Raw genomic sequence first — 56,644 nt, 5'->3', positions numbered from 1 at the left:
CTGCTCAAGCAATGAATAGCTGTTGTGTGGCGGATAAACCCGTAAAACAAAGCAAAATCTGCCACCCCATCATGACCTTGGCATTAAAAATGCGCCAGCAAGCCGTCAGATTCCTCCTCCTGCCTGAAAGCTCTCCCCCTTATTAACAGGGCGCTACCCTGATGAAGGGCTTTCATTTAGAATCGACACTTTCGTATTCACCGAATACCGACCCTACACACTATGAAATCAAACGAAATCCGCCAGAAATTCCTCGACTTCTTTGCCTCTAAAGGCCACCAGGTCGTTAACTCCAGCCCGCTTGTGCCAGGCAATGATCCAACGATCATGTTTACCGTGGCCGGCATGGTGCAATTTAAAGATGTGTTTCTGGGCTTTGACAAGCGCAATTACACCCGAGCTACCACCAGCCAGAAATGCTTACGCGCTGGCGGCAAGCACAATGATTTGGAAAATGTTGGCTACACCGCGCGCCACCACACTTTCTTTGAAATGCTCGGCAACTTTAGCTTTGGCGATTATTTCAAAAAGGATGCGATTCACTTCGCATGGGAATTCTTAACCGGCCCTGAGTGGCTGGCCATTCCTAAGGAAAAACTGTTAGTTACGGTTTATGCCTCGGATGACGAAGCATTTGAAATCTGGAATAAAGACATGGGCGTGCCTGCGGATAAAATCATCCGCATTGGCGACAACAAAGGCGCAGCCTATGCTTCGGATAATTTCTGGGCAATGGGCGACACCGGCCCTTGTGGCCCTTGTACCGAGATTTTCTACGATCACGGCGACCATATCTGGGGCGGCCCTCCGGGCAGCCCGGAAGAAGACGGCGATCGCTTTGTAGAGATCTGGAATAACGTCTTTATGCAGTTCAACCGCGATGCAGAAGGTGTAATGCACCCGCTGCCTAAGCCATCGGTTGATACCGGCATGGGGCTAGAACGCCTGTCTGCCGTGCTGCAAAAAGTACATACCAATTACGAAACTGATTCCTTTGTTGCACTCTTGCAAGCTGCAGCCGCCGCAACAGGCGTGCCTTACAACCAGGAAACGCCTTCGCTTAAAGTGATCGCTGATCATATCCGCGCGTGTTCCTTCCTGATTACTGATGGCGTATTGCCAAGTAATGAAGGCCGTGGCTATGTATTGCGCCGCATCATCCGCCGCGCTGTACGTCATGGCTATAAACTGGGCCAGAAGAAATCATTCTTCTTTACTCTGGTTGCCGCGCTCGTAGCCGAAATGGGCCACGCCTATCCAGAGCTAGCACAAAAACAAACGCTGATCGAAGACACACTGAAGTACGAAGAAGAGCTGTTCGCCAAAACGCTGGAAAACGGCATGGCCCTGCTCGATACTGCTTTAGTAGGTGGTAAAACGGTATTGGATGGCGCAACTGCCTTCAAACTCTCAGACACCTACGGCTTCCCGATCGACTTAACCGCTGACGTATGCCGCGAGCGCAATGTCAGCGTAGACATGGAAGGCTTTGAAGTGGCGCTGAACACCCAGCGTGCGCAATCCAAAGCAGCCGGTCAGTTTAAAGCCGTAACCGGCCTCGTGTACGAAGGTGAAGCCAGCTGTTTCCACGGCTACACCGAAAGCAGCCAAGCCGCCAAAGTATTGGCGCTCTACCGTGGCAGCGAGCCGGTTGAAGTGCTGAACGCAGGTGAAACAGGCGTGGTTGTGCTGGATCACACACCGTTTTACGCCGAATCAGGCGGTCAGGCCGGTGACGTAGGTAGCATTATTGCTGCGGGCGATATTCTGTTTGACGTGACTGACACACAAAAAGTGAAGTCCGATGTATTTGGCCACCAAGGTGAGCTTAAAAACGGCAGCCTGAAAGTGGGCGATGCCGTCACCGCCAGCATTGACCTGGCCAAACGCCAAGCCAGCCAGCGCAACCACAGCGCCACGCACCTGTTGCACGCTGCACTGCGCACCGTACTTGGTACGCATGTAGAGCAAAAAGGCTCGCTGGTGACGTTCGAGCGCACACGCTTTGACTTTAGCCAGCCTAAACCGGTCACACCTGCTGAAATCGCTCAGATCGAAGCCTTGGTCAACGAAGAAATCATGCGCAACGACGCTGTTTCTGCTGCCCAGATGAGCTTTGACGACGCGATTGCCGCCGGTGCCATGGCGCTGTTTGGCGAAAAATACGGTGACGATGTACGCGTATTAAAAATGGGCGAATTCTCTACCGAGCTGTGCGGTGGCACGCACGTTGGCCGCACAGGCGATATTGGCCTCTTCAAAATCGTTGCTGAAAGCGGTATTGCAGCAGGGATACGCCGTATTGAAGCCATCACCGGCGATGCGGCATTAGCCTTGGTGCAAGCACAGGACAGCGAAATCAAAGCCCTTGCCGCGATGACACAATCCAAGCCGGGTGAACTGGTTGCCAAACTGGAAAAACTGCAAGCCGAGCTGAAGCTGGCCCAGAAAGAAGTGCAAGGCCTAAAAGGCCAAATGGCTTTTGCCCAGCTGGACAGCCTGATTGGTGGCGGTCTGCGCAGCATTAATGGCATCAAGTGCATGGCCGCCGTGGTGGAAGGCGCCGAAGGTACTGTATTGCGTGAAATGAGCGATAAACTCATGGACCGCCTGCAAAGCGGTATCGCTCTGCTGGCCAGTGTCTCAGATGGCAAAGTAAGCCTCGTGGCCCGCGTCAGCAAAGACCTGACTGGCAAAGTGAAAGCCGGTGAGCTGGTCAACTTTGTGGCCCAGCAAGTGGGTGGCAAAGGCGGCGGCAAGCCGGATATGGCGCAAGCCGGTGGCAGCGAGCCAGAAAACCTGCCCGTAGCATTGAATAGCGTTCCGGCTTGGCTGGAAGGCAAACTCTAAGCCTGCTGGCTTTACTAAAAAGGGCTGCTCTTATTGTGCGGCCCTTTTTTTATCCAGGATCAGAACAAATAATCGTTTTTCAATGCACTTTATGAATAAATCAGGCATCTGCTTCAAAATAAAGCCTGGTAAGAGCTAATCAACACCCACTTCATATGCATCAGTAATATTCACGACAAATGCAACTGACTTGCACAAAGAGGCAATAAATTGCTATTGTAAAAAAGGAAAATAAAAACAAGTAAAAAAGGATAAGGCTGTGAAAGGTTTATTTGAAATGGCAGCGTGGCAGCGGGTGCTGTGTGTGCTGCCTTTATTACTACTGCTCTGGGCGCTGACAGACTGGGCTTTGCAAGCATGATGGAAGTCCACCACCTTACCCTGTGCTATCGCGACCGGGCTGCTGTCCATTCCCTCTCTGGCCGCTTTGAAACGGGCAGCCACACTGCGATTGTCGGCCCCAATGGCGCGGGCAAATCGACACTGCTTTCTGCTCTGGCTGGCATCAAAACGCCGGATGAAGGCCATATCCATGCCCACGGCAAAGTGGCGTATCTGGCACAGCTTTCAACGCTGGATAAACAATTTCCCCTTATGGTCAGAGAGCTGGCCTTAGCGGGTGCATGGTCGAGGCGCGGCCCGTGGCGCGGCTTATCTAAGCAAGATCGTGAGCAAGCTGACAGCGCCTTAGAGCAAGTGGGTTTGAGTGACTTTGCCAGTGCCCCTGTCAGCAATCTATCGGGCGGGCAGCTGCAACGCGCCCGTTTTGCCCGGCTGATTGTGGAAGACGCCGATGTGCTGCTGCTGGACGAGCCCTTTGCAAATGTAGACAGCAACACCATAGACAAGCTTCTGGAAGTACAGCATCAGTGGCATCGCATGGGTAAAACACAGATCACCGTCTTGCACGATATTTCGCAAGTGCGGGCGCATTACCCGCAAACACTGCTACTGGCCCAATCGGCCATAGCATGGGGCAACACAGCCGATGTGCTGATTGAGCCGCTGCTGGCCGAGGCCAACCGCCGCGCCCAGCACTGGCGCAATGATGCGGCCTGGTGCGAGGTATGCGAATAATGGCTCAATTTGAAATCATCAGCGCAATCAGCGAATTTGCCTTTATGCGCCGCGCGCTGGTTGGCAGCATGGCGCTGGCCATGGGCTGCGCCCCTGTTGGCGTTTTATTACTACTGCGCCGCATGTCCTTATTTGGTGATGCGCTGTCGCACGCCGTTTTACCTGGTGCGGCGATTGGCTTTTTACTTGGCGGCCTGACCCTGCCTTGGCTGGCCGGAGGCGGCCTGATCGCTGGCCTGCTGGTGGCCCTTGCCGCCAGCGTAGCAGCGCGAAAATCACGCCTCAATGAAGACGCCAGCTTTGCAGGCTTTTATTTACTGGCACTGGCCATTGGCGTGCTGATTGTTTCCAAATGGGGCAGCAGCGTTGATCTGATTCACCTTTTATTTGGCTCGGTGCTCGCCATTGACGACCCATCGCTGCTTATCGTGAGCGGCGTGGCCAGCATCACCCTGCTTTGGCTGGCCATTGAATACCGCGGCATTGTGCTGGAATGCGCCGATTCTGGCTTTATCACCGCCACCAGCGGCAATGGCATGCGCTTTCATATCGGCTTTATGGTGATTGCCGTGCTTAACTTTGTGGCCGCATTTCAGGCCATGGGCACGCTGATGGCCGTTGGCCTGATGATGCTCCCCGCCGCTACCGCCCGGCTGTGGGTAGAAAGATTACCAATGCTGTTTGCAGTTTCATGGCTGGTTGCATTATTTGCCTGCGTCGCGGGCCTGATCGCATCTTACCAATGGGATTTACCCTCAGGCCCGGCCATTGTGCTGATCGCTGGCGGACTGTACTGCCTGTCACTCCTCTTCGCCCCCTTCGGCTTATTTATCCGCCGCAAAGCGAGGCACCATGCGGTTTAGGGAGAATAAGCAGAAATCAAATACTCCGCGAGGATCCCGCAGCAAAATCAACGTGCCGAAGGCTCTTAAAATAACAATCAACACAAAAAAAGAAGGACACTCCCCATGCATAAACACTTACTCGCCCTGCTGCTGGCTGCCAGCAGCTTCGCCCATGCCGCCCCGCTTAAAGTCGCGGCCAGCTTTAGCGTGCTCTCTAATTTGGTACAGGAAGTAGGTGGCCAGCGGGTGGAGGTCAGCAGCCTTGTGGGCATGGATGAGGATGCCCATGTGTGGCAGGCCAGGCCTGCAGACTTAAAAAAACTCTCTGCAACATCACTATTTTTTGTGAATGGCTTGGGCTTTGAGGGCTGGTTAAAGCGGGTTGAGCAAGCGTCGGCTTATAAAGGGCAAGTAATTACCGTCAGCAAAAACATCAAACCTCGCGAAATGGCGGATGATCACGGGCATGAAGGCCATCAGCATGGCCACACCGATCCGCATGCCTGGCATGATCCACGCGCGGTGGTATCGATGGTCGAAGAAATCAAGCTGGCTTTAAGCAAGGCAGACCCGGCAGGCGCTAAAGAATATGCACAAAATGCCGCGCGTTTTACCACGAAAATCACTCAGCTCGATCAAAAAGTCAGTGCCGCTTTTGCAGCGATTCCGGCCGAAAAACGCAAAGTGGTGACTTCTCACGATGCGCTTGGCTACTTAGGTGCGCGTTATCAGCTGCAATTACTGCCTTTGCAAAGCATTTCTACCGAAGCCGAGCCCAGCGCCCGCCAGATGGCCGCGCTGATTCGTGAAATTCGCAAAAATAATATCCGCGCCGTATTTGCTGAGAACATCAGTAACCCCAAACTGATAGAGCAAATCGCCCGCGAAACTCAGGCCAAAGTCGGCCCGGCGCTTTATACCGATGCCTTATCTAAAAACACCCCCAGCTGGCTGGCCATGTTTAGCCATAATACGCAGGCAATTTTGGATGCTTTGAAATAAGCCAACCCCATTCAACATACATAATTACAAAGCTGTTGCAGCTTGCCTTGGCAGAGAGCCAAACCTTAAACCACAGAGTAAAATGAGAACACAGAGGCCACAGAGAAAAACATTGAATCTATCATTTCCTCTGTGCGCTCTGTGGTTCGAGGTTTTGCTCACTCAGCTTAAAGCTGAAGCATCTAAATCATCAGCCCAAATAAGCCCCCCAGCCATGCACAAACTCATACTTCCTCTTAGTCTGCTCGCCTTAGCGGGCCTGCTCGCGTCTTTGGCTTTTAATGCCGAAGACAATCTGGTGAGCTGGTCACTTTTAGCCAAAGTTGAAATCAAACCGGGTTTATTCGGGGATAAAGAAACCATCTTTGATCCGGCCATCAAATCGCTGGAGCAAAAAGACATCAGGCTGGCCGGGTTTATGTTTCCACTGCAATCCGGGGAGAAAGTGCGGCGCTTTATTTTGTCTGCGAAGCAGCCCACTTGTGCCACCTGTATGCCCGGCGGCGCAGAAGAAATGGTGCTGGTGAACAGCCAGCAGCCGGTCAAGGTGAGTACAGACAGAATGCAGGTAAAGGGGAGATTTAAAATTGCCCAGGAGATGGGCTTACTGTACCGGCTGGACAGCAATTCTCAGCACTAATGCAGGGAAGTTTACAACGGGGATGGCGGCAAAATTCGTTTTCGCAGCAAGGCGTTTTCAATCCACTGCCCGCGCACTTCGGTTGAAAGCGTATGGTCTAAGGTAAAGCCATGCGCCAGAAAAAAAGGCTGCGCGCTGATGCTGATAAAACTGGATACCTCTGGCAGATTCTTTTCAAACGCTCTGTCTTCCAGATGCCTGAGCAGGCGCTTGCCTATGCCCTTGCCCTGCCAGTCGCCATGCACAAAAAAGTGGCTGATCAGCCCGTCTTTTTGCAAATCGGCATAGGCCACCAACTGGCCCTTCCACTCCACCACCCTTGGCATCAGCCCCTCAAGAATTTTCCCCCAGCACACAGGATCAAACGCCTTTGGCGCCCAGCCATCCAACTGCGCCTGGGTGTAATCATTCCGGCAGGACTGATGAATACTGGTGTAATAGACATGATGCAATTGTGGGGCGTCTTCGGGACGATAGCTGCGAATATGCAAATAAGACATGGCTTCCTCCAGGCTAAATTCAGTATATGCAAACCTCTCGCACCATGCCCACAGCCTGAGCATGAAAAGCAGCCTCTGCATTTAAATTACAAATAGATATATAAATCAAATTTAATAGTCTAAATGGAGCTATATAGAACTGCTAAGCTGACTGCATACCTTTCGAATAAAGGGCAAATATGCAAGCATATATTGTAGGTGCCGATCACCTGGGTCATATTCCAAAATTACTTGCCTTGTATGGTATTACGATAGGCGAGCACATTACCGGCAGAAATCCATCGCATCAGCGCAAGCCCGGCTGTTTAAAAGACATGGATATCATGATTTTATTTACCGACTTTTTAGGTCATAACGTCATGAAAAACTACCGCGCCGCAGCCGCCGCAAATCGTATGCATATTGTGGCCTGCCGCAGATCACAAACGGCACTGCAGCAATCCTTACAAAATTGCCCGACATTCAGCCAGATCACTCTGCCTGCCTGCGCATAAAAAACAACAGCCCTCAGTGATCACTGAGGGCTGTTGCTGGCAAGCTGGCGATTACTCCAAATCGGCGTGGCTTTGAATCACGCGTGAAACAAGGCCGTATTCAATCGCTTCTTCCGGATTCATCCAGTAATCGCGCTCAATATCGTTGAGCACTTTTTCCAAGCTCTGGCCGGTTTCTTTCGCGATCACCGCAGCAATTCGTTCCCTCATGCGGATGATTTCTTTAACTTGAATTTCCACATCAGATGCCGATCCGCCCATGCCGCCGCTGGGCTGGTGAATCAAAAAGCGCGTGTTTGGCAGGCATACCCTGCGCTCTTTTGGAACAGAGAGAAATATGTGCGCCCCTGCACTGGCCACCCAGCCGCTGCCTATCATATTCACCGGCGCACGAATAAATTTGATGATGTCGTGAATCACATCTCCCGATTCCACATGGCCGCCAGGCGATGAAATCAGCACATTAATGGGCTTGGCCGATTCGGTAGCCAAAGCAATCAGGCGCCGCGCCGTATCTTTAGCCAATACGTCGTTAATACTGCCAATAATAAAAACAAAACGGGATTCGAATGCTTTTTCTTCCAGAAAAGCATCTTGCGAGCCCCCTGCTACCGCTGTTTCTTCAGCCATCTTATGCCCCTAAGTGAATAAACTTACAAAAACCAACAGTTATCATAATTGAAACCGCAAACATTGGGCGATTTATCCCCAAGCCTGATGCACACAAGCAAATCTCCCTGCAAGCCGGGCACACTTGACCCTGAGCAATACGCAAACACACAGAGAGCATAAGCTGGTCCTTACCTACGTAAGGATAAAAATAATGAGTTTTAAACCACTTCAGATTTCAGGCCGCAGCCTCTTACCCATTGTTCAGGGCGGCATGGGCGTGGGTATTTCGGCGCATAAACTCGCCGGAGCCGTTGCAAAAGAAAACGCCATTGGCACCATTGCCAGTGTGGATTTACGCCAGCACCACCCCGATTTAATGGCCCAAACACATCGCTGCCTTGATGCAGATCTGATCGACAAAACCAATTTAACCGCTTTAGACAGGGAAATTCGTGCCGCTAAAGAGATTGCCAATGGCTGCGGCATGATTGCCGTGAATGTAATGAAAGCCGTGCGGGATCATGTTGCCCTTGTAAAACAAGCTTGTGAAAGCGGCGCAGACGCCATTGTGATGGGCGCGGGCCTGCCGATTGATTTACCCGAAATGACGAGCGATCACCCCAAAGTAGCGCTTATCCCGATTTTGTCTGATGCGCGTGGCGTGGCGATTATTTTAAAAAAATGGCTAAAAAAAGGCCGCAAGGCCGATGCCATTGTGATCGAGCATCCAGGTCATGCCGGCGGCCATTTAGGCGCGGCCCGTATCAGCGATGTACATGATGTACGCTTTGATTTTGCTAAGGTGCTGGCCGATTGCCATGCCCTCTTTGCCGAGCTGGGTCTGGGCCGTGACTCCCCCCGGCTGATTGTGGCAGGCGGCATAGACAGCCACGATAAAGTCAGCCACTGGCTCAATAATGGTGCCGATGCGGTACAGCTGGGCACGGCCTTTGCCGTATGCGAGGAGGGGGATGCGCATATCAACTTTAAACAAACCCTCATCAACGCTAAAGCCAGCGATCTGGCCGAGTTTGTCAGCGTAGCCGGCCTGCCCGCCCGTGCCGTTGCCACCCCATGGCTGAAACAATATTTACGCCGCGAAAGCCATTTGCAAGCCATTGCCAAAGCCGACCCGCGCCGCTGCACCCAGCGCATGGATTGCCTGAGCCACTGCGGCCTGAGGGATGGTTTAAGCAAAGTCGGCCAATTTTGCATCGACCTCAAACTCGCCTCCGCCATGAACGGCGAAGTCGACAAAGGCTTGTTTTTCAGAGGCAACGGCAGCCTCCCCTTCGGAGAAGCCATCCGCCCTGTGCGCGAGCTGATCGAATACTTAATGAGCGGCAGAATGGCCGCGGCATAAACCCGGCCTTGCCGTTGAAGGAGTGCAGGAAAAACAACTTGCACTCCTTTCAAGCACCAGACCCAGCAGCATACCCCCTCTTATCAGTAAGATTCTCGCACTCCTAACTTACAAATTTATAGCCAAATAGAATATCTCCGGCGTACAATCTTGAATTGATAATTATTCGTATTCCATAATGAAACTGCGTCACCTCGCTTCCCTCCTTTGTTCTCTCTCCCTTTTTACCGCCTGCAGCAGCGATTCTTCACCAGAAATCAAAACAGGCAGCTTACAGAATATCTCCGGCCTTGATTACGATACACCCAGCCAGCATGGCCGCACGACGGCCAATGGCGAGTATCAGTATCTTGAAGGCGAAAGCATTACATTTCGTATAGGCGCGCTGGAGCTGGGCAAGGTGGCCGCGGGTGCCGCCATCACACCGCTGACGCTGGCCGGCAGCGAAGCGGGCGCACACAAAATCATGCAGCTTTTGCTTACGCTGGATGAAGACGACAACGGCAATAATGGCATTCAGATTGCCGCCAGCGATGCGGCACGCTTTGTTAAAGCGCAGGCCATTCAGTCTGCTGATATTTCAGAATTAATCGATACCAGCGGCGTGGCACATACGCTGGTCAGCGCTGAATATGCGCGTCAGTTTTATAATTTAAGCATGCAGGCCATCAGCGGCGTGAAGCCCGCCCAGCGCTATACCCGCAAAGATGAAGCAAGCGGTGCAACACTAAGCGATGAAGCCACCCGCGCAGGCTGTGTGGCAGACAGCCAGACAGGCTTAAGCTGGGAAGTTAAAACCACTGATGGCTTACGTGCAGCCAAACACCGCTACCTGCCCGCCATGGTACGGGGCGCAAGTAATGAAGGCCAGTGCGATTCAAGCTTAGAAGTCTGCACTGCGGGGGATTACAGCGAAAAAGTAAACGAGGCCAGACTATGCGGCTTTGAAGACTGGCGCACCCCAACCGAAGCCGAGCTGAAAACCCTGCTCGATCCTTCGCAGTATGATGCGGCTAAGCAGCTGGCCGCCATTGACCGGCGTGCCTTCCCTGATGCTACGCCGACGTTTTACTGGAGCGATACGCTCAGAAAAGTGCAGGGCTTTTTAGCGGTATGGTTTAACGATACGCATAAAACACTCGATTCTACTTTGCTGGCCAAAGAGCGTTACGGCGCGCTGCGCCTGGTGCGCGGCCCGATGATCCCTGATGCACCAAGTAAAGAAGATCAGGAAGACCCAAACTATATTCCGCTGACCAATGAAGGCAAACTGCCAAAAATTGGCCAGCCTTACGCCTGCGTGGATATCAACGACCGGGCTTTGCTGGCCAACAAGCAAAAAGCAGAAATCCGCCTGCTCACCCCTTCAGATAAAAACGCGCCCGCCAATCAAAGCCTCAGCCCGGAGCAAGTTAAAACACTGCTGGCCACCAGCAATGCAGGTGCGTGTGGCGTAAGCAACTGGCGCTTACCCACCAGCGCCGAAATGAGCAAAATCCTTACCATGGCGCTGGATACAGAAAACACTGAGCTGCGCCAGACTATGCCATATCTGGATAACAAAGCCAGCTACTGGGTTGGCACAGCTGAGCAGCTGAGCAGCATTTCTGCTAACTCGCCCAATGCCCAAAACCCAGCTGCAGCGCGCGTTGTGCTGATTTCCCAAACCGCCCGCCCCTTCTTTGAGCGCGTACCAACCGGCCCGAACACGCGCCCAAGCGATGCAGAGCTTGCCAGCTGGCGCGATCAGTATTCACGCTACCAGCCAGGCAGCAGCACCCAGCCCAACTGGCCTGCACCCACACTGGATGCCAGCACCAGGGAAGGTTTTGCCGATTTAGGCCTGCTGCCCGCCCCCAGCTTCCCCGCGAATAATCCCTATTCGCCTGAGAAAGTAGCGCTGGGTGAAAAGCTTTTTGCTGATCCGCGGCTTTCGCGGAATAACTTAATCTCTTGCGCCAGCTGCCATGATCCTAAAAATGGCTGGAGCGATCCGAAAGAATTATCCGAAGGCCATGTGGGCCAGCTGGGCAGCCGTAATGCGATGACGATCATCAACACCGCTTACGTGAAAGAATTATTCTGGGATGGCCGCGCCAAATCGCTTGAAGAGCAAGCCACCGGCCCGATCAGCAATCCGCTGGAGATGCACCAGAGTCTGAGCCAGACGGCTTACAAGATTGCCGCAGCCCCGGAATACGCCGCGCTGTTTACCGCAGCCTTTGGTGATCAAACCATTAACGCTGAGCGCATTGCCAAAGCCATCGCCACTTTTGAGCGCACCATTACCAGCCAGGAAAGTGATTTCGACCGTTTCTTAAAAGGCGATCGCAAGGCGCTGAGCAATGACGCGCTATGGGGCCTGCAATTATTCCGCACCAAAGCGCGCTGCATTAATTGCCACAACACGCCTTTAATGTCGGACAACCAGTATCACAGCAATGGCCTGCATTATTACGGCCGTGAATTAGAAGATTTGGGCCGCTATAACGTCACAAAAAACCCGGCCGATATCGGAAAATTCCGCACGCCAATGCTGCGCGATATTATTTACAGCGGCAATTATATGCATAATGGCTTGTTTTCTATGGGCAATGGCGTGGGCGTTTTAGCCATGTATAACGCAGGCATGGTGCAAACCTTGCCCACGGGATTAGATAAATTCGATCCAAACTTTCCAAAAACTTCGCCGGAAATTAAATCACTCGGGCTGAGTAAAAATGAAATCAACGCCCTGTTTGAATTTATGAAAGCCATCTCGGCACAGCCAAGAACGCGCCCGGCTGCGGAAAAGGAATTATTTCAAAAATAAAGCCATGATTTAAAAGATTAAAAGGCATGTCAAAATGGCATGCCTTTTTTATTTATCCATTTTATAAGTTCTGTTTCACCCAGCGTTTTATTCACCACCGGCAATCTTTTTATGGCCCGATTCTGCCTGCTTAAGAACCAAGTATAACAAGCGCAACAACGCAGCCCATCAAAGCCAAAAAATAGCGGCATTCCCCCCGCAACTTCATATTGCCTCAACCCCGATCAGCAGGCCCGGAAAAATGCCCTGATTTGGCGATTATTCTTAAACAGGCAGTCAATTCACCCACAATACAATGAATATCTTATTGCCATAACGCTGCAAATACCGGGCGTAAGCTTGCTTGAAATAGTGCATAAAAAACAGTTGCATAGACAATAATTTACATTCAAACTAGATAAAAACATACACAAAACTTACAAAAACACAATGCGTGTTTTATCTATTCAGCACTCAATAAACCGAGCCTCACTGCACTCCAATGCCCAGCATCTATCAATTAAAATCCCGGTTTCAATCTCTGCTCAGACCGCTGTGCAGCCTGATCGCCCGCCTGGGTATCAGCGCCAATCAAGTCACCTTATTTGCCATGACGGCCTCCATCCTGATGGGGCTTTGGCTGAGCCTGCAATCTGATTCCCGCCTGCCCTGGCTGATCCTGCCCTTATTTTTGCTGCTGCGGATGGCGCTTAATGCAATAGACGGGATGCTGGCGCGCGAATTTAATCAGCAATCGGCCTTGGGCGGCATTTTGAATGAAGTGGGCGATGTGGTTTCTGATATCGCGCTTTACCTGCCTTTTTGTCTGATCAGTAATCAGCCTGCATGGATTATTGTGGCCGTTTTTCTGGCATTTTTAACCGAATTTATTGGCGTGCTGGGCCCCTCAATGGGCGCAGCCAGGCGCTACGACGGGCCCATGGGCAAAAGCGACCGGGCCTTTGTTTACGGCGGCTTTGCACTCTTTTTTGGATTTTTTCCTGCGCTTGCCGCATGGACCAGCGCGCTCTTTGCGGTGACCGCGGGGCTGATGCTGTGGACCTGTGTAAACCGCGCTAAAGGAATACTGGGCAGATCATGATCATTAATCTGCTCTTACCCCCTGCGCTCATTACCGCACTGGAAGGCGTATTTGCCCTGCTGATTACAGCCAGCCTTACCCTGTTTGTTTTAGGTAAGCGCTACCCACAAAAAAACTGGCTAGAGTTAAAGCTGCGTATCCGCACCTGGTGGTGGATTGTGGCGTGCTTTTCTTTAACGCTGCTGGGCAATATGCCCATTGCCCTGGTTGTGCTTGGGCTGGTCAGCTTCCTCGCGCTGAAGGAATACCTGACGCTTTGCTCTACCCGCACCGCGGACCATGTGGTGCTGTTCTGGGCCTATTTATGTATTCCGCTGCAATATTACTGGCTGGGGATTCACTGGTACGGGATGTTTATTATTTTTATTCCCGTTTATGTGTTTTTATTTGTGCCGATGCGTATGGTTTTAGTCGGCGAAACACAGGGCTTTCTGAAAGCCGCCGCCTCCTTGCAATGGGGGCTGATGATCTGCGTATTTTGCTTAAGCCATATGGGCGCCGTGCTCGCCCTGCCCCTTTTAACCGGCATCGGCAAGGCAGAACATGGCCCTATGCTGCTGTTTTACTTAGTGGCGCTCACTCAGCTTAATGATGTGGCCCAGTATCTGTGGGGAAAATCATTGGGCAAGCACAAGGTGTCGCCCAAAGTCAGCCCCAATAAAACACTGGAAGGCTTTTTAGGCGGCGCACTCACCACCTGCCTGCTGGGCTGGCTGCTTGGGCCTTTACTCACGCCCTTTTCCCCGCTGCACGCGGCATTAGCCGGTTTGCTGATTGGTGTAATGGGCTTTATTGGCGATATTGTGATTTCTGCCGTCAAGCGTGATATCGGGGTGAAGGATTCAGGCCGCTTATTGCCAGGGCACGGCGGCATTTTAGACAGGCTGGATTCTCTAACCTATACCGCGCCCCTGTTTTTTCATTACACCCATTACTTATATTACTAAGCCTATGAAGCGCTTTTTAAGAATTCTGTTTGTCTTATTACTGGCAAGGCCTCTTGTCAGGCTGTGGTTTGGTGTCACCGTACGGCATCAGGAGCGTCTGCCTTTAAAAGGGCCGGCGATTGTGCTGGCCAATCACAATAGTCATCTGGATATTCTGACTTTATACAGCTTGTTTCCCCTGGCGCTTATTTCAAATGTGCAGCCAGCTGCCGCTGCCGATTATTTTTTTAAAAAACCGCCTGTTTGCCTAGTTTGCCACCGAGGTCGTGGGCATTATCCCCGTGATCCGGGGTGGCGCTGCTGCAGGGTTTGATCCGCTTTCAGGCTGTAAAGAAGCCCTCAGCCAGGGGCGTATTCTGATTTTGTTTCCTGAAGGCACACGCGGCGAGCCAGAGATGCTTTCCGAAATCAAATCCGGCATTTGGTATTTATATCGTGATTTTCCGCAGATACCGGTTGTGCCGGTTTATTTAAACGGGCTGGGCCGCGCGATGGGCAAAGGGCAATGGTTCCCTATTCCTTTTTTTGTTGATATCGCCATTGGCCGCGCCCTGCCCTGGCTGCCCGAAAAAGCGCTGTTCCGGGCCTCCATCAAAGACGCCCTGCTTAATTTAAAGCAAAAAACCATGCTCTCCGCCCCCGGCCCTCAATAGCGCCAGGCACGCACTGCCCAATTCAATAAACAGGACCCCTTTATGCGCACGCCTCAGGAAAAAACATTTAACAGCTTTGATCAAAGCTCGCTTTTTTACCGGCACTGGCCAGCTACCAGCACCGCTGCGCGCCGCGCCATTGTGCTGCTGCACCGCGGGCATGAGCATTCTGGCCGGCTGCAGCATATTGTGGATGAGCTGGGCATGACAGATACGCCTTTTTTTGCATGGGATGCCCGCGGACACGGTCAGAACAGCGGGCCGCGCGGCTACAGCCCCAGTCTTGGCACCACCGTGCGCGATCTGGATACGTTTATTCACTATCTTTGCCAGACTTATGGCTACGCCATGGAAGACATCATCGTCATCGCGCAAAGCGTGGGCGCGGTACTGGCATCAACCTGGGTACACGATTACGCGCCCAAAATCCGCGCACTGATCCTGGCGTCCCCGGCTTTTAAAGTGAAGCTTTACGTGCCTCTGGCCCGCCCCGGCCTGCGGCTGATGGAAAAACTGCGCGGCAATTTTTATGTTAATTCTTATGTAAAAGCCAGGTTTCTGACGCATGACCCGGAGCGCATTGCCTCCTACAATACTGACCCGCTGATTGCCCGGCCTATTTCAGTCAATATCCTGCTGGGCCTTTACGACACGGCCGAGCGGATTATTGCCGATGCAGGTGCGATCCAAACCCCAACCCAGCTTTTGATTTCAGGTGCTGATTTTGTGGTGCATCAAGCACCGCAGCGTATATTTTTTGAACGCTTAGGCAGCCCGTGCAAAGAAATGCATACGCTTGAGGGTTTTTATCACGATACCTTGGGCGAAAAAGACCGCGCCCAGGCTTTTACGCTAATCCGCAGCTTTATTCAGAAAGTGGAAGCGGGCGTAGCCAAAGTGGATTTAAGCCATGCAGACAAAAGCGGCTATACCGCCAGCGAATATCAACAGCTGCAGCAAAGTGGCTCGCCCCTTACCCTGAAGCACTGGCACTTTGCCCTTACCCGCTTATCGCTCTCTACCGTGGGCAAATTATCAGACGGCATCCGGCTGGGTTGGGAAACCGGTTTTGATTCGGGCAGTACCTTAGATTATGTCTATAAAAACAAAACATCAGGACGCACCCCGCTGGGCCGCTTTGGTGATCGCACTTATCTGGACAGCGTAGGCTGGAAAGGCATACGCCAGCGTAAAGTCAACCTGGAAGAGCTCATTGGCCTTGCGATTAAATCGCTGACAGAAAACAAGCAAAGCGTCAGGATTGTGGATATCGCCGCAGGGCATGGCCGCTATATTCTGGACGCCATTGCCGGCCATAAAATCGACCGTGTTTTATTGCGGGATTACAGCCCGATTAATGTAGAAGCAGGCAAAGAACTGATCAAAGAAAAAGGTTTAACGCATCTGGCCGATTTTCAGCAGGGCGATGCGTTTGATCAGGCCAGTTTAGCCAGCCTTTCTCCTGCGCCCACGCTGGCCGTGGTTTCAGGCCTTTACGAATTATTCCCAGAAAACGCCCCGATTAAAGCCTCGCTGGCGGGGCTTGCCGAGGCCGTGCCCGATGGTGGTTTTCTGGTTTACACCAATCAGCCATGGCATCCGCAGCTGGAGCTGATTGCCCGCACCCTGAGCAGCCACAGGGGCGGTGCAGACTGGATTATGCGCCGCCGCACCCAGTACGAAATGGATCAGCTGGTTGAGCAGGCAGGCTTTGAAAAAATCACCCAGCGCATTGATGAGTGGGGCATCTTTACCGTCAGCCTTGCACGCAGGGTTAAAAATAAATGAGTTCAGCTTTAAACAGCGAGGTAAAAGAGCCGCACCCGTGGCGGCTCGCCCTTTTGTGGCTGCTGGTGCTGGGCCCGGGCTTCTTTATTTTTTACGGGGCGGCCAATCATTACACCGCTTCCTTACCCCCGGCCGAAGTAGGCAGTATTGCGATGAGCTGGGAGCGGCATATCCCGCTCTGGCCCTGGACCATCGTGCCTTACTGGAGCATTGATCTGCTCTATGGCATTTCTCTCTTTATATGCACCAGCCGTGGCGAGCTTAATACCCACGCCAGGCGCCTTTTGGCCACATCGCTGCTATCTTGCTTATTTTTTGTATTATTTCCGCTGCGCTTCAGCTTTGAGCGCCCGGAGCTGGACGGCTTTTTTGGCCAGCTGTTTACACTCTTAATGGGCTTTGACAAGCCCTTTAATCAGGCGCCCTCGCTGCATATCGGCCTGCTTACCGTGCTCTGGCTGCGCTATGCCGTTCATATCCCTGCACGCTGGCGGCCTTTGCTGCACATCTGGTTTGCCCTGATCGGGATATCGGTACTGACCACCTGGCAACATCATTTCTGGGATATACCCAGCGGGTTTTTGCTGGGCTTTATCGTTTGCTATTTATTGCCAAGCCCCGGCGTGCGCCTGTTTGCAGCAAAGCCCCGGCAATGCTCGCCAAAGCTCGCCCTGCGCTATTTTGCCGGAGCACTGCTCTTATCCCTGGCCATTGCCTGCCTGCAGGGCTGGGGCTGGCTGCTGCTCTGGCCGGTCACTTCCTTGCTGATTCTCACCGCGGCCTATCTTGGGCTGGGGCCGGAAGTAATGCAAAAAGATCATGGGCAAAGACGTTTTTCAGCGCAGGTTTTGCTCTGGCCTTACGCTATTGTCACGCAGCAGGTGCACCGTTATTTATTAAAATCGCTGCCCGCTGCCGAAGAAATCAGCCAGGGCGTCTGGCTGGGCCCCGTCAGCGCAGCGGGCGACCCACAATTTAAATCCGTACTGGATCTGGCCGCCGAATACGACAGGCAGGCACCGGCTGGCACGGTTTATCACTCCTGTCCGCTGCTGGATTTACAACTGCCCGATCAGCAAACCCTAAGCGACTGCGTACACACGCTGCAATCCATGCCTCAGCCCGTACTCGTTCACTGCGCCCTTGGCATGACCCGAAGCGCTGCGGTCGTGCTGGCATGGCTGGTAATCAGCCGGCAAGCCAAAGATATTGATGCTGCAGTGGCCTTTTTACAAACAAAACGCAGCCAGTTTGTATTAAATAACGCCCAATTAAATCAATTAGCCCGGCTTTGTGATGGCATGCAATGAATACTGAAGAATCACTTATTTTTAAATTAAGCGCAGCAGTGCTCTCTTCCTGCAAAAGCCTGATCTGGCCCACGCCATTTTTATTTTTAATCAGCTATTGGCTGGCTGCCAGCCATATTCTCAGCAAAGCAGAAACAGGGCTGCTGATCGCTGCCAGCCTTGGCGCTGCAATTCAGTATTATTTTTACTGGCGCATCACCTTAGACGAAAAACTGTTTAATCAGCTGCAAAGCGAAGCGGATCTGCAGCCGCTGGATAAAGTATTAAACAACCTCTTTGGCATAAACACCCCGCCGCGTGCTTTAGCATTACGCATGGCGGGCATTCAAAAACTGATTCGTTATTTTTTAATCAGCACATTTTGCTCGTGGATCGCATGGCTGATGATATTGGGATTACTCATCAGCTGATTTTGTACAACAGATTCAGGCCGGAAAAGTGCCGCAATAAAGCGAATTGCCCCTTGCGTGTTAAGGTATTGGCATTACGGCTGGCACAGGATTAAGGCAATGTCTGATGTTTTTCCAGGCTCATTAACAGATGGCCATAATGAGCGGCAATTAGCATTGCAATCTTTATTCCGCACTTTAGAAGACAATTCTGAAGGCACGGTGATTGTGGATGAGCAATGCAAAATCGTCTGGATTAATGCCCGCTATGCCGATCGTTTTGGCTTTAAAGACCCTGCCCGCGCCATAGGCAAAGCCGTAGAAGAAGTGATTCCGCAAAGCCAGCTCAGAGAAGTGCTTAGAACCGGCCAGCCTATTTTATTAGATTTAATGGAGGCCCCCGACAGAACGCTGGTAGTCACCCGCCTGCCGCTGAAAGATCCGCAAGGCAAGCTGATTGGCGCCATTGGCTTTGCCTTATTTGATGAAATTCAATCGCTTGCACCCTTAGTCGCTAAATTTTCCAGCCTGCAAAAAGAGCTGGCCGTGGCGCATGAATCACTTGCCCAGGCCCGGCGCGCTAAATATTCTTTTGGCCACTTTATTGGTGAATGCGATGCGGTGCAGGAATTAAAACGCCAAGCCCTGCGGGCAGCCCAAAGAGATGCACCCATTTTATTACTTGGCGAAACCGGCACAGGCAAAGAAGTACTGGCGCACGCCATTCATGCCGCATCGCCCCGTGCTCACAAGCCGCTGGTTACACTCAATATGGCGGCCATCCCTGAAACCCTGCTCGAAGCCGAGCTGTTTGGCGCAAGCGCAGGCGCTTACACAGGCGCGGATAAAAAAGGCCGTATTGGGAAGTTTCAACTCGCCCACGGCGGCACGCTGTTTCTTGATGAAATTGGCGATATGCCGCCCGCGCTGCAAGTTAAATTATTGCGGGTTTTGCAGGATAAGGAATTTGAAGCGCTGGGCTCTAATCAGATACAACGCTCCGATGTACGCATTATCGCCGCCACCTCCGCGCCGCTGGCCAGGCTCATCGCTGAAGGGCAATTCAGGGCTGATTTATTCTACCGCCTGAATGTACTGACCATCGAGCTGCCGCCACTTCGAGCCCGGCTGGCCGATCTGACCCTGCTGGCCGAATCCATGATGAATAAACTGGCTGCCAGCGGCCTTGGCCAGCATCGCCTGGCCCCCTCTGCCATTGCCCTGCTGACCCAATACTCCTGGCCCGGCAATGTGCGGGAGCTGCACAATATTCTGGAACGGGCACTGATGCTCAGCGATAGAGCCACCTTAGAAGCGGACGACCTTGCCCCGCTGCTCTACCCCGGCACCCAGCCCAGCCACAGCAGCGCCAAAACCCATGCCGAATCCATGCAGGCTTTTGAACAACAGCTCATCAGTGACGCCATCAAAAACTGTAAAGGGCACATCCCCACCGCCGCCAGGCAACTGGGCCTTGCGCGTGCCACGCTTTATAAAAAGATTGCGGGGTTTAAACCGGACGAATAATCACCGGCTTACCTACATTGCACCAGCCCCATAAATATCCTTCTTTGCAGCCAGTGCCCGATTACAGAACTGACTTTCTACGAAATGAGATTACAGTCTCATTTTATAGACTCCATCTCTTATGATGGTTTTTATTACTTTCTTTTCATTTCACCGCACCATCTTCGATTTTTTGTCTCGTTTTGTAGACTAAAAATCCTCCCATACCCTCCCCATACCGCATGTTTGCTTGTTTCTTAAAGCTGGCACACATTCTGCTTACTGTATAACTACAGCTTTACTACAAATAGAATAATATTGATGCACCCTCCAGAAAAGCTGACCACATAAGAAATATAAGTAGTGTGCCCTGCATTTCAGCTCAAGGATAAACACAATGTCAGATCCTATTTTGCAAACGCGCGGCCTTTGTAAAGAATTTAAAGGCTTTGCGGCAGTCAGTGATATTCATCTTGAAGTGGAGCATGGCAGCATCCATGCCTTGATTGGCCCTAATGGCGCAGGCAAAACAACCGTTTTTAATTTACTGACTAAATTTCTGGCCCCCACTTCCGGGCAAGTTATTTTTGATGGCACTGATATCACAGCAGCCCAGCCTGCCGAAGTGGCCAGCAAGGGGCTGATTCGCTCTTTCCAGATCTCTGCCGTGTTTCCTAATATGAGCGCGCTCGACAATATCCGTGTGGCGCTGCTGCGCATTCATGGCGGCGCACACCGCTTTTGGCGCTCTAAACAAGAGCTGAACGCTTTCACTGATACGGCGATGGATTTACTGGAGGAAGTAGGCCTTGCTGAGTTTTCGCATGTCTTAGCAGGCGAGCTGGCTTACGGCAGAAAGCGCGCTTTAGAAATTGCCACCACACTGGCGCTCAAACCCAAGCTGATGCTACTGGACGAGCCCACACAGGGTATGGGCATAGAGGATGTAGAGCGCGTAACCGCGCTGATTCGCCGTGCATCCGTTGGGCGTACCATTTTGATGGTGGAGCACAATCTGAAAGTGGTTTCTACCCTGGCCGATAAAATTACCGTATTAGCCCGTGGCCAGCATTTATCTGAAGGCGATTACGCCACCGTGTCGGCCGACCCGCGCGTCATGGAAGCTTATCTGGGTATCAGCCCTGCAATTTCCGCCAGCCCACAGGAAACACTCCATGCTTAACAGCCAGGACCACAGCGGTGAAATGTTGCGTGTAAGCGGCTTACACGCTTTTTACGGCGAATCACATATTTTGCATGGCATAGATTTTGGCGTGCGGCGCGGCGAGCTGATTACCCTGCTGGGCAGGAACGGCGCTGGCCGCAGCACCACACTAAAAGCGATTCTGGGCCTCACCGGCCAGCGCGCAGGATCGATCATGGTAAATGGCCGCGAAGTAATCCGCATGGCCACACACAAAATAGCGCACCTTGGCGTGGGCTGGTGCCCCGAAGAGCGGGCGATTTTCTCCAGCCTGAATGTGGAAGAAAACCTTAACCTGCCCCCCAAAGTGCGCAGCGATGGCATGAGTCTGGAAGAGATTTACACGCTGTTTCCCAACCTCTGGGAGCGCCGCAAAAGCCAGGGCACACGATTATCCGGCGGCGAGCAGCAAATGCTGGCCATGGCACGCATCTTACGCACCGGCGCACGCCTTCTGCTGCTGGATGAAATCACTGAAGGCTTAGCGCCGGTGATTGTTAAAAAGCTGGGCGAAACAGTAGAGCTGCTAAAAGAGCGCGGCTACACCATTGTACTGGTCGAACAAAATTTTCACTTTGCCGCAGGCATCGCCGACCGGCATTACGTGATTGAACACGGCCAGGTAGTGGATTCAGTTAGCGCAGACGAGCTATCTGCCAGTGCTGGCAGGTTAAATCATTATCTTGGGGTTTGAGCGATAGGGTCTCATGCAATGCGTGTTATGCAGGGTAGGTGGAGCCCCATACGTGCTGACCAAATTGGTTTTTTATTTCCAAACAGCAAAAGAACGTAATGTCCACGCATTCAGCATAGGGTTTTAAAGTCCCCTTGAAGCACGCCGAAGCGAGGAACAAGCGGGCGGGGTTTCTTTGATGCCTGTTTGAGCGAAGCGAGTTCCGCAGCCGCCACTCGATTGTCCGCAGATGAGGGGCATTCGTGCTGGTCGGGGCGGCCTTCTTTGGCTTCGTTTCTTGGCCGTTCAAGAAAGGAAGGCCCCCGCGGTGGCTACCGCTCCAAAATCAACGTGCCGAAGGCACTAAAAAGATCTTTTGGTATTTTAGTTAGCGTTTTATTACATCACACCGGAGTGTCCGCCCGCCCTACGACAGCCATTTTGATGATTAGAAAAAAATTACCGCAGTCCCCGCAAGACCGACCTCAAACGGAGATACACCTCATGCAAAGCTGTAAACCACTTGTTCTTGCTATAGCACTTGCCCTGCCTGCCACCACGTTTGCCGGCCCTTTGTCTGGCGATATGGTCAAGATTGGTATTCTCACTGATATGTCGGGCGTTTATGCCAGCGTGGGCGGCAAAGGCTCGGTGATTGCGGCGCAAATGGCGATCGCGGATTTTGGCGGCAAGGTACTGGATAAACCGATCGAGCTGGTCAGCGCAGATCACCAGAACAAAGCCGACATTGGCGCAGGCAAAGCACGCGAATGGTTTGATACCCAGGGCGTGGATATGGTGAACGACCTGCTGAATTCTGGCGTGGGCATTGCCGTGCAAAAGCTGGGAGCCGAGAAAAAGCGCATCACCATTAATAACGGCGCAGGCTCTACCGCGCTGACAGGCAAGGAATGCAGCCCTTACGGCGTGCATTACGCTTATGACACCTATGCACTGGCTAAGGGCACCGCCACCGCGCTGATGAAGCAAGGCTTAGACAGCTGGTACTTCCTTCAGGCGGACTACGCCTTTGGTGCAGCACTGCAAGGTGATGCCAGCAAAATTGTGGCTGCCACAGGTGGCAAGGTGCTGGGTACGGTAAAACATCCGCTTTCCTCTACCGATTTCTCTTCCTATCTGATTCAGGCACAAGACTCTAAGGCCAAAGTGGTTGGGCTTGCCAATGCCGGAGCCGATTTTGTAAACGCGGTAAAGCAAGCTAAGGAATTTGGCCTGAAGCAAACGATTGCTGGGCTCTTGGTATTTGATAGCGATGTGAAAGCGCTGGGCCTGAATGCCGCACAAGGCATGAAATTTACTACGGCCTATTCATGGGAATTAAACCCGGAAATGGAAGCCTTTGGTAAGAAATTCTTCGCCAAGGCAGGCTTTATGCCAACGATGGACCACGCAGGTATTTACTCCAGCACCCTGCATTATTTAAATGCAGTGAAAGCAGCTGGCACCGATGATGCCGATGCCGTGATGAAAAAAATGCGTGAAACCAAGATTAATGACTTCTTCGCTAAAAACGGCGTGATCCGCGAAGACGGCCGCATGGTGCACGATATGTATCTGGTGGAAGTGCTTAAACCCAGCGAATCCAAAGGCGCATGGGACCAGCTCAAGCTGGTTGCCACCATCCCGGGTGATATCGCCTTCAAGCCGCTGGCTGGCAGCGAATGTCATTTGATTAAAAAGTAAATGTCTTGCGCAGGATGAGTGGAGCAAAGCGATACCCATCAACATTGCCAAGCACGATAGGTATCGCCGTATCGCTGAGCGAGGTAAACCTCACACACAGAACGGCTCCACCCATCCTGCGAACCTTCTTTTATTATTTCTGAGGTAGAGCATGGACATTCCCTTGCAAGCCATCATGTCGCAAGCCTTACTCGGCTTAAACAATGGTGCTTTTTATGCCTTACTCAGCCTTGGCCTTGCCGTGATTTTTGGCATGCTCAATGTGGTTAACTTTGCTCACGGCGCTTTTTATATGTTGGGCGCTTTTGTGGCGCTGCTGGGCTACGACCAGCTGGGGCGGATTCTGGGTGACGAAAGCATCCGGATGTCGTTCTGGACAGCGCTGATTGTGGGGCCGATTGTAGTGGGTTTGCTCGGTGTATTAATCGAAAAAACCATGCTCAGCCGTCTGTATAAAGTCGATCATCTTTACGGACTTTTGCTTACCTTCGGGCTGGCGCTGATCTTTGAAGGCGTGCTGACCAATTACTTTAATGTGGCCGGTGAGCCTTACAACGCAAAACCAGAAATCCTGGAAGGCGCGGTCAATCTGGGCTTTATGGTGTTTCCTAAATACCGGCTATTTTCGATTGTTTTATCACTGACGGTCTGTTTTGCAGTCTGGTACTTAATCGAAAAAACCAAATTTGGCTCCCACCTGCGGGCTGGCACAGAAAACCCGGATGTCACCCGCGCTTTCGGTATTGATGTGCCGTCATTACGCACGCTAACCTATTTTTTGGGCGTGGCTTTGGCCGGGCTGGCAGGCGTGGTGGCCGCGCCAATTTACTCAGTCAGCCCCAAGATGGGGTCAGACTTAATCATTATCGTATTTGCCGTAGTGGTGATTGGCGGCATGGGTTCGATTATGGGCGCGATTCTAACCGGCATTGCACTGGGGCTGTTGGAAGGGCTGGTGAAAGTGTTCTACCCCCCTTTGGCCAACACCGTGATTTTTATCGTGATGGCGCTAGTTTTACTCTGGCGTCCGTCTGGCCTCTTTGGTAAGGAAGCATGATGAACGCACCGATAGTTCGACTCGTCCCGGCCGCCGTCTTGTCCAGAAAAAAAACCAGCTTTACACCGTGGATTGCGGCCCTCGTTTTTGCTTCCATTGCGCCCTTTGTGGTCTACCCCATTTTTGCCATGGAGCTGATGTGTTTTGCGCTGTTTGCCTGTGCTTTTAATCTGCTTTTAGGTTTTGGCGGCTTACTCAGCTTTGGCCACGCCGCATTTTTTGGCAGCGCAGCCTATCTGTGCGGCCATGCGATTAAAAACTGGGGGCTAAGCCCGGAGCTGGGCATTTTATTTGCCACCAGCGGCGCAGCGCTGCTGGGGCTGGCTATCGGCAGCATCGCCATTCGCCGCCAGGGCATTTACTTTGCCATGGTCACCCTGGCGCTCGCACAGATTGTGTTTTTCTTATGCTTGCAAATGCCTTTTACCGGCGGCGAAGATGGCTTACAAGGCATTCCAAAAGGCCATTTATTTGGCTTAATTGATTTATCCGCCACCGTCAGCGTGGGCCAGCAGCAATTACCGCTGGCGCTGTATTTCTTTGTGCTGGCCATTACCTTTGGCGGCTACTGGATGATCTGGCGCACCGTGCACTCGCCTTTTGGCATGGTGCTCAAAGCCATTAAAGAAAACGAGCCGCGCGCCTTGTCATTAGGCTATCAGGTGAATCGCTACAAACTCGCCACCTTTGTGCTCTCTGCCGCCCTTGCGGGCCTCGCTGGCGCAACAAAAGCGCTGGTCGTGGGCCTCGCTTCGCTCAGCGATGTGTCCTGGCATATGTCCGGCGAAGTGGTGCTGATGACTTTACTCGGCGGCATGGGAACACTGCTTGGGCCGGTGGTAGGCGCGGTTACGGTGGGCACGCTGCATCACGAGCTGGCCTCGTTCGGATCATGGGTCACTGTCACCATCGGCGTGGTATTTGTGGTATGCGTGATGGCATTCAGGCGCGGCATTGTGGGTGAGATTGCTTATCGCCTGAAGCGGGATTTATAGGATGAATGATCACCTAAGTGCGCTAAGCAAAGTCAAAAAACCCTTTTTAGTGCCTTCGGCACGTTGATTTTGGTGTGGGCGTCCCGCTGGACCTTCCTTGTGTGGCCAAGAAACGAAGCCAAGCCACACACTCAAAAACATGAAGGCTCCTGCTGCGGTCCAATCGAGCCGGCGGCGGGCGGGATTGGCTCGCTGCCTCGCTCCCAAGCGATCCCCCGCCCCGCTTGCTCCTTGCTCCGGCGTGTTTCAAGGGGACTTTAAAAAGCCCTATGCAATGAGAGCAGTTATTACGTTCTTTTAATTGTTTGCTGAGATAAAACCAAATTGCTTAGCGCACATAAAACTTCACCCACACTACGTCTCCAAAAACCACGCCATCATTGGCAAAGAGGTAGGAAATGCGATTACTCCTGACCGGCATGGTCGTTTTATTATCGGCCTGCAATAGCAATGATTATTTTGACAACAATATCCGCCCATCCTGGCTGGGCAATGTCAGCCAAAATAGTTTTGATGGCGTGAGCAATGATTTACTGACCGCGGGCTTGGGCAAAAGCGGCCTGGCACTCGCCCTGCCCGCCTTTGCTGATCCGGCAAGACCCACACCGGCCGAGCTGCGCCGGGCGGCTGTTTATAATAATTACCGCGCCCTTGTTGATATCAGCAGTAGCGGCGGCTACGGCAGGCTGTACGGCCCTAATATTGATATCAGCGGCAACGACACTTTGGGCGAGGGCAAAATAGCCGGGGAGGAATACCTCGCCTACAGCGACGATGGATCGGGCAGACAAAATGTCACGCTGATGGTGCAAATACCCGCCAGCTTTAATCAAAGCAAACCCTGCGTAGTCACCGCAACTTCATCCGGGTCGCGCGGGGTATATGGCGCGGTTTCAGCGGCGGGCGAATGGGGGCTGAAGCATGGCTGTGCGGTGGCTTATGCCGATAAGGGCAGCGGCACGGGCATTCATGATTTAAGCAGCGATACGGTTAATCTAATCGACGGCACACGCGCTAACCGCAGCTTTGGCGGCGGTAATTTTGATGCAGGTTTATCTGGCAGCGAGCTGGCCAGCTTTAACACGCAATTTCCTTATCGCATCGCATCCAAACACGCCCACTCGCAGCAAAACCCCGAAAAAGACTGGGGCAGAGATACCTTGCGGGCGGTGGAATTTGCTTTCTGGCTGCTGAATGAAAAATACGCCACTGTTCAGGCTGGTCTGCGTAAAGCAGATTACGCCATGCCTTCCACTGTCACCGTGATTGCCGCCAGCGCATCCAATGGGGGCGGCGCTGCGTTAGCCGCCGCCGAGCAGGATACAAAAGGCTTAATCGATGGCGTAGCCGTGAGCGAGCCACAGGTGCAGCCCGCCTCTGTTGCAGGCCTCAGCATCTTGCAAGGCAGCAATAAAATGCCCGCCATTGGCCTGCCGCTGATTGATTACTTCACCCTTGCTAATCTCTACCAGCCCTGCGCAGTGCAATCGGCACGTTTAAGCGGTGCAAACTCGGCCTTGGGTACGGCAGTTTCTCCGCAACTGGGCAGCGCCCGTTGCGCGTCACTGGCGGCCAAAGGTTTTTTAAACGGCAGCACGCTCGAAGCACAAGCCAGCGAAGCCTATAACAAGCTGATTGCTGCCGGCTGGCTGGCCGAAGCCGATGCTTTACACGCCAGCCACTACGGGCTGAATGCCACATTGGGTGTGGCACTGACTTACGTCAATGCCTATGGCCGCTTTTCGGTTAAAGACAATATCTGCGGCTACAGCTATGCGTTTACCAATACCACAGGCGATGTAATTGCACCGCTTACCAACAATCTGGCGGGCATTTTTGGCAGTGGCAACGGCGTGCCCCCTACGGCGGGGATATCCATCATTAATAATTTATCTGTGGGTGGCGCTAAAGCCGATGCCATGTCGGTTTCTGCCTCCACGCAAAGCGCTGATTACAATCTGGACGGTGCGATCTGCCTGCGTAAACTCGCCACAGGACTCAACCCCCTTACTGGTGCCGCTCTGACTGGCAATGAAAAACTGCTGGCCGACCGCGTGGCCATTGGCATCAAAGAAGCGCAGCGCACTGCAAGGCTTAATGGCAAACCCACCATTATTGTGGCGGGGCGCTCTGATGCACTGATCCCTGTAAACCACGCCGCCCGCGCCTATTACGCACTCAACCAGTCACAAGAAGGCAGCGGCTCTAAGCTGCGCTATATCGAAGTCACCAACGGCCAGCATTTTGATTCCTTCCTTGCCCTGAGCGGCTTTCCAACCCGCTTTATACCGCTGCATGTATATGCAGGCCGCGCGCTGGATGCCATGTGGGCGCACCTGAACAGCGGTACGGCATTGCCTGACAGCCAGGTGGTGCGCACAACGCCGCGTACATCTGCGAGCGATAACTTAAATGCCAGCGCCCTGCCTGCTTTTGCTGCAGCGTCTGGCAGCGATGCAATTCGTTTTAGCAATACCACACTGACTATCCCTCAATAAGCAGCGCCTCTGCAGGCGGGGGCTTCTCCCCGCCTGCAAGCGGCCCCCTAAAGGAAATGGCGGTTATGAAAACCTTATCAGGAAAAAGCGCCTTAATTACCGGATCCACCAGCGGTATTGGGCTGGGCATAGCCCGTGCGCTCTCTGACGCAGGGGCAAATGTCGTACTGAACGGCTTTGGCGATGTTTTGGCGGCAAGAGAGTTCGTCGAGCAGGCTGGCGGCAAAGTAATCTATCACGGCGCAGATTTAAGCCACCCTGATCAGATTGCCGATTTAATGCGCTATGCCGAAAAAGAATTCGGCAGCATTGACATCTTAGTCAACAACGCGGGCATTCAGCATTTAGCCCCCGTAGAGGATTTTTCTACCGAGCGCTGGAACAGCATTATTGCGCTGAATTTATCTGCGGGCTTTCACACCACCCGCCTTGCTGTACCCGGCATGAAAAAGAATAATTGGGGACGAATTATTAATATCGTTTCTGTACACGGTTTGGTAGCATCAACGCATAAATCTGCCTATGTGGCCGCCAAACACGGCATGATAGGGCTGACTAAAGGGGTTGCCTTAGAGCTGGCCCAAACGGGCATTACTTGTAATGCCATATGCCCGGGCTGGGTGCTCACCCCGCTGGTAGAGCAACAAATCACCAGCAAGGCGGCCCAACAGGGCATTAGCTATGCCGAGGCTCAGTCTCAGCTCTTACTGGAAAAACAACCCTCGGGCGTATTTGTCACGCCGGAGCAAATTGGCGCACTGCTGTTGTTTTTATGCAGCGATGCTGCAGCAGAAGTACGCGGTGCCGCATGGAATATTGATGGCGGCTGGATAGCGCAATAAGCGCCTGCAGCCTGCCTGTAACCCGCTTCTTACAAACCGACCGAGATAAGCAATGCGACAACTCAGCCCCAAAATCAGCCCATGGCTTGCTACTTTTAATCAACAGTTCAGTGCCATGCAGGCCAATGGCTATAAGCCCACATGCACCAATATTCGCGAAGGTCTGGCTTATTTAACGACTGCTTTTGTCACGGACATCCCCGCCATCCCCTGGGTACAGGATGATCTGGTGCCCTCGTCCCGCTATAAAGTGCCGGTGCGGATTTACCACCCCAACCCCAGCCGCGCACTACCTGTATTGGTTTATTTTCATGGTGGCGGGCATATGGCGGGCGGCATTACGGTGTACGACGCCATTTGCCGCAAAATCGCCACCGCAGCGCAGCATATTGTGGTGTCGGCTGATTACCGGCTGGCCCCTGAATGCCCCTACCCGGCAGGTGCAGACGATGCTTTTTCAGTGGTTAAACATATTTGGGAAGTGCTGGATCAGCGCAAGCTGCAATACAAACGGCAGCTTTCCATTGGCGGCGATTCTGCCGGTGGTGCGCTGTCCGCCACCATTGCCAGCATCGCGCAATTTGATCCGTCGATTCGTATCCACGCTCAGCTCTTGATTTACCCCAGCCTGGATTACACACTCAGCGCCCCTTCGCTGGACGAAAATGGCACCGGCTATTTAGTCACCAAAGAAAAAGTGACTTGGTACTTTAATAACTATTTTCAGCACAACGAAGACAGAAAAGCGGCATCGCCACTCTTTGCAGAATTCAGCGCCAACCTTCCACCCACGCTGGTAATCAGCGCAGAATTTTGCCCGCTCAGAGACGAAGGCATTGCCTATCTGGCCCGGCTGAAAAAAGCCGGTGTAGCATCAGATCATCTGCACTTTGCCGACCTGCCCCATGCCTTTTTAAATTTAGAAAATCTGGTTAAAGAAGAATGCCAGCGCGCATATCAAAGTATGGGTGCGTGGTTAAACATTAAGAAAAACGATGCGGAAAATGAATCACAGAAATAATGCAGGAAAATACAAATATTAAATTTTGGCACTTTACCAACAACGCCATAAAAATGGCCCGGCATTCAGCCGGGCCATTTTTATGCTTTACGCAAAGTACGGATTACTTCAATGGCTGCGCAGCCAAAGGATTGCCGCCTAATGCATTGGAGATATCTGCAATCGCTTTTTGAGCACGTACGCTATTGCCTGCACCATCCAAAGGAGGTGAAATCACAGCAATACCGAATTTACCCGGTGAAACCGCGATAATCCCGCCGCCTACGCCGCTCTTAGCTGGCAGGCCGGTTTTGTACAGCCATTTGCCGGAATCATCATAAAGACCAGCAGTAGCCATCACAGCCAGCACTTCAGGTACGTTTTCTGTTTTTAATGCCTGCTTGCCGGTAACCGGATTCTTACCGCCATTAGCCAGCGTTGCGGCCATCATTGCAAGGTCTTTGGCATTCACGCCTACCGAGCACTGACGGGTATAGATATCTGTTGCGCGATCCGGATCGGCTTTAATCTTACCGTAGGCATACATCAAACGGCCAATCGCCTGATTGCGCTGATTGCTGGCGGCTTCAGACTGATACACTTCATCCAGAACAGTCAGATGGCGGCCCGCGAAATCGTTGTAGTAACCTAAAATCTTGCTCCAGATTTCATCGTAATTTGCGCCCTTTACCATACTGGTAGCGGCAATCGCGCCTGGGTTTACCATGGCATTCATTTCCGCGCCACGGTTTTGCTCAATCGCAACGATAGAGTTAAACGCCTGGCCTGTGGCATCTACGCCCTGGTTATTCAGAATAGAGTCAGTACCAGACTCATCAATTACCTTGGCCATAGTAAAGACCTTAGAGATAGACTGAATCGAAACTTCAGTCGTCACATCACCCTTGGTGTAAACCTTGCCATCTGCAGTCACCAGCACAATCCCGAATACTTTTGGATCGACCTTAGCCAGCGCAGGAATGTAATCGGCATTTTTGCCTTCCTGCAAGCCTTTGTAATTATCGTAAGCGGCCGTCAGTGCAGCCTCTACTTCGCTCTTTTTAAATAAGTCTTTTGCTTGTGCGGCACCACTTAAAGCCAGTACCAATACAACAGCTAACATGCTGCGTTGTTTCATTGTAAAGCTCCTCGTTAACGCGCCTTGGGTCGGAGCGCGCTGTAAGAAAATATACCAAATAAAAACGAAGGAGAAGTTGTACAAAGTCAGTTGCATATTCATCGCAAGAGGGGCATGAAAACAGCAATGACGGCATAATTTGCAGCGCGAAATAACACAATTTTTTCCTCTTTGTTCCCCGTATTAATACCGAAAAACCCTTGGTGAATATCAAACCAATTCAGCAGCCGCCGCGCTGAAAATAAAAAAAGCACCCGACAAAGAGTGCTTTTTCTGAATGCAGCCTGACAATCAGGCATCTAATGTAATCACCGGCCTGAGCGCAGCCCTAATTGCGGCTTCATCAGGCAAGTTTTTTGCCTGCCAGCGAATGACAGAAATCCCTGCCGAGCTTAAGGCTTTGTCTTTCTTTGCATCGGCCAGCTGGCGATCCTGTCGCTGATGGCTGGCATCATCCAGCTCGATCACCGCCACGATACTGGAATCCTTATTACACACCACAAAATCGGCGCTCATACGGTTAATCCGGTTTAACCATGCGCGATAGTTATTCCCTTTTTTAATCCCCAGCAAGCTGGATAGCTGCACCTGCGCCAGCACAATATGCTCTGGCATCGCTTTTAGCAGCCGGAAATACAGCACCTGCTCTGGTGTAGTGAGCGGGTTTTTAGCATAAAACGGCCAGACTCCAGCCGTATCAACGCCTTGTGCCTTGACTTTTAAGATGGAAATAAACATAAAAACAGCGCCAATCAACAGCAAGAGCACAAGAAATTTCATTTTATTTCCATAAAAAAGGAATGAGTAAGGCGCAAGAATTAAACCCAATGGGTCTAAGCAAGCTCTGGCTAAGAATTCAATGCCCCGGTTGCTGCAACACGGCGAGCTTTAACCCGCCATGCACAATCAACCACGGCGCCAGGTTGTGCCCTGAGCACTGTCTTCCAGCACAATACCGGCCGCAATCAGCTCGTCTCTGATCCGATCCGATTCGGCAAAGTTTTTAGCGGCGCGGGCGGCTTTACGCCCTTCAATCAGCGCTTCAATCGCTGCCGCACTATACTCGCCCTCTGCTTCGCCAATGCTGGCTTGCAAGTAAACTTGCGGCTCACGCTGCAAGAGACCCAGGATTGCACCCAGGGCTTTTAACTGCCCGGCCAATTCGCCCGATTGCTGTTTATTGACTTCCAGCGCCAGCTCAAACAACACCGCTACTGCCTCAACGGTATTGAAATCATCATCCATGGCCGCTTTAAAGCGCAGAGCGTAGCTGCTGCTCCAGTCGATTTCTGACTCAACAGCAGGCACATTTTTCAGTGTGGTGTAAAAGCGGCTTAATGCGCCTTTCGCATCATCCAGATGGGCATCGCTATAATTGAGCTGGCTGCGGTAATGGGCACGCAAGATAAAGAAGCGTACTACTTCAGCATCGTATTTTTCCAGCACTTCGCGAATGGTGAAAAAATTGCCCAGGCTCTTGGACATTTTTTCGTTATCCACACGAATAAAGCCGTTATGCATCCAGTAATTCACATAAGCATGGCCGTGTGCGCCTTCGGATTGGGCGATTTCATTTTCGTGATGCGGAAACTGCAAGTCTGAGCCACCGGCATGAATATCAAAATGGCTGCCCAGATGATGGCAGCTCATGGCCGAGCATTCAATATGCCAGCCAGGGCGCCCTTCACCCCAAGGGGAAGCCCATTTTGCATCTTGCGGTTCTTCGGCTTTAGCGGCTTTCCAGAGCACAAAATCCAGCGGATCTTGCTTATTTACATCCACATCCACCCGCTCGCCTGCGCGCAAATCGTCCAGCGATTTGCCGGATAATTTGCCGTAGCCTTCAAACTTACGCACGGCATAATAAACATCGCCATTAGGCGCAGGGTAAGCCAGGCCATTGGCAATCAGCTTGGCGATTAAATCGTGCATGCCTTGCACGTGTTCAGTTGCGCGTGGCTCGTGATCCGGGCGAATCACGCCAAGCGCATCAAAATCTTCATTCATTGCGGCAATAAAACGGCTGGTCAGCGTATTAATCGCTTCACCGTTTTCTAAAGCACGTTTAATGATTTTGTCGTCAATATCGGTGATATTGCGTACATGGGTAAGCTGATAGCCCGATGCCCTCAACCAGCGCGACACCATATCAAACACCACCACCATGCGGGCGTGTCCCAGATGACAGTAGTCATATACGGTCATGCCGCAGACATACATATTCACCTTGCCGTCTGTAATCGGCTGAAAACGCTGTTTTTCGCGGGCCAGTGTGTTGTAGATATTTAACATGAGTGCTGTTTCGTTGGCGTAAAAGAGCGATTCTACCAAAGCTGCCCACTACGCGCTTCATCAGCGAACGCACAGAAACAGAAAGAAGTGATTTTCACTTAAAGCCCGTCGCGCCCACTTACCCCTGTTGACAGAAGAACATAGTCACATTATAAGAATACCTCTCAATATGACAAACAGGTAAGCCCGTGCGTAAAAAGAACATCGCAATCATTGCCTTAAGCTTACTCGCCAGCGCATGCAGCAGTGTTCCGGCAGAAAATAAGCAATATGCCGAGATGGATGAAAAGGAATATGTAACCGGCAGCAATATTCCACGCAAAGATCGCAGCAGCGTTAAAGTGTATGACAAAGAATTATTGCGTGATTTACAAGACCGCCCCAGCGTTTCGCCAAATATGAATTAAATGATGCCCTCATTGCATATCAGGGCCGCAACACCCAAATCGTAAAAGCCTGATATGCAATGATTCTGTCCATAAACTATGCCTTTTTTAAACATTGCAGCACGCACAGGGATGCACTTCATTTGCCCGGCACGGCAGCAATGCGCCCCACACCTTTGATCGTACCGGCGTAAAACGTGTACTGCCTGCAAACGCTATTTGAACGACGCCAAATCATGCCTGAGCCAGATTGAACGCACACCAGAGGCAGAGACAAAAACACCGCGCAGCCGCGCAGTTCGTTGCTGATGCGTACTTGTTCATGGGCGGGCGGCTCAGTGGCATAAGCAATAACGGCGGATTCTATTGCCTTATCGACCCGGTTCTTGAGATTGGGCTTGCGGCGGTTGCTATCAAAAAGCTGTGCAATGCGCCGCAGCCGGTGTAGGATGCGGGCCATTCGTTTTATCAACCGCACTGTTTAAAGGAGAACACATTATGCAAAACACCACTACATTCTCCGCAGTCCGCGCCTAGTTTATCAAGACTTCCCTCCAGTAAGTCCCATTGACCCGGCTTCGGCCTGCCACATCATTTTTTAAATCTGATATGGATTTATCATGGGCAATTACGTTCAAAATTTGTCTGCGCGCGTTAATTTAATCGCGTCTGCAGATACATGGATCGAAGGCGATGCGATCCGGCAATTACAAAACACCGCCAAACTTCCCGGCATGCAATATGTTTCCGGCATGCCTGATTTGCATCCCGGCCGGGGCTATCCGGTGGGCGCGGCTTTTTTCTCTGCTGATTTTATTTATCCGGCTTTAATTGGCGGCGATATTGGCTGCGGCATGGCCTTGTGGCAAACCGATATTGCGCTGCATAAAGCCAATCTCAGCAAGCTGGAGAAAAAACTCGGCAATCTTGATGGCCCTTTGGGCGAGGAATGGCAGGATGAAATAGCCGGCTCAATCGCCACACAAACCGGCTTTCAACAGGCACTGGGAACCATAGGTGGTGGCAATCATTTTGCAGAGCTGCAATCAATTGATGAGGTTTACGATGCTGCCGCGCTGGATGCGCTGGCCATCAGTAAGCAGCAGCTTCAGCTTCTGGTGCATAGCGGCTCGCGCGGCCTGGGGCAGTTTATTTTGCGCCAGCATATTGATCAGCATGGCCACAGTGGATTAGCTGTGGATACGGCAGATTGCGCGGCTTATCTGCAAGCGCATCAGCAAGCCGTGCAATTTGCCATGCTAAACCGCAGGCTGATTGCCCGGCGGATATTGTCGCGGCTAAACGCCAATGGCCAGGCGCTGCTGGATATCAACCACAATCTGGTTATGCCCGCACAAATGCATGGCCTGCAAGGCTGGGTACACCGCAAGGGCGCAACGCCGGCCGATGTTGGCCCAGTGGTGATTCCGGGCTCACGCGGCGATTTCAGCTACCTGGTTTTACCGCTGGCCAGCGATCTGAGCCTGAACTCACTGGCCCATGGTGCGGGCCGTAAATGGATGCGCAGCGAATGCAAAGGCCGCTTAAGCCCGCGCTATACCGTGGCCCAGCTAAGCCGCACCAAGCTGGGCAGCCATGTGATTTGTGCCGACCGGCAACTGATTTATGAAGAAGCCCCCGAAGCCTATAAACCCGCCGAAAATATTATTTCCACTCTGGAAGGCGCAGGGCTGATCAAGGTGATTGCAAGGCTGAGGCCGGTACTCACTTACAAAACCCGCGGGGAGTGCTGCGAATGATTTTATTACAACTCTCTGCCGCCCAAGGCCCGCTGGAATGCCAGCTGGCCGTTAGCAAAGCACTGCACCGCCTGATGTTTGAAACCAGACAACGGCAGCTCAAGCTGGATATTTTAGAGCAGGAAGCTGGCGATAAAACCGGAGTTTATCGCTCTGTTTTAATCAGCCTGGATGGTACAGGCGCTGAAGCGCTGGCCCAGCTGTGGGAGGGCACAGTGCAATGGATCTGCCCCAGCCCCTACCGCCCGCGCCAATTACGCAAAAACTGGTTTATTGGCGTATTGCGCTGTACAGAAACCCAGCGCGATTTATCAGGGGAGATTCGTTTTGAAACCACGCGCTCATCCGGCCCGGGCGGCCAGCATGTAAACAAAACCGAATCCGCAGTGCGGGCAACCCATCTGGCCACAGGCATCAGCGTAAAGGTGCAAACCGAGCGCAGCCAGCACGCCAATAAGCGCCTGGCAGAAATACTGATCGCCCACAGACTGGCCAGCCTTGCCGAGGAAGCCAGTGCCAGCCAGCGCAGCGAGCGGCGTTTAATGCACTACCAGATTGAGCGCGGCAGCCCCAAACGCATTTTTAAAGGCGAGCTATTTGAGCCAGTAATCGCTTAATCAATGGCCCTCCGTCATGGAGGGCCACACAACAGAGAAAATCATGATTCGCGCACTGTTTATTTGTAGCCGAAACCGCCTGCGCAGCCCCACCGCAGAGCAAATCTTTTCCACATGGCAAGGGGTTGAAACAGATTCTGCAGGCCTTGCGCCCGATGCCGGTGTGCCGCTTTCATCAGAGCAAATCGGCTGGGCCACGCATATTTTTGTAATGGAGAAAATCCACCAGCGGCGCTTAAACCAGCGCTTCACCGCCGCCATTAAAAATAAAAAAATCATCTGCCTGAATATCCCGGACGATTACCAATATATGCAGCCAGAGTTAATCCGCTTATTAGTGAAGAAAGCAGGCGGGTATTTGGGAGGCTAAAATCCAAAGCAATTAACTTAAGCGAAATATTCGCCGCACGGCAATCCCGCCAGACTTTCACATGCAAAGCCGCAAAAAACGGTCTGGCTTCACGCATCCAGCAAACACAATATCAAACCGATGAGATACTGACACTCACGGCCTGCCCGCCTGGCTCGTGCTTTATTTTTACAGGTAAAAAACGCTCGATTACGCCGATATTAGTCAGCAAATGAGAGGACGCTTTGGTGCAGGTAAAGCTGCCTTCCCCCGCAAGCGCCATGCTCAGCAGTAATTGATCAGCAAGGTATTCCCCCACTGCGCCCTGGCTTTCTAAATAGATTTTTGCCAGGCTGGCGGCCTGATTAGCTACGGCTTCTGCACTGGTGCCTTTCTCGCCAAAGCCTGTAAAAATCTCGCTAAGATGCTCATGCACCACTTCAATCAAAACGGCATTACCGGGGCCCTGATCGTTACTTAAAACACGAACCTCCCCTGCCACACCTTCAATCCGCTGGCTGATCTGATCAAGCTCCCGCTGGGCCACTTTACCGGGTACTCCGGCAACGAGTGCCTCAGCCTTAATCTGCAGCAATGCGCCTCTGCTGCTTAAGTGCAGTGGGATCAGCGCAGAAACTGGCTTTACACTGGCCGTGATTTCCCCGCCGCCTGCCGGGTAAAAACCATAGCGTTTTAAAGCAATATCCTGCTGCACGCCCATTTTTGCCAGCAGCGGCTGCCAGGCGCGGATCAGAAAATCGGCAGGCGGGGCCGCCTTATTATGCGTGCCACCGCTTACCGAAACCGTACTGGCCTGCTTTGCAAACCAAAGTGCGGGCAGAATGGTTTGCAATACCAGGGTGCAGCTGCCCGCCGTGCCAATGGCAAAACGATAATCCCCGCCCTGCACCGGGCCAGGAATAAAGCGCAGGCTTTGCGAGCCCACCGCCGCGCCTTCAACACTTGCGCCACAAATAGCCGCCGCGGCCTCCACCGCCGTTAAATGCTGGCGCAACAAGCCCGGCTTTTGCCGCCCGGCGCGAATGTTTTTTATCTTAAAGCGCTGGCCAGTCATCATGGAAAACGTAAGCGCGCTCCGCAAAATCTGCCCGCCCCCTTCCCCAACGGCCCCATCCAACTCAATCATTTATTTTCCTTATTATTTTATGCAGCTTCTGCATGCACCGCTTTATAAAGCAAGCGATCCAGGCTTGTCAGCTGAGCCAGCGGCCTTGGGGCGCTTGTTTCTGCCACTTCCTGCGCCAGGGTTTGCTCAATAAAGGCGTGGATGCACGGGAAACGAGCACCATATTCAGCCTCGCCAGCACTCATTTTTACCGCCAGCAGCTGGTTGATTTCTTCTGCCAGTGCGCTCTGGTCTGCAAGCATGGCCTGGGCCAGATCAGCAAACCGCATGGGTGGCATATTGGCCCGGCTATCTATCCACAGCATGGCCAGCAAGGGGCGCAGCACGTAGAGATACTTTTTCATTCTGACCGTATCTCCTTGCAAATACCCTCTGAAATTCTTTTTGGCCATCGATAAATAATGCCAGCGTGCTTTTTTAGCAGAGAAATACCCGGCTTTTAGAGCCTGTAATTCATCGCAAAGCCAATCTTCCTGCCGATAAATCACCGGCGAATCCAGCCATTCAAACAGGGTGGGATTCGATTTCCCCAGTAAACCCAGCGCTTTGCGCAGCTCCCAGCCGCAGATATCCAGCTCATCGCTGATGGGCACTTCAATCACATCGCGCTGTTTTTCAATATTGAGGTACCAGTCTAATGAGTGCACATAGATAAACCGCACATCGTAATCGCTATCGGGCGAGGCAAATCCCCAGCCCCGGCTGCCCGATTCACAAGCAAATAATATCTTTACCTGATGCCTTGCTTCGATCGCGCTCAATTCATCCATGATGCGCTCGCGAACACGGGCTTCTATCGGGTGGGCGCTCAGTATTTTCATTTTAACTTCCTCTTGAAATCGCCCCATCCAGTGCTTACCCCTTCACACAAACCACCTGGCGCAGGGTATGCACAATTTCTACCAGATCAGACTGCGCGGCCATCACTGCATCGATATCTTTGTAAGCCATGGGGATTTCATCAATCACCTCTGCATCTTTTCGGCATTCCACATGCGCTGTAGCGTTGATCTGGTCTTCCACCGTAAAGAGTTTTTTGGCCTTGGTTCTGCTCATAATTCGCCCGGCACCATGGCTGCAGGAGCAAAAAGCCTCTTCATTACCGAGGCCTCGGACAATAAAGCTTTTGGCCCCCATCGATCCCGGAATAATCCCCAGCTGGCCTTTTTGCGCCGAAACCGCCCCTTTGCGCGTCACCAGCACCTCGGCACCAAAGTGCGTTTCTTTTTGCACATAGTTATGGTGGCAATTCACCGCCTCTACATCGGCCAGAAAGGGCTTGCTGATCACTTTTCGCGCGGCTGCAATCACGTTTTGCATCATCACCGCGCGGTTACGGCGGGCAAAATCCTGCGCCCAGCCCACGGCTTCCACATAATCATCAAAGTGCTGGCTGCCTTCCTCAAAATAAGCCAGATCGCGGTGCGGCAAATTGGCAATATGCTGGCGCATATCGGCCTGAGCCAGCTCGATAAAGTGCGTACCAATCGCATTTCCTACCCCGCGTGACCCGGAATGCAACATAAACCACACACGGTTTTCCTCATCGAGGCACACCTCAATAAAGTGGTTACCTGTACCCAGTGTTCCCAAATGCTTACGATTATTGGTCCTCATTAAGCGGGGATATTTATCGGTAATCTGCTTAAACCCATCGGCCAGCTCACCCCACATGGCATCCACGGTGGCAGGTGGCGTATCCCATGATCCTTTATCCCGGCCGCTTCTGGTTGAGGTACGGCCATGCGGCACGGCGGCCTCAATCGCACTGCGCAACCCGGCCAGATTATCGGGCAAATCTCCCGCCATCAGCGTGGTTCTGGCGGCCATCATTCCGCAACCAATATCCACCCCCACCGCAGCAGGAATAATCGCCCCGCGGGTTGGAATCACGCTGCCGATAGTCGATCCCTTACCCAGATGCACATCGGGCATCACGGCCAGATGCTCAAAAATAAACGGCATTCTGGCGGTGTTTATCAGTTGCTCACGCGCCTCATCTTCCAGCGGCACACCCTTAGTCCAGAGCTTGATTGGCGAAGCGTTTTCCACATTAATCTGGCTGTAATTGCTCATTTTTTTATTCTCATTTATTGGCTGCGTTGTGCATAAACACAGCGGTTTAAGTAAAGCGGGCCTTGCCATGATCTTCAGTACGGGTGAAACCCGCTTCATTTTCAGCATGGCCAGCACTACAGTACAGTGCAAGCGCCGTGCCACCCATAAAAAGAATGCATCAATTAATCAACAAGCCATTGATTTATAAGTGCAATAAAAATATTTAAACGCAAACTACCCGCACCATTCTTCGCCGGAAACAGATAAAACATGATAAATTAATCTAGTCATTTATATTTTTGGATAAGGCAGATGCAAAAGACCGTGGTGTTTGGCTTTGTAGGCACCGTGCTGGATTATGTGGGCCGGGGCAGCCAGCGCTGGGAAAAGTGGCGTCCTACCATTGGCCTGTGCCAGCAGGAAGAGCTGCTTATCCACCGGATAGAGCTGCTGCACGATCTGCGCAGCCGCGGCCTGTTTGAAAGGCTAAAACAAGATATCAGGCAGGTTTCCCCCGAAACCGAAGTCGTCGGCATTGAAATCAACTTAAGCAATCCATGGGATTTTGAAGAGGTTTACGCCGCGCTGCATGATTTTGCCCACGGCTACCGCTTTGATACCGAGGCCGAAGACTATCTGATCCATATCACCACCGGCACGCATGTGGCGCAAATTTGCTGGTTTTTGCTGGCTGAATCGCGCTATTTGCCCGCCAAGCTGATCCAGACCTCGCCCGATCGTAAAGAGCAAGGCCCGGCTGGCCGCTACACCCTGATTGATCTGGATTTATCCCGCTATAACAAAATCGCCAGCCGCTTTGCCCAGCTGAAAGACGAAAGCGTTTCTTTTTTGAAATCAGGCATCGCCACACGCAATCCGCGTTTTAACCGCATGATTGAGCAAATCGAAAGAGTGGCGATTCGATCCAAAGCGCCCATCTTGCTGAGCGGCCCCACGGGCGCAGGCAAATCATTTTTAGCCCGCCGTATTTATGAAATGAAAACGTCCAGGCACCAAATCAGCGGGCGTTTTGTAGAAATAAACTGCGCCACACTGCGCGGCGACAGCGCCATGTCTGCCCTGTTTGGCCATGTAAAAGGCGCATTTACCGGCGCACAAACCGAGAGAGCTGGCCTGCTGCGCAGCGCCGATGGCGGCTTACTATTTTTAGATGAAATTGGCGAGCTGGGGCTGGATGAGCAAGCCATGCTGCTCAAAGCCATCGAAGAAAAACGCTTTTTCCCCTTTGGCAGCGATAAAGAAGTCAGCAGCGATTTTCAGCTGATCGCAGGCACCGTGCGTGATCTGAAACAATGGGTGGCCACAGGGCGCTTTCGGGAAGATCTATACGCCAGAATCAATTTATGGCTGTACGAATTGCCCGGCCTTGCAGATCGCAGCGAAGACCTGGAGCCTAATCTGGAATTTGAGCTGCTGCGCTACGCCAAAGAGCAAGGCGAGCAAGTGCGCTTTAATGCCGAAGCTAAACAAAGCTATTTAAAATTCGCCAGCCGCCCCGAGGCCAAATGGTCCGGTAATTTTCGCGAGCTATCGGCCTCTGTCACCCGCATGGCCACGCTGGCAGAAAACGGACGTATCACCCAGGAAAACGTAAACGAAGAAATCACCCGCCTGCAACAAGCCTGGCACAACAATACCCCCAATGAATTAGACGAATTAATGGGGAGCAAAGCCGGTGAGCTTGATTTGTTCGATCGCCTGCAGCTGGAAAAAGTCATCCAGATCTGCAAAGTATCTGATTCGCTGTCTGATGCAGGCAGAAAACTATTTAATATATCGCGCCAGGAAAAAGCCAAAAGCAATGATGCAGACCGCTTAAGAAAATATCTGGCCAAATTTGAATTGGATTGGGGCAAGGTGAAAGGGAGTGGTCTGGCGGGTGGCGCTTAAATATGACTATTGCGCAAAGCATCGCTCTGCCAAAAATCCACAAGCGATGCCAGGCCCTGTTTCATATCAAACCCAGCCCTCCCCGCTGCACATAATTTTTATGCTAAGAAGCAAATGCTTTGCCTGATCTTTGATTCCCAGTATCATCAATAGAACGTTCGTTCTTATTATATTGAGAGGCTATGGAATCATCCCTTGTTATTCAATTACGGCGGCATGCCTTAACACGGCAAGGCTTACAATCCGAAGCCATTTTCGGCAGAGGCCCCGCTGCTACGCTTGCGGCAATTGAGCATCTTGGTTATGTGCAAATAGACACTATCTCAATCATAGAACGTGCGCATCATCATATTCTTTGGTCACGCGTGCCCGATTATCAGTCTGGTTTTTTAAATCAGCTGCTCGAAAACCGCCAGATTTTTGAATACTGGTTTCATGCCGCATCCTACTTACCCATGCGCGATTATCGTTTTGCCCAGCATCGCATGGCCGCGGTCAGAAACAGTACCTGGGCTAATTATCACGACATACCCGCCAGCCTGATGAATGAAATCTTGCTAAGGGTGCGGGATGAAGGGCCGTTGCGGGTACGAAATCTGGAGAACAACAAAGGAAAAAGCGGCAGCTGGTGGGACTGGGGGCCGGGTAAACGGGCCATAGAAAAGCTGTTTCTGCAGGGCGATCTGATGATTAGCCAGCGCATCGGCATGGAAAAAGTCTACGAGCTGCGGGAGCGCATGCTGCCTGCCAATCTTGATACACGCCAGCCAAATCTGGCCGATTATGCAGGCTATCTGCTGCAAAGCTATTTACGCGCGCACAGCGTGGTGACATTCGAGCAACTTACCCATCTGCACACCGATCCAGCCTTAAAAAAAACCATGCGCGAGCTGCTGGAGGCCCAAATCGCCAGCCATCAGATCGGGGCTATCAGCAGCCCGGCCATGCCAAAAGCCTACGCAGAAACAAGTGCACTCACCCAAGCCTTATCAGCCGCCCCCTGCGTGCACCTGCTATCGCCATTTGATAACGCCATCATCCACCGCAAACGCCTGAATCAGCTGTTTGGCTTCGACTATAAGCTGGAATGCTATGTGCCCGCTGCCAAACGCAAATATGGCTATTTCTGCCTGCCCATCCTCTTTGGCGATCACTTTGTGGGCCGCATCGACTGTAAAGCACACCGGCAGGAACAAAGACTGCAAGTCATCAGCATGCACCTGGAATCCCCTATCAATATGCCCGCCCTGTTTGCAGAAGCATTGATGCAAAAGCTACAGCAATTTGCAATATTTAATGGCTGCGAGCAGCTTGATATTCAGAACATTGAAGGTGTTTTAGCCGTATGAGCTAATTGCATGGCGCTAGCGTAAAGCTTAGGGAGGAGTTATATGAAAGCAGGGGCAGATATTCAGTTTTGCAAAAATAAAAAACAGAACTTGCCCTTAATTGCCGGCTTAATTCTTAGAAAGAGGTGGATACACATCCCTTAAATCCATCTGCACAACTGGTTGCTTACACGTTTGAGAGGGGGCATCTCCACTTGCCATGCCAAGGATCTTGGCCCATCCATTACCATATGGCCAGAATATATAATCCCGGCCAAATGCCATTACTCCGTCTTCCACAAATAGCCGGTCAGTAAAATTGAGTTTCCCCTTATCGTTTGATAGATTGCTCGCAACTACACCGTAACCATAAGTAAGAATCGACCGATTTCCGTCAATAAATCCGTACCTATCTTCACTTCGATAATTCGTTTCAGGCAATTTCAGAAGAGCTGCATCGAAACACTCAAGCCCGCAATCTCTGTGCCAATTAGCCTTTTTTGTGTATCTGTAGAGCGCTGTTTCATCTTTATCTCTCAGTGAGCAATCAAATCCAGCATATCCATGCTTTGCAATAAACGCCGGGCCTTGAGTGCAATCCGATGAATACCCTGCTTCGATATAAATATACGAAACAGGCCTTTTTTTAAGCACCTGATAGCGATCCGTTTTATTACACAGCTCAATAAATTTGGCATAAGCAGGGGTTAGCTTATATGCAAATGGATAAATTGCCAAAGCAGACAGCACAAATACAATATAAATAACTCTGGGTAGGCCTGGCGACAGAATCTTGCTACTCAGGATGAGTAACAAGAATATAAAACCGGCGACCAGCAAAAAGCCTATTGCAAACATTGCAGATTTTGATATGAAAGCACAGGGAATTTTCCTAAACGCAGATTCACTTTATGGTGTAAAAATTGGCTCAATTATTACATTTAGCACACACTACAATGGTTTGCTCAAAAAATATGTAGATATGAGAAAACAAAATACTGTATTTTAATGAAAAAAAGAAAACATCAAAAAAGACTGATTGATGCAGCCATTTATGAAGAAATCAAACCCCGTACCCAAGCACACCATTTTCGGCCCAGATAAATGAATTCAGGCCCCTGCTTACGGGCAAGAACCAGTTTTACCGCCAATTGATGCAGCTCATCAGCTGCGAGAGAGAAATCTGTCAGTCCACGAATAAATGTTTCTAAAGCAAGCCGTAAAGGATCTGACTCTGCCCTCGCCAACAAGGGGCCCAGCGCATCACTTGTAAGCCGCTCCTCCAAAGCACGCATGCGCAGGCAAACCACATTACTCGTGCTAAGCGGGGCCAGAAAAATCAAGAGCATGGCTTCCTGCATCCAATAAGGCATGCTCTCACTCTCGCTGCGGCTATAAAAACCAGCGGGTATTGTCTCAAAAACTAACGTGGCATAAGCAAAATAACTGACCAGGCTCTCGTGCTCATCAATCACATCAGATATCACACTAAAGTGCTCATCATTTCTGATTGCATCTGCAAGTGTTTTATCAATATGATTCAGCACCGTATCAAAAAATGCATGCACTGCAGCAAGTCCTGATGTAGTCACCTCATAGGGTAATGCAAGAATTGCATCCTTATGCTGTGTCATAAGCTTCTGCACTTCAGCATTTTCAGATACGGGCATTGCGACGCAATCAGGACCGTGTTGCCGCCAGTATTCTAGCAAAGCCCCCATGTCACTCTCCATGGCCACTTGAAGATAAGCAAACCGAAGTGTAAAAAAATGGCGAAGTTTGGCAATTTCTTTTTTGGTGACAAAGCGATCGTTATCAGGATTCAATTTTTTACTACTTACAAAAAGAGATAATGTATTTAATAAGAGAGCCAAATCGCCAGCCCCAATGGAAAAATATTTACAAATAAAGCACAAAAATGAATGCGAAGCTATTCATTCTGAATGACTAAAGCATTTAAATCAATCTGTTCCGGAGTAAACATGCAAAGCGAAAAATTAAAACAGGGCGATAAAGTATGTGTGATCGCTCCTTCAAGAAGCCTTGGGATTATTTCACAGCAAACCATCAGCCTTGCCTCAGCGAAACTAAATGAAATAGGTTTAGAAGTCTGTGTTGCAAAGAATGCTTATCAGATGGATGAGTTTCATTCTTCATCGGTCCAATCACGGCTTGAAGACCTGCATACCGCATTTGCAGATAAAACAATTAAAGGTATTTTAACCGCCATTGGCGGGCACAACTCAAACCAGCTTCTTAATAAAATTGATTATGCATTAATCAAAGCCAACCCCAAAATTTTTTGTGGCTTTTCAGATATTACCGCATTAAGTAATGCAATCTTTGCACAGACAGGCTTAATCACCTATAGCGGGCCACATTTTTCTACATTTGGAATGGAAAAAGGCATTGAATATACGGTTGATTACTTCAAAAAATGCCTGATGGAAGAGGCAGCATTCCCTGTTAGCCCATCCAAACACTGGTCAGATGATGAGTGGTATATCGATCAGGATAACAGAACTTTTTATGAAAATAGCGGCTGCCTGGTTATCAAGCCAGGGGCAGTAAAAGGGAGAGTATTTGGCGGAAATTTATGCACATTAAATTTACTACAGGGAAGTGTTTATTTTCCTGATATAGAAAACTCAGTTTTATTCATTGAAGAAGACAATCTGCTTAACAACAATACTCTGATTGAGTTTGACCGTAACCTGCAATCAATGATTGATTTAAAGCTATTCAAAAAAATCAAGGGCATTCTGATTGGTCGTTTTCAAAAAGACTCAGAAATAACAAACACACAAATTACTAAGCTAATCTGCTCCAAGCCTGAACTGCAATCAATCGTTGTCGTGGCAAACGTTGATTTCGGCCACACCACCCCGCAGATTACTTTTCCCATTGGTGGTGAAATTGAAATTACTGCGGATGAACATCATTGCAAAATAATAATCACCAGGCATTAGGGTCTGTTGACGTTTCAAATAAGCCATAACACTTTCGTAATTTCGTTTTAATTTATCGTATCGGAATGCCACAGCTCGATAATGTTTCAGTCGCGCAAAGGCATTCTCGACCAAATGTCGGTAGCAATACAGCCCTCGATCCAGATCGGTATTCCCTTTGATTGAATTACGTTTTCTGGGAATCACTGGCCGCGCACCCTGTGCTTTAGTCTGCTCCGGATGAACTCGCTGTCATGTCCCTTGTCTGCGATGATCACTTCGGCTGAAGGTAATTGAGCGACTAACTGAGGGGCAGCAGTACAATCGTTGATTTAGCCGCCAGTAATTTCAAATGCGATTGGCAAACCGTAAGCATCCACCGCCAAGTGAATTTTGCTGGCATTCCCAGCGCGACTCTTGCCGATGCCTTCAGATTGATCGCTAGCGGCCCCCGCGCAGTGTTGGTGAGCCTTTGCATAACTCCCTATCAATGAATACCCACTCGAAATCGGGATCGGCCCGTCAGGCTTTGAAAATATTGAGTCATTTCCCCGCTGCCGACCAAGCGTTAAAGCGTTTATAGACGGAGTTCCATTCATCTCGCCATGGGCAGCCGACGCGCATGCGGCAAAGTATTCCTTCGGCGGCAATTCGTAAATCGGGCATGTTGTAAATGGTGTGTTGAAGCAGAATCTTTTCTAGCTTCGGCCAAAGCTCGTTAATGAGCATTAATCGCGCAGGATAACTGGTGCAGGAACCTCCATTCTGCGGGTTTGCACCTGCTTTTGCATTTCTTCTGGTTTGAAACGTCAAAAGACCCTAAGCCCGAGCATTCAGTATTTACAGATAAACATTCCAGCCAGACAAAATATCTGTCATTAAATAGCAAAAAACGTAAGCCAATTTAAAATAAAAACGATGACACACTTAAGTATAGATGACTCACAAGTAAATAATCCCAACCCATTGGCCCCTTAAATTCGGCACTTAATCCTCTCTGACGGCTTTCTGTCGCAAACACAAAAAACTTCACCCAGGCTCATTAATATAGCTAGCGTAAACCGCCTACTACCTAAGCCAGATCTTCAGGAGCCCCAATGCTTAAATCATCACTGCTCACACTTTTACTTGCATCGATTGGTTTTGCCCATGCAGGCACCAATGTTGACATGACCATTACTCCACTTGGCACGCCCAAGTTTGATTTTGATGATGGTGGTCAGGCCAGGCTGGAAAGCCTGCAAGCAAACTTCGGCATCAATCACGATATTAACCAGCGGCACAATATTGGGATTAATCTTCAATTGGCCCGTGAAACATGGCACTTTGACCAAAACCCATGGAAAGTCAGCGAGCCATGGAAGCAATTAGAAAGAGTTACTTTTTCTGTGCCCTATCGTTATAACTCCCAAAATGGCTGGTTTTACTCAGCGACCTTTGACGCCAGCAATAGCAAAGAAAAAAATGCCGACACCAAAGAAAGCTGGATTTACGGTATGAATGCCTCTGTGGCACACGCTTTTTCGCCTACTTTAGTACTGGGTGTGGGCGCGGGGGTGTACCGTCAGTTAGAAAAAACTCAGGGCTTTCCTTTCCTGATTATTGACTGGAAAATCACCCCCAGCCTGACACTGGCCAATCCCTTTACCGTTGGCCCCGTCGGCCCTGCCGGGCTGGAGCTCAGCTGGGCCCTTACGCCTCAATTTGAGATTGGAGCAGGCGCCGCCATGCGTCAGTTTCAGTATCGCTTAGCCAAAAATAACCCCTTGGCACCGGATGGTGTATTAGAAGAGCAATATGCCCCGGTCTTTTTACACGCGGCTTATAAAATACAACCCAACTGGCGGTTCGATGCTTACACCGGTGTGGCTGCGGGCGGCAAGTTCACCATTCTGGATAGCAATGGCAACGAGCTGAACAATGAAAAAGCCAAAAAGATCCCTTTCTTTGGCTTTGCCATTAATGGCCGGTTTTAAGCCCTGCCCACAGGCGATGGCTTAAAAATAAGGAGAGCGGATTAATTCCGCCTCCTTATTTCCACTCAGCCCCCATACCATACGCATAGTTAATGCTTGTGTAAGTAATTCAAAACAGAGACACTTGGATATACTTACAAACACAAGTGATTAAAATGCAATACCCCAGCATTTTCAGGCGTTATACCGCATCCTTAATTGATTTTTTGGTGGTTTTACTGATCCTGTGGGCAATTTCCAACTCACCTCTGGAGCCTCTCTTTCACGAATCAGCATTCGGGCTGTTTATCGTGCTGCTGCTTTGCTATGAGCCCATTGCTACCGTGCTCGCCTGCAGCCTTGGCCAGTATCTGATGCGTTTTAGGGTCAGAAACCATTCTGATCTAAGCAGAATAAGCGGGCCTCAAGCCTATGGCCGTTTTTTTATAAAATGCAGCTTAGGCATCGTATCCCTGCTCCTTATTCCCGCACGCAAAGACCGCCGGGCCATTCATGATGTGGTCGCGAAAACCATTGTGATTGAAGCGAAAAGCCCCCTCTTATTGCATAAAAGTACTCCGCGTTAAATCAGCGCATTCAGAACATTTAATCCAACCGGGCCTGCTGAAAGCAGGTTTTCTCGATTATCCATCCGCTTCATTAAAATCCATGCCCTTAGCAAATAAAATGCTCCACCACCACCCTCTTCAAAGCAGCGATCAAGCCCTGATTTGGGATTTACTCCATATTGCACTTTGGGACCAGCCACCTGCAGGCTTAAGGCCAAAGGAAGTGCTGAACGATGAGCACGTACGTATTTATGCGGCAGATTGGGGCAAGGATGGCGACGTGGGCGTTATCGCATTGCTCGGCACCCAAGTCATCGGCGCTTGCTGGATGCGGCTGTTGCCCAGGCATCAAGGCCTGGCATGGATAGACGAGGCAACGCCTCAGCTCGCTATCGCTTTATTTGCTGATTTTCAGCAGCAAGGCTATGGCGCTGGCCTGCTCCGTAGCGCACTAGATGCCGCCCGTGCCGCAGGATATCGTCAGGTGTCGCTGACGGTTCACCCTCAAAACCCAGCCAGGCGCCTGTATGAAAAATATGGTTTTCAGGAAGTGGAGCAAAGAAACGGCTACTTTCTGATGCTTTGTAAGTTAAGCCCCCTTCCTGCACGCTTAGCCCATTCTGTGCAGGTCTTTTTATATAAAGAAGTTCACGGCGAGCGGCATTGGCTACTCCTCCAGCGCCATGCAAGGCCTGATTTGGCTTTGCCAGATTTCTGGCAAGGTGTGTCTGGGGCAATGGAAGCGGGAGAAAGCCTCTGCGACACGGCCTTACGTGAAGTATGGGAAGAAACGGGCCTGCATCTACCGCATATCACCGACACTGGCTTTAGTCACTACTACCCAATCAGGCCAGAGTGGAGAGCCGCTTACGGCGCAGAGCCAAACGATGTAGCCGAGCATATTTTCTGCGCCCAAACCGATGCTGAACCTATTCTCTCGGCCGAACATAAGAACTGGCGCTGGTGCACTTTTGCAGACGCGCTTGAAATGCTTAGCTTTGAAAACAATGCAAGCTGCTTAAAAGCAGCGCAAACCTGCATCGCACACACAGAGAAAACCTAATGAACACCTCCCTGTCCGAGCAATTTTTAATTGATTTTCATAATCAGCAGCCCGGTATTACGTCCCATTCTTTTCAATCGCTGAGCGCGGCTATGGGCGGGCAGCTCTATGCTTCATCTTACGAATGCCTTGCAAAGGACGTGGCAAGCGATGCCACCGTACTTGATTTGGCCTGTGGTGATGGCTTTTTGCTCTCTCTTTTGCCTGAGCGCACCCTTATCGGTGTTGATATGAGCGCTGGCGAGCTGGCAGCGGCGCGGCACAGGCTGGGCGATCGCGCCACTTTGCACCAGGGCAAGGCACAATCCTTGCCTTTAGAAAACCAGTGCTGCGATATCGTGCTTTGCCATATGGCGCTGATGCTGATGGATCAGCTGGATGGGGTACTGGGCGAAATTCATCGCGTGCTCCGGCCCAATGGGCGCTTCGCTTTTATCATTGGCACGGCAGCACCGGCCAGTGCGGTGATGGATGCCTATGTGACACGGCTTCGGGTGCTTTATCAGCACGAAAGCGCAAAAGCGCTGCGTTTTGGCGACCAACGCCTTGCCAAAGAAGAAAGCATCATCAGCGCACTGACACCTTTTTTCACGCAAATTAAAATTGAAAAAATCACGATCAGCCGCCGCTACACCCCGGAAGAAGTCTGGTCTTGGTTTGAAAGCTGCTATGACCTGGCATTTTTAGCCGCAGAGCCACGCCAGCAGTTTCATACGGCCTATCTGCAGGAGCTGGCAGCGCTATGTGAAGACGATGGAAAAGTTGCTTTTGCAGATTGCATGTTGAAAGTATCGGCGATTGCTGCATAGCTTAGCCACTGAAAATTTGAAATTAAGAGACATTTGGGGCGGGGATATTCTGTTGTTATCTTACACTCCCACAGAAAATCAAGCCGCTGTGCCAGCGTTGTGTGGAGAAATGGCGGTGTAATTCTTGGCAATCCCCACGCCAATCTTGCTTATGTCATAAACGTCCTTTAATCTCCGGGTACTTACACACACAGCAAGACGACTGATGACTTTTGATGATTTTATTAAAACAGCATGGGCCGATCATGGCGATCAGCCCTTAGCCGTTGCAGAGCGGTTGAGCCATTCGCCCCAGCTTGCGCAAACAGCCAGCCAGATTCAGGCTTTTACCCGCTTAATTACCCATGTGTATGGCGAGCATCTGGCAGATTGGGATGCGGGCATTGCCCTGCTGCAATCGCTCCCCCGTTTAACAGGCGAGCCAGCCGCAGCCAGCGCCATCGCAGTCAGCACTGCCACTCTGAAATATGGCCGGGGCGATCAGGATGCGCTGGCTTCGCTTACGCCGCTAGAGCAGACCATTACACTTGCAACAGCAAGCAGCCTGTTTGCTGCACAGCAAAAACTGGCCATGGCCACAGACAGCTATTCACAAGCGCTGATGACCTGTACGCAACTCATCGCCCTGCCTGACCAGGCCCCTGTTCATCGCGCGCTTGCCGTGGGTGGCAGTAATCTGGCAGGCACATTAGAAGAACAAAACAATCGCACAGCAACCGAAACAGCCGCCATGCTGCTGGCAGCGCAAAGCGCTCTTAAGTACTGGAAGCTGGCAGGCACCTGGCTGGAAACCGAGCGCGCCGAATACCGCCTCTGCCGCAGTAACTTGCAAGCCGGGCTGAAGGATGAAGCAGTACAAGCGGCCCGGCGCTGCTTAGAGATCTGCACGCAAAATAATGCGCCCGCCTTCGAGCTGTTTTTCGCCCATGCCTTGCTGGCCATCGCTCAAAAAGACCAGAACGATGCCTTTGAACTACACCGCGCTGCGGCCATCGCCTGTCTTGAGCAAGTTCCCGCTGATGAACAGCACTGGTGTGAGGCGGAGTTAAAAGAGTTGAATCAGTAAAAAGATGCAGGGGGGCGGGCCAGTCAATGGGCTGAGCACTGCGATATCCTGGCCGCAATCCACCCTGCAAATACTCACGGCAAATCATAAGCCCCTACACAGGACACCCTATGCGCCTTGCCCTTGTTTCAGACATTCACGGTAATTTGCCCGCCTTAGAAGCCGTGGTTAAAGATATTGCCCGCCGTGGAGTGGATGCGGTGGTCAACTTGGGAGACAGCCTTTCCGGCCCATTGATGCCGCTTGAAACGGCGCAGTTTTTAATGGCGCAGGACTGGGTGCATCTGGCGGGCAATCATGAGCGCCAGCTTTTGGCAGCAAATAATATGAATGCGTCAGACGCATTTGCACACAGCCAGCTGGGGGCTAAAGAATGGGCATGGCTGGCTGGATTGCGCAGCTGCGCACCGCTTAATTCTGATGTATTGCTATGCCACGGCACGCCGCGCAGCGATGTTGAATACTTTATGGAAACAATAGAGCCAGCCCGGCTGCGCCTGGCTACTCAGGCAGAAATCCAGCAACGCCTGGGCGATGTGCGGGCAGGCTTAGTTGCCTGTGGCCATACGCATATTCCAAGAATAATGCGCAGCAGCTTAGGCCAGCTGATAATCAACCCCGGCAGCGTGGGCCTGCCTGCTTACGACGATATTCACCCCTATCCGCATAAGGTAGAAAACGGCAGCCCCGATGCCCGTTACGCCATTGTGGAGCAAGGCAAAGGCAACTGGTCTGGCAGCTTAATCGCCGTTCCTTACAAATATAAAGCCATGGCCAAACTCGCGCAGGCAAGGCAGCGGCCGGAATGGGCTAAGGCTTTATTAAGCGGATATATTTAATGACTTTATTCGTTTAAATAACAGCGTAAAAAAACGGCGCTTCACCAGCAGACAATCGCAGGACAACGGAATAGACAAGTGAATGCCTGATTAAATATTCCAAATAAACGCTCCAGCGAAACGGAGCTAATAAATAAAATATCCGCAATGAATCCGCGCAAACATTGTGCATATCACCACCTGCGCTAATGCGATTTTAAGTTTGTGTATACTGCGCCATCCTATTTTGCACGGATGCTCCGATGCCTGTTTTTTCCCGTAAGCTGATTTGTATCTTAACAGCAGCGCTGATGCCGCTTGCTCATGCTGACATTAACCTTGATGCCTTGCAGCTTATTGTAAACAATCAGGAAATATCGCCCATTCCCCAGGGATGGACATTTGGAGCAGTGGCCTATGCAGGCTCATCGCCTTATCAGGCTGCCAGCAACAGTGTCATGGCCATCCCCGGTGCAATCTATATCGGCAAGCAAACCATGTATCTGGGCGACCGGGTGCTGCACACGCTGTATGAGAATAAAGATTTCAACATCTATGGCGTAGGCCGGTTTCGCGGCGGCAATTTAAACCCTGAAGACCATGCGGAATGGGCGGGCTTAAAGCAGCGCAAATGGGAGCTTGATGCAGGCGTAGGCACGCATATCTACACGCCTGTTGGCCTGATCACCGCAAGGGTTTCCAGTGATATCAGCGGCAGGAGCAAAGGGCAGGATGCCCTGCTCTGGTTTGACACCCCCATCGTGCGTGAAAAATGGGCCGTCATGCCGGGCATGGGCATGATTTGGCGCAGCAAAAATTTAGCAAACTATTACTACGGCGGCGTTTCCAGTGAAGAAGCCACGGCAGCACACCCCGCCTATGATGTGGGCTCAACTTTATCTTTATCAGCAAGCCTTGTGATGACATACCGCTTCAGCCGCCACTGGCTGGGCGGCATCGTGCTTGCTGCTGAGCGCTACCCCGATGCAATTAAAAGCAGCCCGCTGATTAATAAAAAAGGCGAATACGATTTATTAATGGGCGTCGGCTATGTCTGGTAGGGCACTGTCTCTTAATCACACAGGCAGAGCTGATTAAATTGCCCGGGGGCGGATATATCGCAATAATTAAAAACCTGACGCACCGCTTAAATAAGCCCCTTCCATGCCCCCTGCTCAAACTTGCACAACCATTATCCGCCAGGCCCAGGTGGCCGATGCTCTGGCCATCAGCCAGATACGTATCGCCGCATGGCAAGCCGCTTATGCGCCCTTTATGCCCGATATTTTTTTAAAAGCACTCAAGCCAGACGCCAATCTTGAATCGCTGCAAACCAGGCTATCCACACAAACTCGTGAGTTTTATCTGGCCATCGCCGGCCAGCAGAATCAGGCTCAGGGTTTTTATCTGCTTGGCACACCACGCTTTGAAACAACTGACAACAGCGCCGAGCTTTGGGCGCTCAACGTAGCCCCAGGCGTATGGCGCAGCGGGCTTGGGTTTGAATTGATGCAAGACGCCATCACCATGGCAACGCACTTTGCTTATCAGCGCCTCCTGTTGTGGTGCATTACAGAAAATCACCCGGCAAGGGGGCTTTATGAGCGTTGCGGTTTTAAAAATACGGGTGAAACACGCAGCACTACCGCACTCACAGGCCATCCATTACATGAAGTGTGTTATGAATTGCGTCTAAGTTAAATAAAAGCGTTCACCCCTTACGATAAGAAATGGATTGCCATGCTCATCACCACCACTACCGATATCGAACAAGCCCTATTGATTGCCACCCAGGCAATAGGCTCAATGGATAGCCTTAGCCAGGCAGAATGCGATGAATTGATACCCCATATCGCAGCCAATTACTCGCTTTGGCAATCAAATCAAGCAGCACATTTATTTTTGCAATGTGTGCATCAAGAACGTGTCATAGGCACCATTTTAGTAAAACACTTTTGGAACTTAGCCGAGCTATATGTATTACCCGAATTCCATGGCCAAGGCGCAGGAAAAAACCTATTAAAAGCAGCATTGGAAATTTGCCAGATTCAATCACCCCGTGGCCATTTGCGTGTTAATTCATCGCCCAATGCAGTTGGCTTTTATACTCAGGCCGGATTTGATACTTTCGATTTAGCGACACCGTTACCCTATGGTTGCGTGCCACTGATCTATTATTTCTCACCCAATAAAACCACTCATATTAATTAAAGAGAAAACATGCTCCACCATTTATCATTCGGCGTCACAGATATCCAGCGTTCAGCTATTTTTTATGACGCCGTATTAGCCCCGCTTGGCTATATACGGGTATGGGAAGATTTAGAAGGTGATGATGCGGCAGTGGGCTATGGCATTCAAGGCGGAGGCGACAAATTTGCAATCAAATTATGCAAATACGTTGCCATAGGGCAAGGATTTCATTTAGCCTTTTCAGCTAAGAATCAGGCAGAAGTTGAAGCATTTTATACAGCAGCCATGGCAAATGGCGGCAAGGATAATGGCCCGGCCGGATTACGGCCAGATTATGGAGAGCACTATTACGCGGCTTTTGTGATTGACCCAGATGGTTACCGGATTGAGGCGGTAATAAACATTCAAACACATTTGGATTAAAACTATCTTCGACTCCAAAAATCTCTTAGCAAAATTAAACCCTCCGACTCTTTTTTTTCATCCAAGGGGGCTTCTGCGATTTTCTTCCATTGAGCAGACGACAATGCCAGCATTTGTGATTTACTGGTTTTTGCATATCCCATATGCCAGTCAGAAAAACTACGCTTACTTATTTTTTCATCAAATAAACAAATGATACCCGAATGCCGGCTGCTGCGTGAAATACGCTTGAATGTCTCCCGTAATATATGCTCCGGCCCTTCAAGACACTGCATAAAATCACCATCGTTATAAAGCAACACACCTGTTACATCATTTTTATTATTCTGCTCAACAGCCCCCTGCAGTAAAGTTTCCAACTCTGCGTCGGTCATTAAATGGGTAGCTGTGCTTACGTAAATCAAAGAATGGAGATCAGACATGATTTAACTATCCTTTCTTACCAAAAAAAAACACTTGGCGATTTCAAGCAACCATCCCCAAGCCTGTTGTTATTTAATTCAAAACAATCTTGACTGGCACCAAACCAGACCGAACAAGACAACAAACTCAAGGAGGCATGAGCAGGATTTATAGCGCGAATATTATAATTTCGCCAATCAAAGTAAGTTAAAGGAAAAATATTCAATCAAAAAAATAAATATCTGTTTAATTTACACAACTTCATTTAAATTCTTACACACCAATTCAAATTTTTTAATTAACGCCTTGCCCAAAAACCTCTGAGCAAAATAATACCCTCAGCATCAGACAATTGATTTGTAATTTCATTCACTGTTTTTTCCCAACGGGCGGAAGAGAGTGCCAGCATTTGTGATTGCGTTGCTTGTACAAAACCCATATTCCAATCAGCGAAACTTCGCTGCTCTATTTTTTCATCAAATAAACAAAGAATTCCGGTATGCCTTTTGCTGGCCGTAATTCGCTGAAATGTTTCATGCACCGCCTGCTCCCGGCCTTCAAGGTATTGCATAAACTCTCCCTGATTGTAGAGCAGTAGCCCCGTCACCCCGTTTTGCTGATTCAGCTCACCAGCATCAATCAGTAAAGATTCAAGCTGATCATCCGTCATCAGTGCCGTAGCTGAGCTGACATAAACTAAGGCGTAGAGATCAATCATGCTTAAACCCTCATTTCTATGGAATGAAGGCCGAGTAAAGCGATCAATTCCCCTCCCATCATTTATAGTGCTATTTCATAACTTCGCCAATGAATTAACCGGCATTCAGCTTGCAAGAACCAGCCCTTGCGAAGCCCCATCGCCCACACCAATTTCGCCCAGTTCAAAAGGGTTAACTCCGGCAATGCAGGCCACATTAAAACCAAATTGCGATGGATTGCTGCGCCGCTGATGATGGGTATAAATGCCGCAGACTTTACAAAAATAATGCTTTGCCGTTTTGGTATTCCATTGATAAAGGCTGAGCATCTCCTCCCCTTTAATTACCCGTAGGCCTTCAACCGGCACACTGGCAATAATCGCTCCTTTACGGCTGCATAGTGAGCAATTGCAGCGGCGTAAATTCTCAAAACCCTGCGCTAAATCCACCTCAAACACCACCGCACCGCAATGGCAACTGCCTTGTTTTGTTTCCATACGCCTCCCTTAGAATAACGATTACGCATGCAGAGATTTATTTATGGCCTGGCGATAAAACACAAAAAGAAAATACGCCGTTAGCATGAAAAACTATAAGAATACACAACGCAGCAAATCAAAAAAATGATTTATTGTTACATTCTAAGCCTGAGTAATTAATGTTAAATATTCGTAAAAAATTACAACAGCCCTTCGCTGGCTACTATTAATTCTGGCAAGAATACACAAAAAAAAACAGCCCGCATTTGAACTGACCCCAATTAGTTGGACAGTATAAAAGCTAGGCGCTCAAGGGCTGGGTTCTGTATTGCACAGGACTCAGCCCTTTTAACTTCAGTTTGATTCGGTCGTGGTTATAGTAATGGATGTAAT

General features: G+C 50.8%; 56 protein-coding genes and 2 pseudogenes. 42 read left to right on the top strand and 16 right to left on the bottom strand.

From position 1 onward, the window contains the following. Positions 1-222 precede the first annotated feature (222 nt). From alaS to CSQ88_RS08130, 5 genes are all read left to right on the top strand, one after another. Complete coding sequence (gene alaS / locus CSQ88_RS08150) at positions 223-2,850, top strand: alanine--tRNA ligase (RefSeq protein ID WP_099397609.1); 2,628 nt, start codon at positions 223-225, stop codon at positions 2,848-2,850. Between the two features lie 357 nt (positions 2,851-3,207). Continuing rightward, positions 3,208-3,927 carry a metal ABC transporter ATP-binding protein gene (locus CSQ88_RS08145; RefSeq protein WP_099397608.1) on the top strand — a complete coding sequence of 240 codons (720 nt, stop codon included), beginning with the start codon at positions 3,208-3,210 and terminating at the stop codon, positions 3,925-3,927. Next, positions 3,927-4,790: a metal ABC transporter permease gene (locus tag CSQ88_RS08140; protein ID WP_099397607.1), complete on the top strand. Its 864-nt coding sequence runs from the start codon at positions 3,927-3,929 to the stop codon at positions 4,788-4,790. Before CSQ88_RS08145 ends, CSQ88_RS08140 begins: the two co-directional genes overlap by 1 nt. A 105-nt stretch (positions 4,791-4,895) precedes the next feature. Further along, positions 4,896-5,774 (top strand): metal ABC transporter solute-binding protein, Zn/Mn family, encoded by an 879-nt coding sequence (locus CSQ88_RS08135; protein WP_099397606.1) that lies wholly within the window; start codon positions 4,896-4,898, stop codon positions 5,772-5,774. Between the two features lie 214 nt (positions 5,775-5,988). Then, positions 5,989-6,414 carry a DUF3299 domain-containing protein gene (locus tag CSQ88_RS08130; protein WP_180273586.1) on the top strand — a complete coding sequence of 142 codons (426 nt, stop codon included), beginning with the start codon at positions 5,989-5,991 and terminating at the stop codon, positions 6,412-6,414. Positions 6,415-6,425: 11 nt separating this feature from the next. Here the strand turns inward: CSQ88_RS08130 and CSQ88_RS08125 are convergent, their stop codons facing one another. Further along, positions 6,426-6,914, bottom strand: coding sequence for a GNAT family N-acetyltransferase (locus tag CSQ88_RS08125; protein WP_180273585.1), 489 nt, complete (start codon positions 6,912-6,914; stop codon positions 6,426-6,428). Positions 6,915-7,093: 179 nt separating this feature from the next. Between CSQ88_RS08125 and CSQ88_RS08120 the strand changes: the two genes are divergently transcribed. After that, positions 7,094-7,408: a DUF2325 domain-containing protein gene (locus CSQ88_RS08120; protein WP_099397603.1), complete on the top strand. Its 315-nt coding sequence runs from the start codon at positions 7,094-7,096 to the stop codon at positions 7,406-7,408. A gap of 51 nt (positions 7,409-7,459) precedes the next feature. On the opposite strand, the gene CSQ88_RS08115 is transcribed toward CSQ88_RS08120, so the two are convergent. Next, entirely contained in the window at positions 7,460-8,038 is a 579-nt protein-coding gene (locus CSQ88_RS08115) for an ATP-dependent Clp protease proteolytic subunit (RefSeq protein ID WP_099397602.1), read from the bottom strand. Positions 8,039-8,231: 193 nt separating this feature from the next. Here CSQ88_RS08115 and CSQ88_RS08110 point away from each other — a divergent pair, with 193 nt between their 5' ends. The 18 genes from CSQ88_RS08110 to CSQ88_RS08030 all read left to right on the top strand — a co-directional run bounded on the left by CSQ88_RS08110 (position 8,232) and on the right by CSQ88_RS08030 (position 29,863). Then, the gene (locus CSQ88_RS08110; RefSeq protein ID WP_180273584.1) at positions 8,232-9,383 is read left to right on the top strand and encodes a nitronate monooxygenase family protein; all 1,152 of its coding nucleotides are present in this window, start codon (positions 8,232-8,234) and stop codon (positions 9,381-9,383) included. Positions 9,384-9,561: 178 nt separating this feature from the next. Next, the gene (locus CSQ88_RS08105; protein WP_099397601.1) at positions 9,562-12,195 is read left to right on the top strand and encodes a cytochrome c peroxidase; all 2,634 of its coding nucleotides are present in this window, start codon (positions 9,562-9,564) and stop codon (positions 12,193-12,195) included. A 481-nt stretch (positions 12,196-12,676) separates the two neighbouring features. Beyond that, positions 12,677-13,276, top strand: a complete 600-nt coding sequence (locus CSQ88_RS08100) for a CDP-alcohol phosphatidyltransferase family protein (protein WP_099397600.1) — start codon at positions 12,677-12,679, stop codon at positions 13,274-13,276. Next, a complete protein-coding gene (locus tag CSQ88_RS08095) occupies positions 13,273-14,223 on the top strand; it encodes a phosphatidate cytidylyltransferase (RefSeq protein WP_099397599.1) in 951 nt (316 codons plus the stop codon). The genes CSQ88_RS08100 and CSQ88_RS08095 overlap by 4 nt, the downstream gene beginning before the upstream one ends. A gap of 4 nt (positions 14,224-14,227) precedes the next feature. Then, on the top strand, positions 14,228-14,536 hold the full coding sequence (locus CSQ88_RS23640) for a 1-acyl-sn-glycerol-3-phosphate acyltransferase (protein ID WP_218963036.1): 309 nt from the start codon (positions 14,228-14,230) through the stop codon (positions 14,534-14,536). After that, the gene (locus tag CSQ88_RS23140; protein ID WP_218963035.1) at positions 14,490-14,876 is read left to right on the top strand and encodes a lysophospholipid acyltransferase family protein; all 387 of its coding nucleotides are present in this window, start codon (positions 14,490-14,492) and stop codon (positions 14,874-14,876) included. The genes CSQ88_RS23640 and CSQ88_RS23140 overlap by 47 nt, the downstream gene beginning before the upstream one ends. Positions 14,877-14,918: 42 nt before the next feature. Continuing rightward, positions 14,919-16,664 carry a bifunctional alpha/beta hydrolase/class I SAM-dependent methyltransferase gene (locus CSQ88_RS08085; protein WP_099397598.1) on the top strand — a complete coding sequence of 582 codons (1,746 nt, stop codon included), beginning with the start codon at positions 14,919-14,921 and terminating at the stop codon, positions 16,662-16,664. Beyond that, on the top strand, positions 16,661-17,974 hold the full coding sequence (locus CSQ88_RS08080; RefSeq protein ID WP_099397597.1) for a phosphatase PAP2/dual specificity phosphatase family protein: 1,314 nt from the start codon (positions 16,661-16,663) through the stop codon (positions 17,972-17,974). Before CSQ88_RS08085 ends, CSQ88_RS08080 begins: the two co-directional genes overlap by 4 nt. Then, a complete protein-coding gene (locus CSQ88_RS08075) occupies positions 17,971-18,384 on the top strand; it encodes a hypothetical protein (RefSeq protein WP_099397596.1) in 414 nt (137 codons plus the stop codon). The genes CSQ88_RS08080 and CSQ88_RS08075 overlap by 4 nt, the downstream gene beginning before the upstream one ends. A 99-nt stretch (positions 18,385-18,483) precedes the next feature. Then, entirely contained in the window at positions 18,484-19,890 is a 1,407-nt protein-coding gene (locus tag CSQ88_RS08070) for a sigma-54-dependent Fis family transcriptional regulator (RefSeq protein ID WP_099397595.1), read from the top strand. Positions 19,891-20,266: 376 nt separating this feature from the next. Then, positions 20,267-21,052, top strand: a complete 786-nt coding sequence (locus tag CSQ88_RS08065; RefSeq protein WP_099397594.1) for an ABC transporter ATP-binding protein — start codon at positions 20,267-20,269, stop codon at positions 21,050-21,052. Next, positions 21,045-21,767 (top strand): ABC transporter ATP-binding protein, encoded by a 723-nt coding sequence (locus CSQ88_RS08060; protein ID WP_099397593.1) that lies wholly within the window; start codon positions 21,045-21,047, stop codon positions 21,765-21,767. The genes CSQ88_RS08065 and CSQ88_RS08060 overlap by 8 nt, the downstream gene beginning before the upstream one ends. Before the next feature lie 483 nt (positions 21,768-22,250). Next, positions 22,251-23,450: an ABC transporter substrate-binding protein gene (locus tag CSQ88_RS08055; protein WP_099397592.1), complete on the top strand. Its 1,200-nt coding sequence runs from the start codon at positions 22,251-22,253 to the stop codon at positions 23,448-23,450. 151 nt (positions 23,451-23,601) lie between these two features. Beyond that, on the top strand, positions 23,602-24,507 hold the full coding sequence (locus CSQ88_RS08050) for a branched-chain amino acid ABC transporter permease (RefSeq protein ID WP_099397591.1): 906 nt from the start codon (positions 23,602-23,604) through the stop codon (positions 24,505-24,507). A 38-nt stretch (positions 24,508-24,545) separates the two neighbouring features. After that, positions 24,546-25,502 (top strand): branched-chain amino acid ABC transporter permease, encoded by a 957-nt coding sequence (locus CSQ88_RS08045; RefSeq protein WP_257212527.1) that lies wholly within the window; start codon positions 24,546-24,548, stop codon positions 25,500-25,502. A 398-nt stretch (positions 25,503-25,900) separates the two neighbouring features. After that, on the top strand, positions 25,901-28,000 hold the full coding sequence (locus tag CSQ88_RS08040) for a 3-hydroxybutyrate oligomer hydrolase family protein (protein WP_099397589.1): 2,100 nt from the start codon (positions 25,901-25,903) through the stop codon (positions 27,998-28,000). A gap of 65 nt (positions 28,001-28,065) precedes the next feature. Next, positions 28,066-28,842: a 3-hydroxybutyrate dehydrogenase gene (locus CSQ88_RS08035; RefSeq protein WP_099397588.1), complete on the top strand. Its 777-nt coding sequence runs from the start codon at positions 28,066-28,068 to the stop codon at positions 28,840-28,842. Positions 28,843-28,894: 52 nt separating this feature from the next. After that, positions 28,895-29,863 carry an alpha/beta hydrolase gene (locus CSQ88_RS08030; RefSeq protein WP_099397587.1) on the top strand — a complete coding sequence of 323 codons (969 nt, stop codon included), beginning with the start codon at positions 28,895-28,897 and terminating at the stop codon, positions 29,861-29,863. 103 nt (positions 29,864-29,966) lie between these two features. Here the strand turns inward: CSQ88_RS08030 and glsA are convergent, their stop codons facing one another. From glsA to cysS, 3 genes are all read right to left on the bottom strand, one after another. After that, a complete protein-coding gene (gene glsA / locus CSQ88_RS08025) occupies positions 29,967-30,980 on the bottom strand; it encodes a glutaminase A (RefSeq protein WP_099397586.1) in 1,014 nt (337 codons plus the stop codon). A gap of 291 nt (positions 30,981-31,271) precedes the next feature. After that, positions 31,272-31,760 (bottom strand): DUF2726 domain-containing protein, encoded by a 489-nt coding sequence (locus CSQ88_RS08015; RefSeq protein WP_099397584.1) that lies wholly within the window; start codon positions 31,758-31,760, stop codon positions 31,272-31,274. Between the two features lie 126 nt (positions 31,761-31,886). Beyond that, complete coding sequence (gene cysS, locus CSQ88_RS08010) at positions 31,887-33,272, bottom strand: cysteine--tRNA ligase (protein WP_099397583.1); 1,386 nt, start codon at positions 33,270-33,272, stop codon at positions 31,887-31,889. A 188-nt stretch (positions 33,273-33,460) separates the two neighbouring features. Between cysS and CSQ88_RS08005 the strand changes: the two genes are divergently transcribed. Beyond that, the gene (locus tag CSQ88_RS08005; RefSeq protein ID WP_099397582.1) at positions 33,461-33,679 is read left to right on the top strand and encodes a hypothetical protein; all 219 of its coding nucleotides are present in this window, start codon (positions 33,461-33,463) and stop codon (positions 33,677-33,679) included. A 197-nt stretch (positions 33,680-33,876) separates the two neighbouring features. Here the strand turns inward: CSQ88_RS08005 and CSQ88_RS08000 are convergent. Beyond that, a pseudogene (locus CSQ88_RS08000) lies at positions 33,877-34,079 on the bottom strand (IS481 family transposase); the annotation flags it as partial. A gap of 199 nt (positions 34,080-34,278) precedes the next feature. On the opposite strand from CSQ88_RS08000, the gene CSQ88_RS07995 reads away from it, so the two are divergent. Genes CSQ88_RS07995 through CSQ88_RS07985 form a run of 3 tightly spaced genes read left to right on the top strand, consistent with a single transcriptional unit; the run spans position 34,279 to position 36,405 of the window. Continuing rightward, positions 34,279-35,418 carry an RNA ligase RtcB family protein gene (locus CSQ88_RS07995; RefSeq protein ID WP_099397581.1) on the top strand — a complete coding sequence of 380 codons (1,140 nt, stop codon included), beginning with the start codon at positions 34,279-34,281 and terminating at the stop codon, positions 35,416-35,418. Then, complete coding sequence (gene prfH / locus CSQ88_RS07990) at positions 35,415-36,035, top strand: peptide chain release factor H (protein WP_099397580.1); 621 nt, start codon at positions 35,415-35,417, stop codon at positions 36,033-36,035. The genes CSQ88_RS07995 and prfH overlap by 4 nt, the downstream gene beginning before the upstream one ends. A 43-nt stretch (positions 36,036-36,078) precedes the next feature. Next, positions 36,079-36,405, top strand: a complete 327-nt coding sequence (locus CSQ88_RS07985) for a low molecular weight protein tyrosine phosphatase family protein (protein ID WP_099397626.1) — start codon at positions 36,079-36,081, stop codon at positions 36,403-36,405. A 112-nt stretch (positions 36,406-36,517) separates the two neighbouring features. Here the strand turns inward: CSQ88_RS07985 and rtcA are convergent, their stop codons facing one another. The 3 genes from rtcA to CSQ88_RS07970 are packed head-to-tail and all read right to left on the bottom strand — an operon-like array spanning position 36,518 to position 39,607. Further along, complete coding sequence (gene rtcA, locus CSQ88_RS07980; RefSeq protein ID WP_099397579.1) at positions 36,518-37,531, bottom strand: RNA 3'-terminal phosphate cyclase; 1,014 nt, start codon at positions 37,529-37,531, stop codon at positions 36,518-36,520. Between the two features lie 17 nt (positions 37,532-37,548). Then, on the bottom strand, positions 37,549-38,352 hold the full coding sequence (locus tag CSQ88_RS07975; RefSeq protein WP_099397625.1) for a nucleotidyltransferase domain-containing protein: 804 nt from the start codon (positions 38,350-38,352) through the stop codon (positions 37,549-37,551). Between the two features lie 34 nt (positions 38,353-38,386). Continuing rightward, positions 38,387-39,607, bottom strand: coding sequence for an RtcB family protein (locus tag CSQ88_RS07970; RefSeq protein ID WP_099397578.1), 1,221 nt, complete (start codon positions 39,605-39,607; stop codon positions 38,387-38,389). 28 nt (positions 39,608-39,635) lie between these two features. Between CSQ88_RS07970 and CSQ88_RS22940 the strand changes: the two genes are divergently transcribed. The 3 genes from CSQ88_RS22940 (at position 39,636) to CSQ88_RS07955 (ending at position 42,849) form a co-directional block, all read left to right on the top strand. Further along, the gene (locus tag CSQ88_RS22940; protein ID WP_180273583.1) at positions 39,636-39,797 is read left to right on the top strand and encodes a hypothetical protein; all 162 of its coding nucleotides are present in this window, start codon (positions 39,636-39,638) and stop codon (positions 39,795-39,797) included. Positions 39,798-39,901: 104 nt separating this feature from the next. Continuing rightward, positions 39,902-41,500 (top strand): RNA repair transcriptional activator RtcR, encoded by a 1,599-nt coding sequence (gene rtcR / locus CSQ88_RS07960; RefSeq protein ID WP_099397576.1) that lies wholly within the window; start codon positions 39,902-39,904, stop codon positions 41,498-41,500. Positions 41,501-41,682: 182 nt separating this feature from the next. Next, complete coding sequence (locus tag CSQ88_RS07955; RefSeq protein WP_099397575.1) at positions 41,683-42,849, top strand: winged helix-turn-helix domain-containing protein; 1,167 nt, start codon at positions 41,683-41,685, stop codon at positions 42,847-42,849. A gap of 108 nt (positions 42,850-42,957) precedes the next feature. Here the strand turns inward: CSQ88_RS07955 and CSQ88_RS07950 are convergent, their stop codons facing one another. Together CSQ88_RS07950 and CSQ88_RS07945 are read right to left on the bottom strand one after the other, a co-directional pair. Then, the gene (locus CSQ88_RS07950) at positions 42,958-43,686 is read right to left on the bottom strand and encodes a hypothetical protein (protein ID WP_099397574.1); all 729 of its coding nucleotides are present in this window, start codon (positions 43,684-43,686) and stop codon (positions 42,958-42,960) included. 194 nt (positions 43,687-43,880) lie between these two features. Further along, positions 43,881-44,702 (bottom strand): hypothetical protein, encoded by an 822-nt coding sequence (locus CSQ88_RS07945; RefSeq protein WP_143449446.1) that lies wholly within the window; start codon positions 44,700-44,702, stop codon positions 43,881-43,883. Positions 44,703-44,810: 108 nt separating this feature from the next. Between CSQ88_RS07945 and CSQ88_RS07940 the strand changes: the two genes are divergently transcribed. Further along, entirely contained in the window at positions 44,811-45,797 is a 987-nt protein-coding gene (locus CSQ88_RS07940) for a S66 peptidase family protein (protein ID WP_099397572.1), read from the top strand. A 21-nt stretch (positions 45,798-45,818) separates the two neighbouring features. On the opposite strand, the pseudogene CSQ88_RS07935 reads toward CSQ88_RS07940, so the two are convergent. After that, a pseudogene (locus CSQ88_RS07935) lies at positions 45,819-46,505 on the bottom strand (IS5 family transposase); the annotation flags it as partial. A 368-nt stretch (positions 46,506-46,873) separates the two neighbouring features. Here CSQ88_RS07935 and CSQ88_RS07930 point away from each other — a divergent pair. The 10 genes from CSQ88_RS07930 (at position 46,874) to CSQ88_RS07885 (ending at position 54,672) form a co-directional block, all read left to right on the top strand. Continuing rightward, positions 46,874-47,752, top strand: a complete 879-nt coding sequence (locus CSQ88_RS07930) for a DUF6268 family outer membrane beta-barrel protein (RefSeq protein WP_099397571.1) — start codon at positions 46,874-46,876, stop codon at positions 47,750-47,752. A 155-nt stretch (positions 47,753-47,907) separates the two neighbouring features. Then, positions 47,908-48,318, top strand: coding sequence for an RDD family protein (locus CSQ88_RS07925; RefSeq protein ID WP_099397570.1), 411 nt, complete (start codon positions 47,908-47,910; stop codon positions 48,316-48,318). Positions 48,319-48,418: 100 nt separating this feature from the next. Beyond that, entirely contained in the window at positions 48,419-49,363 is a 945-nt protein-coding gene (locus CSQ88_RS07920; protein ID WP_218963034.1) for a bifunctional GNAT family N-acetyltransferase/NUDIX hydrolase, read from the top strand. Continuing rightward, positions 49,363-50,172, top strand: coding sequence for a class I SAM-dependent methyltransferase (locus CSQ88_RS07915; protein ID WP_099397568.1), 810 nt, complete (start codon positions 49,363-49,365; stop codon positions 50,170-50,172). Before CSQ88_RS07920 ends, CSQ88_RS07915 begins: the two co-directional genes overlap by 1 nt. Before the next feature lie 205 nt (positions 50,173-50,377). Beyond that, entirely contained in the window at positions 50,378-51,238 is an 861-nt protein-coding gene (locus tag CSQ88_RS07910; RefSeq protein ID WP_099397567.1) for a hypothetical protein, read from the top strand. A gap of 110 nt (positions 51,239-51,348) precedes the next feature. Then, the gene (locus CSQ88_RS07905) at positions 51,349-52,077 is read left to right on the top strand and encodes a metallophosphoesterase (RefSeq protein WP_099397566.1); all 729 of its coding nucleotides are present in this window, start codon (positions 51,349-51,351) and stop codon (positions 52,075-52,077) included. Positions 52,078-52,319: 242 nt separating this feature from the next. After that, positions 52,320-53,117, top strand: coding sequence for a MipA/OmpV family protein (locus CSQ88_RS07900; protein ID WP_099397565.1), 798 nt, complete (start codon positions 52,320-52,322; stop codon positions 53,115-53,117). Between the two features lie 103 nt (positions 53,118-53,220). Continuing rightward, positions 53,221-53,757 (top strand): GNAT family N-acetyltransferase, encoded by a 537-nt coding sequence (locus CSQ88_RS07895; protein ID WP_099397564.1) that lies wholly within the window; start codon positions 53,221-53,223, stop codon positions 53,755-53,757. A 39-nt stretch (positions 53,758-53,796) separates the two neighbouring features. Continuing rightward, positions 53,797-54,267: a GNAT family N-acetyltransferase gene (locus CSQ88_RS07890; RefSeq protein WP_099397563.1), complete on the top strand. Its 471-nt coding sequence runs from the start codon at positions 53,797-53,799 to the stop codon at positions 54,265-54,267. Between the two features lie 9 nt (positions 54,268-54,276). After that, entirely contained in the window at positions 54,277-54,672 is a 396-nt protein-coding gene (locus CSQ88_RS07885; RefSeq protein ID WP_099397562.1) for a VOC family protein, read from the top strand. A gap of 2 nt (positions 54,673-54,674) precedes the next feature. On the opposite strand, the gene CSQ88_RS07880 is transcribed toward CSQ88_RS07885, so the two are convergent. The 4 genes from CSQ88_RS07880 to CSQ88_RS07865 all read right to left on the bottom strand — a co-directional run. After that, positions 54,675-55,094 carry a BLUF domain-containing protein gene (locus CSQ88_RS07880; protein WP_099397561.1) on the bottom strand — a complete coding sequence of 140 codons (420 nt, stop codon included), beginning with the start codon at positions 55,092-55,094 and terminating at the stop codon, positions 54,675-54,677. 278 nt (positions 55,095-55,372) lie between these two features. Then, positions 55,373-55,792 carry a BLUF domain-containing protein gene (locus CSQ88_RS07875; RefSeq protein ID WP_099397560.1) on the bottom strand — a complete coding sequence of 140 codons (420 nt, stop codon included), beginning with the start codon at positions 55,790-55,792 and terminating at the stop codon, positions 55,373-55,375. A 105-nt stretch (positions 55,793-55,897) separates the two neighbouring features. Next, on the bottom strand, positions 55,898-56,269 hold the full coding sequence (locus CSQ88_RS07870; protein WP_099397559.1) for a GFA family protein: 372 nt from the start codon (positions 56,267-56,269) through the stop codon (positions 55,898-55,900). A 283-nt stretch (positions 56,270-56,552) separates the two neighbouring features. Beyond that, positions 56,553-56,644, bottom strand: a 92-nt coding sequence (locus CSQ88_RS07865) for an IS3 family transposase (RefSeq protein WP_143449393.1), incomplete at its 5' end; no start/stop codon positions are given.

Source organism: Iodobacter sp. BJB302 (assembly GCF_002735645.1).
Classification (GTDB): Bacteria; Pseudomonadota; Gammaproteobacteria; order Burkholderiales; family Chitinibacteraceae; genus Iodobacter.
Note: the sequence above shows the minus strand (reverse complement) of the source record. Positions and strands in the feature narration are given on the sequence as shown.

Excerpts from the sequence above, each read along its gene's own strand:
- alaS (WP_099397609.1), top strand. The coding sequence starts at position 223 with ATGAAATCAAACGAAATCCGCCAGAAATTCCTCGACTTCTTTGCCTCT.
- CSQ88_RS08145 (WP_099397608.1), top strand. The coding sequence starts at position 3,208 with ATGATGGAAGTCCACCACCTTACCCTGTGCTATCGCGACCGGGCTGCT.
- CSQ88_RS08140 (WP_099397607.1), top strand. The coding sequence starts at position 3,927 with ATGGCTCAATTTGAAATCATCAGCGCAATCAGCGAATTTGCCTTTATG.
- CSQ88_RS08135 (WP_099397606.1), top strand. The coding sequence starts at position 4,896 with ATGCATAAACACTTACTCGCCCTGCTGCTGGCTGCCAGCAGCTTCGCC.
- CSQ88_RS08130 (WP_180273586.1), top strand. The coding sequence starts at position 5,989 with ATGCACAAACTCATACTTCCTCTTAGTCTGCTCGCCTTAGCGGGCCTG.
- CSQ88_RS08125 (WP_180273585.1), bottom strand. The coding sequence starts at position 6,914 with ATGTCTTATTTGCATATTCGCAGCTATCGTCCCGAAGACGCCCCACAA.
- CSQ88_RS08120 (WP_099397603.1), top strand. The coding sequence starts at position 7,094 with ATGCAAGCATATATTGTAGGTGCCGATCACCTGGGTCATATTCCAAAA.
- CSQ88_RS08115 (WP_099397602.1), bottom strand. The coding sequence starts at position 8,038 with ATGGCTGAAGAAACAGCGGTAGCAGGGGGCTCGCAAGATGCTTTTCTG.
- CSQ88_RS08110 (WP_180273584.1), top strand. The coding sequence starts at position 8,232 with ATGAGTTTTAAACCACTTCAGATTTCAGGCCGCAGCCTCTTACCCATT.
- CSQ88_RS08105 (WP_099397601.1), top strand. The coding sequence starts at position 9,562 with ATGAAACTGCGTCACCTCGCTTCCCTCCTTTGTTCTCTCTCCCTTTTT.
- CSQ88_RS08100 (WP_099397600.1), top strand. The coding sequence starts at position 12,677 with ATGCCCAGCATCTATCAATTAAAATCCCGGTTTCAATCTCTGCTCAGA.
- CSQ88_RS08095 (WP_099397599.1), top strand. The coding sequence starts at position 13,273 with ATGATCATTAATCTGCTCTTACCCCCTGCGCTCATTACCGCACTGGAA.
- CSQ88_RS23640 (WP_218963036.1), top strand. The coding sequence starts at position 14,228 with ATGAAGCGCTTTTTAAGAATTCTGTTTGTCTTATTACTGGCAAGGCCT.
- CSQ88_RS08085 (WP_099397598.1), top strand. The coding sequence starts at position 14,919 with ATGCGCACGCCTCAGGAAAAAACATTTAACAGCTTTGATCAAAGCTCG.
- CSQ88_RS08080 (WP_099397597.1), top strand. The coding sequence starts at position 16,661 with ATGAGTTCAGCTTTAAACAGCGAGGTAAAAGAGCCGCACCCGTGGCGG.
- CSQ88_RS08075 (WP_099397596.1), top strand. The coding sequence starts at position 17,971 with ATGAATACTGAAGAATCACTTATTTTTAAATTAAGCGCAGCAGTGCTC.
- CSQ88_RS08070 (WP_099397595.1), top strand. The coding sequence starts at position 18,484 with ATGTCTGATGTTTTTCCAGGCTCATTAACAGATGGCCATAATGAGCGG.
- CSQ88_RS08065 (WP_099397594.1), top strand. The coding sequence starts at position 20,267 with ATGTCAGATCCTATTTTGCAAACGCGCGGCCTTTGTAAAGAATTTAAA.
- CSQ88_RS08060 (WP_099397593.1), top strand. The coding sequence starts at position 21,045 with ATGCTTAACAGCCAGGACCACAGCGGTGAAATGTTGCGTGTAAGCGGC.
- CSQ88_RS08055 (WP_099397592.1), top strand. The coding sequence starts at position 22,251 with ATGCAAAGCTGTAAACCACTTGTTCTTGCTATAGCACTTGCCCTGCCT.
- CSQ88_RS08050 (WP_099397591.1), top strand. The coding sequence starts at position 23,602 with ATGGACATTCCCTTGCAAGCCATCATGTCGCAAGCCTTACTCGGCTTA.
- CSQ88_RS08040 (WP_099397589.1), top strand. The coding sequence starts at position 25,901 with ATGCGATTACTCCTGACCGGCATGGTCGTTTTATTATCGGCCTGCAAT.
- CSQ88_RS08035 (WP_099397588.1), top strand. The coding sequence starts at position 28,066 with ATGAAAACCTTATCAGGAAAAAGCGCCTTAATTACCGGATCCACCAGC.
- CSQ88_RS08030 (WP_099397587.1), top strand. The coding sequence starts at position 28,895 with ATGCGACAACTCAGCCCCAAAATCAGCCCATGGCTTGCTACTTTTAAT.
- glsA (WP_099397586.1), bottom strand. The coding sequence starts at position 30,980 with ATGAAACAACGCAGCATGTTAGCTGTTGTATTGGTACTGGCTTTAAGT.
- CSQ88_RS08015 (WP_099397584.1), bottom strand. The coding sequence starts at position 31,760 with ATGAAATTTCTTGTGCTCTTGCTGTTGATTGGCGCTGTTTTTATGTTT.
- cysS (WP_099397583.1), bottom strand. The coding sequence starts at position 33,272 with ATGTTAAATATCTACAACACACTGGCCCGCGAAAAACAGCGTTTTCAG.
- CSQ88_RS07995 (WP_099397581.1), top strand. The coding sequence starts at position 34,279 with ATGGGCAATTACGTTCAAAATTTGTCTGCGCGCGTTAATTTAATCGCG.
- prfH (WP_099397580.1), top strand. The coding sequence starts at position 35,415 with ATGATTTTATTACAACTCTCTGCCGCCCAAGGCCCGCTGGAATGCCAG.
- CSQ88_RS07985 (WP_099397626.1), top strand. The coding sequence starts at position 36,079 with ATGATTCGCGCACTGTTTATTTGTAGCCGAAACCGCCTGCGCAGCCCC.
- rtcA (WP_099397579.1), bottom strand. The coding sequence starts at position 37,531 with ATGATTGAGTTGGATGGGGCCGTTGGGGAAGGGGGCGGGCAGATTTTG.
- CSQ88_RS07975 (WP_099397625.1), bottom strand. The coding sequence starts at position 38,352 with ATGAAAATACTGAGCGCCCACCCGATAGAAGCCCGTGTTCGCGAGCGC.
- CSQ88_RS07970 (WP_099397578.1), bottom strand. The coding sequence starts at position 39,607 with ATGAGCAATTACAGCCAGATTAATGTGGAAAACGCTTCGCCAATCAAG.
- rtcR (WP_099397576.1), top strand. The coding sequence starts at position 39,902 with ATGCAAAAGACCGTGGTGTTTGGCTTTGTAGGCACCGTGCTGGATTAT.
- CSQ88_RS07955 (WP_099397575.1), top strand. The coding sequence starts at position 41,683 with ATGGAATCATCCCTTGTTATTCAATTACGGCGGCATGCCTTAACACGG.
- CSQ88_RS07950 (WP_099397574.1), bottom strand. The coding sequence starts at position 43,686 with ATGTTTGCAATAGGCTTTTTGCTGGTCGCCGGTTTTATATTCTTGTTA.
- CSQ88_RS07940 (WP_099397572.1), top strand. The coding sequence starts at position 44,811 with ATGCAAAGCGAAAAATTAAAACAGGGCGATAAAGTATGTGTGATCGCT.
- CSQ88_RS07930 (WP_099397571.1), top strand. The coding sequence starts at position 46,874 with ATGCTTAAATCATCACTGCTCACACTTTTACTTGCATCGATTGGTTTT.
- CSQ88_RS07925 (WP_099397570.1), top strand. The coding sequence starts at position 47,908 with ATGCAATACCCCAGCATTTTCAGGCGTTATACCGCATCCTTAATTGAT.
- CSQ88_RS07920 (WP_218963034.1), top strand. The coding sequence starts at position 48,419 with ATGCTCCACCACCACCCTCTTCAAAGCAGCGATCAAGCCCTGATTTGG.
- CSQ88_RS07915 (WP_099397568.1), top strand. The coding sequence starts at position 49,363 with ATGAACACCTCCCTGTCCGAGCAATTTTTAATTGATTTTCATAATCAG.
- CSQ88_RS07910 (WP_099397567.1), top strand. The coding sequence starts at position 50,378 with ATGACTTTTGATGATTTTATTAAAACAGCATGGGCCGATCATGGCGAT.
- CSQ88_RS07905 (WP_099397566.1), top strand. The coding sequence starts at position 51,349 with ATGCGCCTTGCCCTTGTTTCAGACATTCACGGTAATTTGCCCGCCTTA.
- CSQ88_RS07900 (WP_099397565.1), top strand. The coding sequence starts at position 52,320 with ATGCCTGTTTTTTCCCGTAAGCTGATTTGTATCTTAACAGCAGCGCTG.
- CSQ88_RS07895 (WP_099397564.1), top strand. The coding sequence starts at position 53,221 with ATGCCCCCTGCTCAAACTTGCACAACCATTATCCGCCAGGCCCAGGTG.
- CSQ88_RS07890 (WP_099397563.1), top strand. The coding sequence starts at position 53,797 with ATGCTCATCACCACCACTACCGATATCGAACAAGCCCTATTGATTGCC.
- CSQ88_RS07885 (WP_099397562.1), top strand. The coding sequence starts at position 54,277 with ATGCTCCACCATTTATCATTCGGCGTCACAGATATCCAGCGTTCAGCT.
- CSQ88_RS07880 (WP_099397561.1), bottom strand. The coding sequence starts at position 55,094 with ATGTCTGATCTCCATTCTTTGATTTACGTAAGCACAGCTACCCATTTA.
- CSQ88_RS07875 (WP_099397560.1), bottom strand. The coding sequence starts at position 55,792 with ATGATTGATCTCTACGCCTTAGTTTATGTCAGCTCAGCTACGGCACTG.
- CSQ88_RS07870 (WP_099397559.1), bottom strand. The coding sequence starts at position 56,269 with ATGGAAACAAAACAAGGCAGTTGCCATTGCGGTGCGGTGGTGTTTGAG.